The following is a 55965-nucleotide window of genomic DNA, read 5'->3' on the forward strand; positions in this document are numbered from 1 at the left end:
AGTGGCCGCCCTGATCCGCGGCTTCGCTGGCTTCGGTTTCGCTCTCGCGGCAGTGCCGCTACTCGGATTTTTCTTGCCGCCAAGTCATGCAGTACCTCTTGCCGTCGGTCTCCAACTCTGTGGAGGCCTCGCCGATCTGCGATACGCTCACCGCTCCGGCCACTGGCCCTCGTTAAAGTGGCTCATCGCCGGAGCCATGATCGGATCTCCAATCGGTGTGCTCGTACTTGCGATCGCCTCTCCCGCCGCTGCACGCCTCGCAATTGCCCTCGCGTGCATGTTCGGCACGCTTGCCTTGGCTAGGGGCTTTAACTTCCCGAGAGTTCCCAGTGGCCATCATAGTGGGTGGGTTGGGTTTGCAGCCGGTCTGTTCAACGGTCTTGCCGCAATGCCTGGGCCGCCTGTTGTCGCGTACTATCTGGCGATGCCTCTACCAGTCGCACAGATACGAGCCTCGTTGCTGATATTTTTTCTTGCTTGCTCTCTGACGAGCGCCGCAAGTCTTGTTGTTGCCGGAATGATCCACTTCGATATGCTGCCGTCAATTTTGATTGGCCTGCCGTTGATGCTGTTGGGAAGCTGGGCGGGGGAGCAGCTGTTCAAAAGAAGTTCGGCTTCACGCCATCGCGCAAGCTCGCTCTTCTTGCTTGGAACTATAGCGGTGATGAGCGGCCTGCAGGCTCTCAGTGGGTTCGTGGCATTCAGATGAGGCTCGCAGAACGTCTGTTTACCTGCGGCTTGACTCACGAAGCGGACGGGCTCCTTCCGGCCAAACCCGGCCGGCAGCTACGCGCTCATTTCTGCCATCCAGCCGATCCGAACTGCATCTCCAAGGCGGCCATTCGCCGGCTGGGCGTTATGGGAGCTTCCGACCCATTATTGCCGTTTCGAGGCTCCTATCCCTTCTGAAAAGCGGTCATTCGTCTGTAACAGCAGCAAGAAGCGACCGTGGGCCTGAACCTAGGCTATCCACCCGCATGGTTGTTACCGCCGTGCGCGGCGACGAACATCTCAACAGCCGACCGACAATAGGATTGGATTTCGTTGTCGTCCTCTGCTCTCGCCTCATCGAAGCGTGCGATCATCAAGAGATCGGACCCTTTGATAAGCGCGGCAAACAAGCGGGCGGACTGGTGAGGGTCTGGCACATCTAGAAGTGCCTTCGCGTGCATCTGACGCAATAAGGCCTCGATTTGGGCCATGACATGGGCTGGGGCGGCTTCGTAAAAGAGCTTGCTTAGCGACTTTTGGTTTGTCTTGTCGCCCATGATCATGGCTTCGACACTGCGGACTTCCGAGTTCAACAGCGTGCGAAGTAGGGATGATCCCGCCGCCATGAGCTGATCTATGGCCGAACCGTCGGCGCCTTCAGAAAGGGCCAGAGGTGCTAACTGATGGCAACGGGCCGCGATGGCCGCGCTGAATAGCGCCTCCTTGTTCTCGAAGTGACGATAGATACTGAGCTTCGATATCTTCGCGCGCTGGGCGACCTGATCCAAGGTCGTCGCTTGAAAACCCAGTTCCACAAAGAGTTCGCCCGCAGCGTCGATGATCGTTTGGCCAAGCGCCTCGTTGGCGGGCCGGCCGCGCCGGGCCCGGCTGCTTTCGGTCACGACAATTCCAGTCCTTGACGGTATCTTAATTCCTGAATTACGATACCATGTGGTTTCCGAAATGGGTAGGCCATTCCATCCGCAACACGGAGCCCATCACCATGGATGACGTCATCATCATTGGCGGCAGCTTTGCCGGCCTCGCCGCCGCCCTTCAGCTCGGCCGTGCCCGCCGCAAGGCTATCGTTCTCGATACCGGCCTGCCGCGCAATCGGTTCGCCGGCCATTCGCATGGTCTGCTCGGCCACGATCACAAGCCGCCGCTGGAAATCCTGGCCGAGGCGCGCCAGCAGCTCGCGCGCTACCCCACGATCAGGTTGGTCAGCGCGCGGGCCGACAGCGTCTCCGGCACCATCGACGACTTCTCCGTTCTCACTGGCGATGGCGCGAGCCATAGGGCGCGTCGCCTGATCTTGAGCTATGGCATCGTCGACCAGATGCCCGATGTGCCGGGCTTTGCCGAAGGTTGGGGCACGTCCATCGTGCCGTGCCCCTATTGTGATGGCTTCGAAGTCGCCGGCCAGCGTTGGGGCCTCGTCTGGTCCAGCCCACAGTCGCACAATCAGGTCAGGCTGTTCCACGATTGGACCGACAGGTTGACGGTCTTCGCCGATGGTCACGACCTTTCACCCGAAATCCGGGCCGGTCTGGCGCGTCGCAACATACCTGTCGTCGATGGCCGGATCACCGGGATCACCCGTCGCGGGGGGCATAGCGCCACCGTCAAGCTCGATACCGTCCCTGATGCCGAAGTCGATATCCTGTTCGCGCATCCGCGCAACACGCCGTCGGTAAGCCTGCATGAAACACTCGGTCTGGCCACGGTCGGCACGCCCCTCGGCATCGCACTCAAGGTCGATGAGCGCCGCGAAACCAGCACGCCCGGCATTTACGCCGCCGGCGATCTCGCCAACCCCGGAATGCCCTCGGTCACCACGGCATCATGGCAAGGCGCGATGGCAGGAATCTTCGCGCAGCAGTCGATGCTGGTTTGAGGCCACAGATTGGAGATGAGGATGGCCGTCGAACCCGACAGCGCGGGTGTGCGCTTCCCCCCGCCCTTCGTCTATCTGGGCACCCTGCTGCTGGGGTTGGCAGCGGAGTGGTTTGTCGCTCCGCGCTCATTCGGCATCGACTGGCGGTTGCTGATTGCAACGGGCGCGCTGCTGATTTTCGCCGGCGCGGCGATGATGCTTGCGGCGGCGGGGTTGTTCCGGCGGCTGGGCACCAACGTTCCGCCGTCGCGGCCAACGACCCTCATCGCAACGACTGGTCCTTATCGGTGGACCCGCAATCCCATGTATCTCGGCATGGCGCTTATCTATGCCGGCCTTGCGATTGGTCTCGACGGGCCGATCGCCTTCGCCTTGCTCCCGTTGGCGCTGTTTGTGATCCAGACGCAGGTGATCGCCCGCGAGGAGTGCTATCTCGAAGCGAAGTTCGGCGATGACTACCGCCGCTACAAGGCCGAGGTTCGCCGCTGGCTCTGACAATTCCGCCGCTGCCGCCTGCGTGGCCGCGAAACCAACGTGCCCGGCATGGCTGCGGTGCAAAATCAGAAGTCTCGCGCCATGCGACCGGCAGCTATCGACCTTCGAAGCTGCGAAGCGGACTGTCGCCCTTCCACCCTGAGCGGACATCAGCATCGTCGTTGTTCCAATAGGGCTCGCCCTTACCGAACGTTCCATGGGCCGATGTGCCTCGTTCCGCACACGTCACTGGGCATTCTGGAACCGCGGACGTGCTGACATTTCGGGTCCTATTGGAAAACCACTCCGACGGCCTGCTCAAGGAACGGCCCAGGCCGATGGGCACCGTCTGCTTAGCGCAGTGGTTTGCCCAGAAGCCGCCATTCTGCCTTCGGCCACCATCGGCCGTTTGAGGGCATTGAACTCAAACCGCCGGAGAGCAGACGCTTCAAGGGCCTGGACGGAATCGCGAGTTGCCGCCTTCGGTTCTGCGGCCGCATCTGCGTTGCTCAGGCTTGGCAGCATACGGCGGGGCAAACAGGGTGCTCCGGAGATCAGCAGGCTTTGTGCAGAAGGGACCTTCATGTCCCCTCCCCCGTTATCCGGCCATGACCGATCCTTTTGACCTTGCAAGGTTCGTGGACGCTCAGAGCGGTGTCTATGAGCAGGCGCTGCGGGAGCTGATGGCGGGGCATAAGCGTAGCCATTGGATGTGGTTCATCTTTCCTCAGATCGCCGGTCTCGGGTTCAGCGCCATGGCCCAGCGTTACGCTGTCGGTTCGCTCGACGAGGCTCGCGCCTACCTGCAGCACCCTCTGCTCGGACCTCGCCTGGGGCGTTGCACAGAGGCTGTGAACCGGGTGTTAGGGCGCTCGGCGCATGCCATCTTCGGCTCTCCCGACGACATGAAGTTCCGCTCGAGCCTGACTTTGTTCGGGCGCGCTGCGCCAGACGCATTACCCTTTCGGACGGCCCTCGATCGGTACTTCGGCGGGCAAGAGGATACGCGTACCCTGGAGAAGCTGCAGGCGTCCTGCCGGTGAGGTCCGTTGCGCCAGCGGCTTCATCAAATCAGGCCTCGCCGGGAGAGTTCATTCTTGAGGTAGGCGTAGAAGATCGGTGCAGCGATGAGGCCCGGAACGCCGAAAATTGCCTCCATGTACAGCATGGTCACCAGCAACTCCCAAGCGCGGCCAGGTGAGTGCTCTCACAAGGGGCCGCTGACTTGGCAACGGCCGGAGGCATTGGACGTCGGTCATGGATCGCGTTCCGGGCTGATTGCCGGGTCGCCCACCAGCCGGATTGAAGCTGCGACTGGGTGATCTGGGGCGGCGAAGTCTTCCAGCAGCCGTCCGCTCGACCACAGCTCAGCTCTCAGCCCCTGAGTCAGTTCGCCAGCCAGACGCTTCGCCTCGGTCTCGTTACAGGCTGGGACGAGCACCGTGGCTTGCAGATTGCCGTCAGGGGCGAATCGATGAAGCTTGTAGACGGACGCAGTTCTGTGAGGTCTGCCAGGGAATTTGATAAGGTTAGCCATTGCCCACCCGTTGGGTCACAGGCGGGGGCGTAGAGCCCTCAGTCGCCGGAGCCCGGGTTAGCTCATCCGGCGATGCGGGCACTCTGCGCCGACGGGTGTGGGAAAGATAGGCCCGAGCCGGTACGGCCCAGCAGTGGGTGGTCCGCTCCGCATTGCGCTTGGCCATAGCCGAGCCTTGACGCACCCGCCGGTCACAAGCTCGAAGACCGGCACGTGACGAGCGGCCCAGATGCGGGCCGCTCGCTTGCAAGTGTCAGACTGCCTTCAGGTTGGCAGCACTTTCCTTGCCGCTGCGTCGGTCAGCCTCGACCTCGTAGGAGATTTTCTGCCCCTCGTTGAGGCTGCGCATCCCGGCGCGCTCGACAGCGGAGATGTGCACGAACACGTCCTTGCCGCCGTCATCGGGTTGGATGAAGCCGTAGCCCTTGGTCTCGTTGAACCACTTCACGGTACCGGTGCTCATGACATCCTCGGTCCCTCGCAGGCGGTCATCGGGTTGGAGCCGCGGCCGGTTGCCTGCCGGGCGGCGTGATCGACGGGGAGCGAAGGGAGACAAGGACCGGCCTGCGAGGGCGTGACGGTCCAAGTGATCCGGTCACGTGCCGATGCTCACGTCCTACGTTGCGAAGGTGCACCTCGCAAGGCAAGCCCGCGGCTTCCGTGATGTGCCATCCATCCGGCTCGGACGGCAGCTGGGAAAAGAACGTTCGCGGACTGGGCATTGCCGAGCGCCCGGTGATATCGCTGCGGCAGCTCGAGGGAATGCAGCGTTGTCCGTCATCCAGCGACACAACACCAAACTGGCGGGGACTGGGCCTACAGCGATGGTCTTCGCTCACGGCTTCGGTTGTGACCAGAACATGTGGCGGTTCGTGGCTCCGGCCTTCGAGGACGGGTTCCGCACGATCCTGTTCGACTACGTCGGGGCTGGTGGCTCAGATGTCTCAGCCTACGATCCGGAGAAGTACGCCTCGCTGAATGGCTACGCCGACGACGTGGTCGACCTCTGCCGCTCATTGGACGTGCGGAGTGGCATCTTCGTCGGCCATTCGGTCAGCGCCATGGTTGGGGTCCTGGCCTCGAAGAAGGCTCCCGAACTCTTCGACAGCCTCGTCATGGTGTGCCCATCCCCCCGGTACATCAACGACGCCGATTACGAGGGCGGCTTCAGTGAGGCTCAGATCCAGGAGCTGCTGGATTTCCTCGACAGCAACCACATGGGCTGGTCACAAGCGATGGCGCCGGTGATCATGGGCAATCCCGGCCGCCCCGAGTTGGGCGAGGAACTCACAAACAGCTTCTGTCGCACGGATCCCGACATCGCCAAGCGCTTCGCCCGGACAACCTTCTTGTCGGACAATCGCGCCGACCTTGCGGATGTGAAGGTTCGGTGTCTCGTGATCCAGTGCTCAGAAGACGTGATCGCGCCGCAGTCCGTGGGCGAGTACGTCCACCGCAACCTTCCAGAGAGCGAGATGGCTCTCATTGACGCCACAGGACATTGCCCGAACCTGAGCGCGCCCGAGCAGACGATCGCGGCGATCAAGACTTTCCTTCGAGGGCAATAAGTTGAACGAGGTGGGTCCCGCTGCCCAGGCTCCCGACTGTGATGACCTGGAGGATCTCTTCGAGAATGCGCCCTGCGGGTACATCTCCGCGCTGGCCAATGGGCGCATCGCGAAGGTCAATCGAACCTTCGCAGTCTGGACCGGTTACGAAGCCGAGCATCTGGTCGGGCGCCGCTTCCTCGATTTCCTGACCATAGCCGGCAAGATCTATTACGAGACCCACTTCGCGCCGCTGCTGCGGATGCAGGGTTTCTTCAACGAGGTCGCGCTCGACCTTGTCTGTGCGGACGGCACGACATTGCCTGTCCTCGTCAACGCCGTGGTGCGGCGGGATGGGGCGGGAGGCATCCGGTTCATTCGCGTGACGGTGTTCAACGCCTCGGATCGCCGGCGGTACGAACGAGAGCTCCTCGAGGCGCGCCGAACCGCCGAACAGGCCAGCCTTGCCCTGCAGGACTTCAACGCGATGTTGGAAGCCCGCGTAGCGGAGCGCTCCCGCGCACTGGATCGTGCTTGGCGCCTCTCGCCAGACCTCCTCATGATAGCTGGAGCGGACGGTGTTCTGAGCGCGGTGAATGGCGCCTGGGCGGACCTGCTGGGGTGGGAGGCATCCGAGCTTGTTGGACAACGCTTCGAGGTGTTTACCCATCCTGAGGATCTGGCAGCCACACAGGCTGTGTTCGCGGGCATCGTCGAGGCTCCCATCACCAGACCGTACGAGGGACGCTTGCGCCATTCGGACGGTTCCTACCGCTGGTTCGCCTGGACGGGTGCATTCGAGGACGGTCAAGTCTACGCAACCGGGCGTCACACGACAGCCGAGCACGAACAAGCCGCCGTGCTGGCTCAGGCGGAGGATGCACTGCGGCAAGCGCAGAAGATGGAGGCGGTCGGTCAGCTCACGGGCGGGTTGGCGCACGACTTCAACAACCTGCTGGCAGGCATCTCCGGGAGCCTGGAACTCATGCAAACGCGCATGAGCCAGGGACGCCTGTCGGACCTCGATCGTTACATGAACGCTGCCCAGGGAGCCGCGAAGCGCGCCGCGGCCCTGACGCACCGGCTACTCGCCTTCTCACGACGGCAGACGCTCGATCCGAAGCCCACCGACGTGAATCGGCTCGTGGCGGGCATGGAGGAGATGATCCGGCGCACTGTAGGTCCAAGCATACACATCGAGGTGGTCGGAGCCTCCGGGCTGTGGCCAGCCTTCATCGATCCGCCGCAGCTTGAAAACGCGTTACTCAACCTTTGCATCAACGCCCGCGACGCGATGCCAGAGGGTGGGCGCATCACCATCGAGACCGCCAACAAGTGGCTCGACGACCGTGCTGCGCACGAGCACGACCTGCCCCCAGGCCAGTTCCTCTCGCTTTGCGTGACCGACACGGGCACCGGCATGACGCCGGACGTGATCGCGTGCGCCTTCGACCCATTCTTCACCACCAAGCCAACGGGCCAGGGCACAGGCCTGGGGCTCAGCATGATCTACGGCTTCGCTCGACAATCGGGCGGGCAGGTGCGGATCTACTCGGAGGTGGGTCAGGGCACGACGATGTGCCTCTATCTGCCCCGCCACTATGGTTCGGTGGATGCAGAGGGTGCGCTGCTAGCCCACTCCGCCGTGCTTCGCGCGGAGCAGGATGCGACGGTGCTCGTCGTCGACGATGAGCCGACGGTGCGGATGTTGGTGACGGACGTCCTCGAAGAGCTGGGCTACACGGCCATTGAGGCAGCTGACAGCGGCGCGGGCCTGAGGGTGCTGCAATCGAACGTGCGCATCGACCTGCTGGTGACGGATGTGGGTTTGCCAGGCGGCATGAACGGGCGGCAGATGGCGGATGCGGGGCGTCTGGCGCGGCCGGGCCTGAAGGTCCTGTTCATCACGGGCTATGCCGAGAACGCGGCAGTCGGCAACGGCCTGCTGGAACCGGGTATGCAGGTCCTGACGAAGCCGTTTGCGATCGACGCGCTTGCCTCCCGCATCAGAAATCTCATTCCTGGCTGACTCCGTAGGACCCCACGACGAGAGGCCGCTTTGCGCCCATGGCCGCCATCTACCAGCCTCCGGCGGCAGCTCCGAAGCGGTCATTCACCGACTGGGCATTACGAAGCCCTGGGATGCCCGCCCTTCTCCGAATTCAAGCATGATGAGGAACGTGTCGAGCCTCAGCGTGCTTTGCGGTGTCCGCTGCTCGTCTGCGCGGCTCCTGCCATCGCGCCCGGGCGTCCGAGGCCGATGGACTTGGCGAGCTCGGAGCGCTGGGCGGCGTAAGCGGCGGCCACCATCGGGTAGTCGTTGGGCAGGCCGTAGCGCTGGCGGTAGCTGTAGGGGTCGAGCCCGTGCGTCGAGAGGTGGCGCTTGAGCGTCTTGTAGGGCTTGCCGTCGATGAACGAGATCAGCGCGTCCGGCGTGATCGACTTGCGGATCTGTGATGGCGTCGGCTTCGGAACCTCTTCCACGGCGCTAGCCTGAGGTGTGCCACTCGCAAGACCATGCAGCGCCGCATGCACGCTGGTGATCAGGGCCGGCAGCTCAGCAGCCCGCAGCGAGTTGTTGGATACGTATGCCGAAACGATGCCACCTGCGAGCTCAAGGAAGGCTGCAGCTTGCTCCTGATCGTTGCCTGTCAATTTAGGTCCCCAAATGTTTCTCGTTAGGTGCATACTGCTGTAGCGGGACGGCATGGTGCGAAAGGTAGATCTGGCCATGGAGGGCGCCCATGTTCATTCTGGCTTGCGACGGGATGCTGCGTTCGGACGTCTCAGAATTGCGCGCTCGATCGCCCACACCAGCATGTCAGCCCAATGCCGCAGCGCAGCGCTACCGTCTGCGTCGATGGCCCTCTGCGCCGCCATCGCGTGCTGAGCAGCGCGATCCAGCGGGCTCAACGTGCCGCTCTCTGCATTCTCAACGCGCGTGCACGCGACACCTTCTGGTGCCTCGTCGATCAGAACCTCGCCACGACCCCTGGCTGTCAGAACGTGCGCTCCGGCTTCATTCCGCACGTGAACGCGGATCGAGGGAGTGTTCCCCTGGCGCAGCTCGTACGCGAGCATCTCACTGAGCGCGTGCCGGGCGTGGGCGCGCGCAGCGTCCAGGTTAGCGATGTTGTGGCCCTCTTCGTCGTGGATCGTCTCACCATCGTGGATATCAAAGAAAAACCGTGGCACTCGTGTCTTCGCCGTCAGAACGGCGCCTGTGGCCCATTGCCGAAGCATCATCCTAGCCGATGTGCGACGTGCAGGATCGGCTAGGCGGGAACAAATCGTCGGCTGCGTGAGCTGAAAGTGTCATGCGAAAGATTTTTTCGACAAACGATGTTCATTCGCGCGATCGATTTGACTACTGGATGAATATCATCCGCAGGAACATCATCAGCAATGATGCGGCACCGGCCTGCCGGAGGACCTTCAGAGCCGAGCTGCGGGCTGGATCGATTGGATCGGTCAATCTGACGCTCGCACAAAGTTCGGCGGTCAACATCTCGCATACGAAGCGCCACAGCGGGCAGCCGAGCGATGATCAGCTCTTCGTCTTTATGCCCCTGACCGGAACAAAAATCCTTCAGCAGAGCGGCCGCCGTGCGAAGTTGATGCCGGGGGAGTTTGCGCTGATCGATCCGCGCCTGCCCCACGAAGGGAGCTTTTCCGATGCCTCGGAGGTCCTCACGCTGATCTTAGACCGCCATCTGCTCGAAAGCCGCCTTGGTGCCGTCCAGGATCTGACAGCACATCCGGTTACCCCCGTCACGGCGGAAGGTCAGCTGGCATCGGGTTACCTGACGATGCTGCCCTCTCAGGCAGGCCGCTTGAGTTCAGCAGCCGAGGACCTAGTCGAGGTGCACCTACTCGATCTTGTCGCGGTAGCCCTCGGCAAGGCGACGAAGCGACAGGTGTCACGTGGCTCATCGGCCCGTTCCCTCATCCGCATGAAGCTGCATGCTGCGATCGAGGCACGGCTCTCCGACCCGAGGCTTGATGCAAGCGTCATTGCGAGGGCGGCCGGGGTGAGCACCCGCTACGCCAATGCCGTGTTGGCTGATGATGACACGTCACTGGGACGGCTCATTCAGGCCAAGCGTCTGGAGCGTTGTCGACAGGCGCTTGCAGATCCGGCGCAGCAGCACCGGTCTGTGAGTGAGATCGCCTACGGCTGGGGGTTCTCGGACATGACCCACTTCGGCCGCCGGTTTAAGGCCATGTACGGACTGCTGCCTAGTGAGTTTCGTCGCGACTTATAGGCGGTGTCACGTCAGAGCCATCACTTGCGAAGTTCGGCTTAGGGGCGGCACTGGCTCAAGCGGTTCGTCGGCTTAGCCTACTGGCTTACCCGGAAACCGCCATTCCGTTCTCGGCCAGCATCGGTAGCTGGAGCCGGTAAGCGCGCTCGCCTCGCCCATGACGACGCCCGGAGGGTTGCGGGTTGGCCGACGAAGTCGCGTCCAACTGCCCAAGGATCGTGCCCGGCTTGAATGGATGCCAACTAATCGATAGTTTGCTATTCATTGTGCGGGTCCCAGGGATGTGCCCCATCTCTGTCCATAGGGAAGAGGTCGGATGGCAGCGAAGGGCCTGAGCCAGCTTTGGATGACCTATACCCACTCGCTTCTGCTCTCCGGCCGCCAGTGGAGGCGGCTCGCCAACTCCACCACCGAGGCGCACGGTGTCTCCGAGGCGAAGGCGTTGCCGCTGGTGCTGATCGGACGCCTTGGCGGTGAACCGCGCCAGAACACCCTCGCCGAGGCCGTCGGCATCGAGGGGCCGTCGCTCGTGCGCCTCTTGGACCAACTCGAAGCGGCCTGCCTCGTCATGCGCAAGGAGGACCCGACCGACCGTCGCGCCAAGGTCCTGAGCCTCACCGACACCGGCCGCTCGGTGGTCGCGCGGATCGAGGCAGACCTCGACCAATTGCGGAAGGCGGTGTTCTCGACGGTGAGCGCAGCCGACCTGGAGGCGAGCCTGCGGGTATTCCAGGCCGTCCAGGACCATTTAGGTGGCCCGTCCGAGCCCGATGTGTCCCGGGACAGGGTTGTAGAGGGCGAGGCCGCGGAATGACTCTGCCGGGCTGGCGCGACTGGGCCTTCTCGCTCAAGACCTTCGCGGCGGCGATGCTGGCCCTGTTCCTAGCGTTCTGGATCGACCTGCCGAACCCCTATTGGGCGCTCGGCACCGTCTACATCACCAGCCAGGTGCTCGCCGGCGCCACGCGCTCGAAGGCGCTGTACCGGGTGCTCGGAACCCTGCTTGGGGCCGTGGTCACGGTGACCCTCGTGCCGAACCTCGTGAACGCCCCGGAGCTCCTCACCCTGGCCATCGCGCTCTGGGTGGCGACGTGCCTGTACTTCTCCCTTCTCGACCGCACCCCGCGCAGCTACCTGATGATGCTCGGCGGCTACACGGCGGCGCTGATCGGCTTCCCCTCCGTCGGCGATCCCGGAACGATGTTCGACACCGCCATGGCTCGGGCCGAGGAGATCACCCTCGGCATCCTCTGCGCCAGCCTCGTGAACACGGTCGTGCTGCCGCAGTCGGTCGCGCCCGTGATCACCGCACGGCTCGACCTCTGGCTGCGCGACGCCCGGGGTTGGGTCATCGACGTCCTCGGCCGCGCCCGCACGGCGAGGGACACGCAGGCGACGCGGCTGAAGCTGGCCTCCGACGCCGTCGCCTTCGAGGCGCTGGCGACGCCGCTGCGCTACGACATGACCGGTGCGGAACGCTCGGCCGAGGCGATGGCGACGCTGCGCCAGCACATGCTGATGTTCCTGCCCATCGCCTCCGCGGTCTCGGACCGCATCGAGACGTTGGAGCGGGCGCGCGCCCTGCCGCAGCGCCTGCGCACCCTCCTCGACGACATGGCCGTATGGCTCGCCTCCGGGACCACCGAGCAGGCTGAGGCGGACCGGCTGAAGTCCGCCGCGGACGCTCTCGAACCCGCGCTCGGCGAGCGGCCGCCTTGGGATGCCCTTGTCCTCGCGAGCCTGCTGGCGCGCTTGCGCGACTTCATCGACCTGCGCCAGGACACCCGTATCCTGCAACGGCACATCGCCGACGGGACGCCGGTCACCGAGAACCTCGCCTTCCGCTACACCGCCGCGGCGCGCGCGATCCGCCACCGTGATCACGGCATGGCGCTGCTGTCGGCCGTGGGCGTGTTCCTGACCATCCTGGTCACCTGCGCGATCTGGATCGCGACCGGATGGCCGCACGGCTCGGCCGCCCCGATGATGGCGGCGGTCGGCTGCAGCTTCTTCGCCGCACAGGACGACCCGGCGCCGTTCATCGTCAGCTTCGCCAACTCGGCCATCCTCGGCGCCCTCGGGGCGGGAGCCTACCTGTTCGCGGTCCTGCCGCTGGCCACCACCTTCGAGATGCTGGTCCTGGCGTTGGCTCCGGCCCTCCTGACCTGCGGAGTCTTCATGGCGCAGCCGAAGACGGCACCGCTGGCGATGGGCGCTGCGGTCAACGGCTCGGCCATGATCGCCCTTCAGGGCAGCTACACGGGCGACTTCGCGGCCTTCGCCAACGCCTCCGTCGCGGTCATCGTCGGGATGTGGGTGGCCGCCATCGTCACGCGCCTCGTCCGCTCGGTCGGTGCCGGCTGGTCGGCACGGCGCCTGCGGGCGATCAACCGCCGCAGCCTCGCCCGGGCGGCCGAGCGCCACGGCGCGCAGAACGGCCTCGAACTCGCGGCCCTGATGCTCGACCGGGTCGGCCTCATCGCGCCGCGGCTGGCCGCCCTGCCGTCCGAGGACGCGGAGTGGACCGCCGACCTCCTGGCCGAGGTCCGCGTCGGCATCAACGTCGTGGAGTTGCGACGCGACCGCCGGCAGCTCTCAAAGCCGGCCCGGAAGGCCGTCGAGACGCTTCTCGCGGCACTGTCGCGGCACTTCGGGGCCAAGCCGGATGCGCCCAGTCCCGGCCTGCTCGACACCATCGATGGAGCGCTCGATGCCGTCACCGCCGATGCGCGGCAGGCACCCGGCCGGGCCGCGCTGATGGGTCTCGTCGGCATCCGGCGCGGCCTATTCCCGGACGCGCCGCCCTTCCGTCCGACCCTCCCTTCGACCACGCATCCGGAACTCGCGGCATGACGGGTGAACTCGACCTCTACGGCGTCTTCGTGCCGAGTCTGGCGGCCTGGATGCTGCTCGCCATCGCCATCAGCCTGCCCCTGCGGCGCGCTCTGGCCTGGGCCGGGTTCTACCGCCTGGTCTGGCACCGGCCCCTGTTCGATCTCGCCCTCTACGTCGTGCTGCTCGGCGCCGTCGTCTCGGTCGCAGTGCCGCTCACCTCCTGATCGGCGGGCGCGTCCGGCCGCCCGGCCCAAGCCCTAGACCTTCCGGATAAACTCATGCCTCGGTTGCTCGCCCTCTCGTTTCGCCTCCTCGTCACCCTCGGGATGGTCGCCGCCGCCATCGTCGTCGGGCTGGCCCTGTGGGACTACTATATGGAGGCTCCCTGGACTCGGGATGGGCGGGTGCGGGCCGACGTGGTGCAGGTGGCTCCCGACGTCTCCGGCCTCGTCACCGAGGTGCTGATCGCGGACAACCAAGTGGTGAAGCGGGGCGACGTCCTCTTCCGCATCGACCCCGACCGCTTCGCCCTGGCCTTGCGGCAGGCCGAGGCGGTGGTCGAGGGGAAGAAGGCGACCGCGGTGCAGGCGGCCGCCGACTACGCCCGTTACCAGAAGCTGAGCGACGCGGCGGCCTCCCAGCAGCGGGTGGAGGCCGCGCAGGCGGCGGACCTTGAGGCCAAGGCCGCCTACGGTCAGGCGATGGCCGACCGCGACCTCGCCAAGCTCAACCTCGACCGCTCCGCCGTGAAGGCCTCGGTCAACGGTCGCATCACCAACATGGGCCTGCGGCCCGGCACCTACGTCTCGGCCGGCCACGGCGTGATGGCCCTCATCGACAGCGACACCCTGCGGGTGGAGGGCTATTTCGAGGAGACCAAGCTGCCGCGCATCCATGTGGGCGGCAGGGCCAGCATCCGCCTGATGGGCGAGAAAGGGACGCTGACCGGCCTCGTGGAGAGTTACGCGGGTGGCATCGAGGACCGCGAGCGGACAGCGGGCTCGAACCTTCTCGCCAGCGTCAACCCGACCTTCGCCTGGGTGCGCCTCGCCCAGCGCATCCCGGTGCGGATCAAGCTGGACGGCGTTCCGGACGAGACGCGGCTGGTCGTGGGCCGCACCGCCACGGTCGCGATCGACCCGGAGGGCGAGACCCCGCACTTCAGCCTGTTCGGTGCTTGGCGCGGAGCCCCGGACCCCGCGGCCCAGGACGCGATCACCCGTTAGGGACCGGCCGGCGATCCCGGCTTTCGAGGGCGGGGCAAGACAACAAGAAGGACAGCGAGACAGATCATGACGACAGCGGCATCAGGCAAGCCTCATGACGGGCTGTATCGCGTCCTCGGCGAGGCGCCGTATCGGGTCGAAGCCGTGACCCTCGTGGTGCGCGACCTCGATGCCCTCACACGCTTCTACCGGGACGCCATCGGGCTCAGCGTCGTCTCGGCGGCCGGCGGCGCCGTGCGGCTCGGAGCAGGCGACACCACGTTTCTCGTCCTTCGGCATGCCCCAAACGCGCGGCCGCGGGAGCCGCGAGAGGCAGGCCTATTCCACACTGCCTTCCTGCTGCCGGGCCGCGGCGACCTTGGCGCCTGGCTCCTGCACACGGAGAAGCACGGCATCGCGCTCACGGGCGCCGCCGACCATCTCGTCAGCGAGGCGGTCTACCTCGACGATCCAGAGGGCAACGGCATCGAGATCTACGTCGACCGCCCGGCCTCCGCTTGGCAGCGGGACGCGGACGGCTCGGTCGTGATGCGCAACGAACGGCTCGACCATGCGGGGCTCGTCCGTGCCGCCGAGCGGCCTTGGTCGGGGATGCCGCCCGGCTCCTGCGTCGGCCACGTCCATCTCCAGGTCGGCGACCTCGACGCGACGGAGCGCTTCTACGCGGGCCTGCTCGGGTTCGATGTCATGTGCCGCTATCCCGGCGCCCTGTTCCTGGGAGCGGGCGGCTACCACCACCAGCTCGCCGGCAACGTCTGGAACAGCCGTGGCGCCGCGGTTCGCACGGAGGGGGCGACGGGCCTCGCGGAGGTCGGGCTGCTCGCCGACGGTGGGACGCTCGCTGCGGCGCGGGTCCGATGCCGGGATGCGGGCGTGTCCCTCGTCGAGGATGGGGACACGCTGGTCGTGCGCGATCCGTGGGGAACGCAGCTGCGTCTGAGGCCCGAGCCCGCGCGTTGAAGGTCCGGGAAAGCGCCGGGGCAGGCGCCCCGGCTCCGGCCTCGTCAGCGTGCCTTCGCATCCGAAGCCTGGGGCGCCAGCCAATGACCGGCGGCCGCAAGCATCGTCTCCACGCCAATCCGAAGGGTCGGTGTCAGGACCGGGGCGAACTCCGGCGAGTGGTTCGCGGGAAGTGCGTCCAGGGTCCCGGCCTTCTCAGCCTCCGCGTAGCGCTTCGGATCGGTCCCGCCGACGAACCAGAACACCGAGGGCACGTCCCAGGCGCGGGCGAAGACGGTGAAGTCCTCGCTGGCGGCCGCGTTGCCGGCGGGCTGCACCCGGTCCGCACCCAGGCGCTGCTTCAGCGCCTCGGTCACCTTGGCCGTCGCGTCCGCGTCGTTCACGGTCAGCGGGAAACGCCCGAGCATCGTGAAGAGAGGCGGCTTCGGGGCGCCCGAGATGGAGGCCTCCCCCTCGACCACCCGCTTGATCGACGAGAGCACCTTGTCCCGCACCCCTCCATCGTAGGTCCGGACGTTGAGCTGAAGCTCGGCTTGGTCCGGAATGATGTTGGCGCTGGAACCGGCCTGCATCGATCCGACCGTGACCACAGCGCTGTCGGTCATGGAGACTTCGCGCGAGACGATGGTCTGGAGCCGCATCACCGTCGCGGCGGCCATCACCACAGGATCGATGGTCGATTCCGGGCCGGAGCCATGCCCGCCGCGGCCATACAACGTCACCTTGAGGCTGTCGCTCTGGGACAGCACCGGGCCGCTGGCGAGGCGCACCTGCCCGGCCGGGAACGGCAGCACGTGCTGGCCCAGCGTGACGGCCGGCTTCGGGAAGCGCTTGACCATGCCGTCGTCGACCATGGCCTTGGCACCCTCGCCGATCTCCTCGCCCGGCTGGAACACGGCCATCACGGTCCCGTGCCACTTGTCCTTGTTCGCGGCCAGGATCTGGGTCGCGCCCATCAGCCAGGTCACGTGCAGGTCGTGTCCGCAGGAATGCGCGATGGCCGTCTCACGACCTGATGCGGGATCGGTCCCCTTCTTCGTGCTGGCATAGGGGAGGCCGGTGTTCTCCTTCATTGGGAGGGCGTCCATGTCGGCGCGCAGGAGCACGGTCGGGGCGTCGCCGTTGCGCAGGACGCCGACCACGCCGGTGCCGCCCACGCCCTCCGTGACCTCGAAGCCCTGCTCCTTGAGCCATTTCGCGGCGATGCCGGCCGTGCGCTTCTCCTGCATCGAGAGTTCGGGGTTTGCGTGGATGTCCTCGTAGATGGCCTGCAGCTTCGCAAGTTGCTCCTCGGTCGGGCCGGGCAACCCCTTGGCGTCGGCTTGGGCGAATGCGGGACCTGACAGGGCCGAAAGAGACACGAAGGCGGCCAGCGCGAGCCCGCAACGATGTTTGCCGATGGCCATCGTGGCTTTCCCTTGTGATTGGACCGCGCGAGCGGTCGTTCGGTGAAGTCTGTCGTTTCGGGGCGCCTCGAAGTCGGCGCGCCGCGACGGATCGGCCGACGTCAATGATAGGGGATGCCGGCGCGGGGGCGATATCGCGGAAGCGTCAAGCCGAAGCGGAGCGATGCGGCCCGCACGAGGAGGGCGACGGCGAAGCCGATGCCCAACGCGAACTCGCGCGGGCTATCGAGGGCGGTCAGGATCGCGAAGACCGCTGCGCCGGCCCCCGCGGCCGAGGCATAGATCTCGCGACTGAGGATGACCGGGCTCTCGCCTCCGAGCAGATCGCGGATCACGCCCCCGAAGGTGGCCGTGACCACCCCCATGACGATGGCAACGAGGGGGCTCGCCCCGGCCTGCAAGGCCTTCTCCGCCCCGGCCACGGCGAACAGGGCCAGACCCAGGGCGTCGAGCCACAGCAGGTACCGGTAGCGGGACTGCGGGATGTGGGCGGTGAAGAACACCAACCCCGCGGCCAGCAGGCAGGTCAGCATGTAGGCCGGCTGGACCGTCCAGAACACCGGCAGCCCGAGCAACAGGTCCCGCAGCGTGCCGCCGCCGATGCCGGTCGCCGTGCCGAGGACCGCGAAGCCGACGAAGTCCATCTCTTTGCGGGAGGCCGCAAGCGCGCCCGTGACCGTGAAGACGATCACGCCGATCCAGTCCAGGGTTGTGGTCGCAGTCTCAAACATCGTATCTCGTCTCGGGTCTCGGCTGCGCTCGACGTCGCGGGAACGGCGGTGTTGCGGCTCGTCTCGACTGTCACTTGAAGAGCAGGACTTGGTTGTCCGAGCGGGGGCGCTCGTCCCATTCGCGCTGCACCATGACCTCGGGCTGCGAGGTCTTCACGACGACGGTCGTCCCGAGGGGGACGCGGCCGTAGAGGTCGAGGATGTCCTCGTTCAGGAGCCGGATGCAGCCCGATGAGTCGGTGCCGCCAACGGTCCAGGGCTCGTTGGTGCCGTGGATGCGGTAGAGCGTGTCCCGCTCCCCCTGGTAGAGGTAGAGGGCGCGGCACCCGAGGGGATTGTTGACCCCGGGCTCGACGTAGCGCGGGATGTCGGGCCGGCGCTTCAGCATGGCCGCGGTCGGCCGCCAGCCCGGCCACTTCGTCTTGCGCTTGATCACCGCGATGCCCGACCACGTGAAGCCAGCCCGCCCTACGCCGATGCCGTATCGGACCGCGGTCCGGTCCTCGCGCACCAGGAAGAGGAAGCGCTGGTGGGTGTCGATGACGACCGTGCCCCCACGTTCCGGCCCGTCGTAGTCCACGAGCTGTCGGCGGAACTCCGGCGGGACGAGGGCCAGGTCGACCTTCGGGATCTTGAAGGGCTCGTCCGGGATCTCGCCGACGTACCAGGCATCGCGGGTCGGTGGTGCTTCGACGGGCTGTGGCACCTCCGACGGTTCTGGCTTGCTGTCCCAGAAGAAGCCCTGAGCCCGTGCTGGGGCGAGCACGGCGGCAGCGAGCAGGACGGCGCGGCGGGTGGCCAACATCGGATGACATCCAGGGTGGGGGCGAAGGTGTCGGCCCGCGCAGGAGCGGACGCGCCGCATGGTCGATGCCGTGCGTGCGTCGAAGCCGCGGCTCACGAGGTGAGCCGGCCGGTGCGAATGGGGAGGGTGTATCGAGCCCTAGGGCGCGGGGTGTTGGGCTATGGGGACGTCATCACACAGGCCTCCAAGGTTGCTCCGCACGCGTCATGCGTGCGAGCCCCCTCTGTCATCGGCCTGAGAGCTTCGACGCAGCCTCGGGAGAGGTCGCGCCTTACACCATCGGCGGGAGCTGGCGCTCCGCTTTCCAGAGTGTTGAACGACGAGCGGTCCGGGTGCCTGAGAGTTTCCGGGGCGGTTGCTCCTTCGGCGGCCGGTCCAAGCCGGCTCTCTCCCGCTCGTCGATGTCTCGTCCCTTCTAGCCCCGAACGGTGAGGCAAGCCAGACAATTCGTTAGCTTGCGATCTAAAATGTGCGCTGGGGCACGTCATTGGTCCTGGACGGGGACAGGGAACAGTCTGGCTGGCACGTCGCACGACATCATCGGTGCGGGTAGGCTTCGGCCTGGAGGCCGCCGCGAAGGCCCGCGAGGCGCTGACGCCCGCCGCCCGCGCAGAGGGACTGGACCCTCAGGCGGTCCGTGGGGGGATGCGGTGGCTGTTGCTCCTGGGCAAGGCGTTCGCGGCGGAGGGGTGGACGCCTCCCACCTAGGGGAGGGTGCGAGCCCAGCTCCTATCGGGAACCCAGGGTGAAGCTATCTGTGTGAACAGGCTTCGCTCTGCCCGTTGCTGGCAACGTCATGCTGGTAAGCTTGAGGGGCCGCTCAGGGTCACAGTGAGACCTTCGACGAAGCCGGGTCGAACGTCCGCTTGCCCGCCAATCGAGCCTCGAAGCGGCCATTCTACTTTCGGCCATCATCGGTCGCTAAGCCCACTCGATCGGACTGCCCGTAAGCAGATCTTTTCACAGCCCGCTTCGGGTCAGCTCGGGCCTTCAGAACGGCCGAGTAAGAGCCGTGCTGGCAGGGAAGGGCCGCGGTTGCTGCTGGGGTTACACTTCCGTGGCGCTACGCCATTCGACAAATTCGAACGAGTGTAAGTGCGATTGCACGGAGGGCAGGGACAAGCCGGCCGACGTGCGGCCGTATGATTTTGTGAAATTTCGTGTGCCCTTGTGCAGTCCCGCAGAACCGAGCTACGACGCGATTCTGTTACTTCTAAGCGGCAGGTCGTAGGTTCGAGCCCTACCGGGGTCGCCAGACCACCGTCGGCCGGGTCGCCGCGCGGCGCCTCACGCCCGCGGCACATGCGGTCGGGAGCGGGGCTGGGATGATCGAGAGGGACATCTGGATCTCAGTCGATGGACGCGTGCCGCCCGCCTTGCTGACGCGGCAGGGCGCTGCGCTCGGCCTGCGCGGCTTCGTCCATCACCCGAGCACCCGGATCGCCGCCCTGCAGCTTCGCCTGATCCAGGGCGGACACAGCGTCGAAGCGCGGCAGGTCATTCTTGAGGACGGCCTGCTGGGCCCGACCGAGGCCGGGATCGACGACGCGTTCGACGGCGGCTTCTACGTCTCTGCAGTCTTCCCGCCATGCGAGGCTCTGCGAGACGGGCAGGCCTGGATCGACGCGACCGTGACCTGGGACCGGGGCACCGCGAGTTGCCTCAGGCTCGCGTCGGTCGATCTCATTCGCGTCGACCCGATCACCGAATCGGACAGCGCCGCGGCAGCCGGCCCGGCACGGATCGGCATCGCGATGGCGACCTTCAATCCCGATCTAGCCCTCTTCGCGCGCCAGATCGGCTCGATCCGCGCCCAGACCCATCCAGACTGGATCTGCGTGATCTCGGACGACGGTTCGCAGCCGGAGATCCTGCGCGCCATCGCCGCATCGATCGAGGACGAGCCCCGGTTTCGCCTCCTCCCGTCCGGCCGCAACTTGGGCTTCTACCGGAACTTCGAGCGCGCCTGCGCGGCGCTGCCGCCGAGCTGCGCCTTCGTCGCCCTCAGCGATCAGGACGACGTCTGGCTGCCCGAGCGCCTCGCCCGGCAGATCGCGACGGCAGAGGCCGTGCCATATTGCTGCTGCTACTCCGACATGGCCATCGTCCAGCCGCAGGGCGCCGTGGTGTCGCCGACCTACTGGGTGCACCGGGAAGCGCGTTGGGGCAGCCTCGGCGGCCTGCTCCTCGCCAACGTCGTGACCGGCATGACGGTCCTCGCACGCCGCGAGCTGATCGACGAGGCGCTGCCCTTTCCGGCGACTCCGGGCCTGACCTACCACGATCACTGGATCGCCCTCGTGGCCGGCAGGCGCGGGAGCCTTCGCTACGTCGCGGAACCGCTGGTGCGCTACGTTCAGCATGGGGGCAACCACACCGGGGCGCTGGTGCGATGGCCTGACTCCCAGGACGTGCTGCGCCAGACGCTGCGGCGGATCGGTCACTTCGCCAAAATAGGCGTGATCGGCGGCCGACTTCGACGCGCCGCCGCGGAGCCCAGCACGCTCGACTGGCTCGATATCGAGCCGGCCCGCCTCCGCATCCTCGTCGAACGCCTGACCATCCTCCCGGGAGGAAAGCCCGCCCGTGACCGCGCGCTCCGGCGGCTCAGCCGACGTTTCGGCCCCGTTCGCCTCCTGACCTGCGGCGCGAACTGGCGGGATCGCTACCGCCGCGGCGTCGCGATCGAGCTCGGCCTCGGGGGCCTCCTGAAGCGCGCGCTCGTCCGGCTCCTCAACATGGGGCACGTGAGGGCAGAGGCGCCGGCCGTCGAACGGCGCCCGGCCTGACGGCGAGCGCCGTCGGTATGATCGCGGTCCGGATCAGGAGCCGAACCCGGCGCGCCACGTTTCGCCGGATCCGAAAAACGGCTAAGCCCCGCCCGCGCCCGACACCTCACGGTTGAGAATAGGCATTGCGTCTCGTCAAGCATCTGAGGGGTCTCGCCGCGGGCGGTCGCCGCTGGCTCACGTCGCGGGCCGCCGCGCGCCCCTGGTTCACGATCTACGCGAGCGGCATCGTCGTCGTGGTGCCGGCCCGCAGGAAAGCAGCCGACATACAGGTCTCGGTTCGGACGCCCGGGGGGCCATTTCAAGGCCTTCCGATCGCGCGCGCGTTCACTCTCGGCTCCAGCCGCTACGCTCTCGCACAGCTACCCCATGACTGCCTCGCTCGCCCGGGCACCCTGTCGGTGGCTGTCCGGATCGGTGCGAGTGTCTGGCGGAAACGCTTCGAGGTCGGCCCGGGACGCTTCTCGGGACGCATCGACGGCGTGCGCGGGTACGCGCTCGAAGGCTGGGTGTCGCCGCTGTTCCCGGAGGCGGAGAACGCGCCGGCGCTCACGGTCTCCCTGCTGGTGGACGGCGTCGCGGCGACGACGTCGCCAGCAGAACAGTTCCGGCGCGAGCTGATGTTCGCGAGTGCGCGGGGAGGCTGGAACGGCTTTCGGCTGCCGCTGCCTTCGGCCGCCCTCGACGGCAACCCGCACCGCCTCGCGGTGCGGGTCGGCGACACCGCGATCGAGCACGGCTCCTGGGCGGCCAAGCCCAAATTCCACATCGACGCGCTGAGCCCGAACCGCATCGCGGGCTGGTTCTTCGACGCCGCAGCCGAGGATGCTCCCACTCCGCTCCGACTGGTCGCGGGAGGCAAGACTCTGGCGGAGGTCCGGACACATCACCGGCCCGACCTGAAGGCCGCCTTCGGACGGGACGCCACGGGCTTCGCCTTTCTCGATATCGACGTCGGAGGAGAGGTCGATCTCGTCGCCGGGCCGCCGGACGGAGGGATCCGCCTCGGCCGGTACGAGGCGACGACGCTCGCCGTGCGCATCGCCGCGCGGCGCGCCGAAGCGCGGGCGAAGCTGCTCGCACACGTTGAGCCCGATCGCACGCTCGGCGAGCGGCGCGCGATCCGGGGCCGCATCGTCGAGGTCGAGCGGTCCAACCGGGCGGCAGGCCTGTCGGAGCGGCGCGCTTCACCCGTCCTCGCCGAGCCGACGAACGTCACCCGGATCCCGCCGGTCTGCGCGATCGTACCGGCCTATAACGGGCTGAGCGATCTCAAGCTCTGCCTCGCCTCGCTGATTCCACAGCTCCAGCCCGGCCGGATCCGCGCGATCGTGATCAACGACGGCTCGCCCGACGCGACCGTCGGCGCGTACCTGACGGAGCTTGCCGCCGCGTGCCATCCGGGCCTGACGATCCTCGACAATCCGCGCAACCTCGGCTTCATCGCGACCGTCAACCGCGGCTTCTCGCTGCTGGAGCAGGGCGAGGATGCTCTGCTCGTCAACGCAGACACCATCCTTCCGCCCCGGCTCGTGGAACGGCTCGCTCGCCACTGCCACGCCCGGCCCGGCATCGCCAGCGTCACGCCGATGTCGAACAACGCCACCATCCTCAGCTTCCCGAGCGTGGTCGGCGTGAATCGTCCGGCCTTCGGGCTCGGGGTCACCGAGATCGACCATGCCTTCGCCGAGGCGGGCGGCGCGCCGGTGGAACTGCCGACGGCGGTAGGGTTCTGCATGCACCTCAATCGTGTTGCCCTCGACGAGGTCGGCACGTTCTCGACGGAGTGGGGGCGCGGATACTGCGAGGAGGTCGACTGGTGCCTTACCGCTCGCGATCTCGGCTGGATCCACGTCGTGGCGACCGACGCATTCGTGGTGCACGAGGGCTCGGTGTCCTTCGGTTCGGCAGAGCGCCTCGAGATCCTGGCCACGAACCACGCGCGCCTCGAAGCCCTCTACCCGGAATACGTGCCGGAGGTGGAAGCCTTCATGGAGGCGGATCCCGTCGAGCCTGTCCGGATCGCCGTCGCGCAGAAGCTGCTCGCGGGTCGGTTCGGCCGCCTGACCCTGCAGATCAGCCACGGACGCGGCGGCGGCACCGATCGCTACGTGCGCGACATGCGCGATCTGAGTCGAGAACCGGGTCACGCTTTCGCGGTTCTCACGCCGGTGAACGATGAGGGCGAGGATCCCCGCCTTGAGATCCGCTTCGATGACGATTTCGCCCTGACCCTCGGCGCGGGGCGCGTCGACGGCTTCCTGAAAAGCCTCGAAGCGGACGGCGTCGCCATCGAGCTGCACGTCAACTCACGTCTCAAATTCGATGCCGGCTTCCTGCGCAGCCTCCTGCAGGACCGGCCCTACGACGTCATGTTTCACGATTTCCAGTGGTTCTGTCCCCGCGTCCACCTGATCGACGGGCGACACTTCTACTGCGACGAGCCGCCTCCGCAGATCTGCCAGATCTGCGTCACCGGTGGCGTGCCCTACGGCTTCGGTGATCAGTCCGCCCTGATCGAGGCCGATCTTCCGGCCTGGCTCGCCTTCAACGCGGAGATCCTGGGCGGCGCCCGGCGCCTGACGGCGCCCTCGCGCGACACCGCCGCCCGCTACGTCCGCCGCTTCGGCCTGGAAGCGGTGGTGGCCTTGCCGCATCCCGAGCCGGAGCCCACCGGCACCGTGCGGATCGTGGGCCGGCGCGCGGAGGGGGCGCGCGCGCTGACCGTCGCGGTGGTCGGCGCCATCGGCTGGCACAAGGGCTACAACCTTCTCCTGAGGACGGTGGAGCAGGCAGCCCGCGAACGGGCACCGATCCACTTCTCCGTTGTCGGCATCACAGCCGACGATGCGCGTTTCGTCCGGCTGGGCAACGCTTCCGTCTCAGGCCGCTACCATCCGTCCGAGTTGAAGGCGCGGCTCGCGGCCGTCGGTCCGGATGCCGTGCTGCTACCGAGCGTCTGGCCGGAGACCTACTCCTACGTCCTCTCCGAGGTCTGGGCGGCAGGCTATCCGGTCGTCACCTTCGATTTCGGCGCACCGGCCGAGCGAATCCGCGCGCAGGGCGGCGGCATTCTGATCCCGCCGACGAGCGACCCGCACGAACTTCTCGGCCACCTGCTCACCCTCCGCGATCGGCTGGCATCGATGCCGCCGCACGTGGCGCCGGGGCCTGCACCTGCGACGCTCGATGAGTACAATCGCGCCGGCGAGCCCGTGACTGCGGACGACGTGCCGGCGACACTCGGGACAGATGCCGTGCGAGCGTCCGATCGACCAAGGTCGCATTGACGGATCCGCGCCGACGCTCTCCTGTTCCTGTCACCGCGACGACCCGGGGAGGGACACCGGCATGAGCGACCTCAAGACACTGCGCGACCTCTCGGGCTTGAGCCCGCGCCCGGCCTCGCTGGCGGGCTCGGCCCTCGTGATGATCGATCTGCAGAACACCTATCGCGAGGGCGTGATGCGCCTCGATGGCGTCGAGGCGGCAATCCAGGAGGCGAGCGATCTCCTCGGCAGGGCGCGCGCGGCAGGCATTCCGATCTTCCACGTCCGTCACGACGCGGGTCCGGGCTCGCCCTACGACGTGACGGCCCCGATCGGCCAGATCAGCGACGAGGTCGCGCCGAGAGGCGACGAGCCTGTGATCACCAAGGCGTACCCGAGCTCGTTCGTCGGCACGGACCTTCAGGCCCGGCTCGAGGCGGCGGGCGTCGAGGACGTGATATTGGCGGGCTTCATGACGCACATGTGCGTCAACTCCACCGCCCGCAGTGCCTTCAACCTCGGGTTCCGCCCGACCGTCGTGGCGTCCGCCACCGCCACGCGCGACCTGCGCGCGCCGGATGGCAGCGTGGTCCCGGCCGCGCAGATGCAGGCAGCGAGCCTCGCCGCGCTGGCCGACCTCTTCGCGGTGGTCGCGCCCCGCTCCGCGGACCTGGGCGGCTGAGCGGCACGCCGCGTCTCGCAGCGGGGCGGAACGCGGCTTCGGCTCGGCAGTTCGCTCACAAGCGCGTGCCGAGCCGGGAGCCGGGCCATGACCATCCGCAACGTCGCCGATCTCGTCGTCGAGACCCTCCAGGAGGTCGGCGTCGCCCGCATCTACGGGGTCGTCGGCGACAGCCTCAACGCGATCACGGAGGCGATCCGCTCACGCGGCAAGATCGAGTGGGTCCATGTCCGCCACGAGGAGGCGGGCGCCTTCGCGGCGGGTGCCGAGAGCCAGGTCACCGGCCGGCTCGCGGTCTGCGCGGGCTCCTGCGGGCCGGGCCACGTCCACCTGATCAACGGCCTCTACGATTGCCACCGCACCCGCACGCCGGTCCTGGCCATCGCCGCGCACATCCCCTCGCCGGAGATCGGCTCCGGCTACTTCCAGGAGACGGACCCGAAGCACCTCTTCCGCGAGTGCTCGCACTATTGCGAAACGGTCTCGGACCCGGCGCAGCTGCCCTACGTGCTGGAGAACGCGCTCCGGGCCGCCATCGGGCAGCAGGGCGTCGCGGTCGTCATCATCCCAGGCGACGTGGCGGTGAAGGACGCGCCGATCCGCTCCGTCGGGCCCGTCCGCGGTCTCGTCCCGCCGAAGCCGGTGGTACGGCCGGCGGAGGCGGAGCTCGACGCGCTCGCCGATCTGCTCAACGGCTCGAAGCGGATCACGCTCCTGTGCGGGCGAGGCTGTGCGGGAGCCCATCCGCAACTCCTGCAGCTCGCCGAGACCCTGAAGAGCCCGATCGTGCACGCGCTCGGCGGCAAGGAATACGTCGAGTACGACAACCCCTACGACGTGGGCATGACGGGCCTGATCGGCTTCTCGTCGGGCTACGCGGCGATGCACGCCTGCGAGACCCTGCTGATGCTCGGCACCGATTTCCCCTACAAGCAGTTCTACCCGGCCGACGCGCGGGTCGCCCAGGTCGATCTGCGGCCGCAGCAGCTCGGCCGCCGCTGCAAGCTCGATCTCGGCATCGTCGGCGACGTGGCCACGACCATCGAGGCGCTCCTGCCGAAGCTTCAGGTCAAGGCGGACCGGAGCTACCTCGACTCGAGCCTCAAGCACTACGCCAAGGCGCGCGAGGATCTCGACGAGCTCGCCACCGGTAAGCCGGGCCGGAAGCCGATCCACCCGCAATTCCTCGCCAAGGTGGTGAGCGAGGCGGCAGCCGAGGACGCGATCTTCACGGCCGACGTCGGCACCCCGACGATCTGGGCGGCGCGCTACCTCCGGATGAACGGGCGGCGGCGCCTTCTGGGCTCTTGGGTGCACGGCTCTATGGCCAATGCGATGGCGCAGGGGCTCGGCGCGCAGGCCGCGGACCGGCGGCGCCAGGTCGTCTCGCTGTCCGGCGACGGCGGTTTCGCCATGCTGATGGGCGACCTCCTCACGCTGCGCCAGCAGAACCTGCCCGTGAAGATCGTCGTCTTCAACAACGGCACGCTCGGCTTCGTCGAGATGGAGATGAAGGCGGCGGGGTACCTGGAGACCGGCGTCGCACTGGAGAATCCGGATTTCGCCGCCCTGGCCCGCGCCGTCGGCATCCACGGCCTGCGGGTCGAGGATCCGGGCGACCTCGAGGGCGCCGCCCGCGAGGTCTTCGGTCACGCGGGTCCGGCTCTCCTCGACGTGGTGGTCAACCGCCAGGAACTCTCGATCCCGCCGAAGATCGACGGCCAGCAGGTCAAGGGCTTCAGCCTCTACGTGCTTCGGGCGGTGATGAGCGGACGCGGTGACGCGGTTCTCGACCTCGCCAAGACGAACCTCATCCGTTAGACCGGGCGTCTGACCTTTTAAGCATTCCAGTCTGGCGCGGCCCGAAGCGCCGGACAGCGGTGAGCCGTTTCCCATGCGCGTCGGACTGTTCGTGCCGTGCTACGTCGATGCCTTCGAGCCGGAGGTGGGCATCGCGACGCTCGAACTCTTGGAACGCCTCGGCCTCGACGTCACGTATCCCTACGACCAGACGTGCTGCGGCCAACCGATGACCAACACCGGCTGCCACGCGGAAGCCGCCGCGACCGAAGCCCTGTTCGTGAAGAACTTCTCCGGCTTCGATCACATCGTCGTGCCCTCCGGCAGCTGCGCGCATCAGGTGCGCGCCCACCTCACCGCCATACCCCAGACCGAAGAGGTCCGGCATGTCCGGGCGCAGACCTACGAGCTCGTCGAGTTCCTGCACGACGTGCTCAAGGTCGAGGCGTTTCCCTGGGCCGAGTTCCCGCACAGGGTGAGCTACCACTCGAACTGCAACGCGCTGCGCGGCATCGGCCACGCCCGGCCGAGCGAGATCAACGCGCCGTTCTTCTCGAAGCCCCTCGACCTCCTCTCCAAGGTTAAGGGGCTGGAGGTCGTCGAGATCGCGCGGCCCGACGAGTGCTGCGGCTTCGGCGGCACCTTCTCGGTGTTCGAGCCGGCCGTGTCGGCCAAGATGGGCTACGACAAGGTGACGGACCATGCCCGGGCCGGAGCGCATTACGTGGTCTCGGCCGATTCCTCCTGCATGATGCACCAGAAGGGCTGCGCCGAGCGCCTCGGCGTCCCTCTCAAGTTCATCCACATCGCCCAGGTTCTCAACGGAGCCGCCGCATGAGCGCGCCAGACGATCTCCGCGTCCACGACGGCGCCGCCCGGCGCGACGGCCTGATCCATCCGGACATGCGCCAGCCCTCCGACGAGGGCGAGCGAGGCCAGGACGGCGGGCGCCTCCAGCACGCCGAGGCGACCTCCCAGCCGATCAGCGCCGCCCCGAAGGCGGCCCGCACCCGCGAGCCGCAGCCCCGGGGTGCCAAGGTCAAGGGCAACCGGCCGATCGATCAGGCCGAGGCCGCCGAGCGCTTCATCGCGGCCCCGCTCCACCTGAAGGCTCACGACGAGCGCCTGTGGGACCTGCGCAGGAAGCGGGACACGGTCGCCCACGCGATTCCCGAATGGGAGGAGCTGCGCGAGCTCGCCTCGCAGATCAAGGCGCACACCCTGTCGAACCTCGACCGCTACCTGGAGGAGTTCGAGGCGAACGCGCGGGCGAACGGCGTCCACGTCCACTGGGCGGCGGACGGGGCGGAGCACAACCGCATCGTCCACGGCATCCTGAAGGATCACGGCGCGAAGACCCTGATCAAGTCGAAGTCGATGCTCACCGAGGAGTGCGGCTTCCGGCACTACATGGCCGCGCAGGGCATCGAGATCGTCGAGACCGACCTCGGCGAGCGCATTCAGCAGCTCGACAACGAGGATCCGAGCCACGTCGTCTGCCCGGCCGTGCACAAGACCCGGCTCGACGTGGCCGAGGTCTTCGCCCGCACCCTCGGGACCGACCCAGACAACGACGACATCCACTACCTGGCCGAGAGCCAGCGCGAGACGACCCGCCCCCACATCCTCACGGCCGATGCGGGCATGACGGGCTGCAACTTCGCCATCGCCGAGACCGGCACGGTGGTGACCTGCACCAACGAAGGCAACGCAGACCTCTCGGGCAACGTGCCGAAGCTGCAGATCCACTCGATCGGCATCGAGAAGCTGATCCCTCGCACCGAGCATCTCGGCGTGTTCATCCGCCTGCTGTCGCGCTCGGCCCTCGGCTCGCCGATCACCCAGTACACGTCGCATTTCCGCGGCCCGCGTAAGGGCACCGAGATGCACATGGTGCTGGTCGACAACGGCCGCTCGGCGCGCCTCGGCATGGAGGAGTTCTGGACCTCGCTGAAGTGCATCCGCTGCGGGGCCTGCATGAACACCTGCCCGGTCTACCGCCGCTCCGGTGGCCTCTCGTACGGGGCGACCTACTCGGGACCGATCGGGCTCATCATCGACCCGACCTTCAACAAGCGGAAATACTCGACGCTGCCCTTCTCCTCGACGATGAACGGCTCCTGCACCAACGTCTGCCCGGTCAAGATCAACATCCACGAGCAGATCTTCGCCTGGCGCAAGGTGCTCGCAGAGGAGCACGAGATTCCGCTGGTCAAGAAGGGCATGATGAAGGCGGCCGGCCAGGTTCTGAGCCGGCCTGCCGCCTACCGGGCCGCGATCGGCGCGGCGGATTCCGCGCTCCGCGTGCTGCCGCGGTTTGCCGTCTACAACCCGGTCAACACCTGGGGGAAGGGCCGCGAGATGCCCCACACCCCGCGCCAGAGCTTCCACGCCTGGTACCGGCAGAACCGCATGAAGACGGACAAGTCCGGAGGCGAGGCGTGAGTTCGCGCGAGGCGATCCTCTCGGCGATCCGGCAGAACCGGCCCGCCGGCCGCTACGAGCTGCCGCCGCTACCCGACTTCGCGCCGCTCGTCGGGCCCGATCTCGTCGCCGAGTTCGCGGACCGCCTGAAGCGGATGGGCGGGCGCGTGGCCGAGAGCGAGGCCGGCGGCGATCCGCTGGCGGCCGTGCGCGAGCGGATCGCCGCGGCGAAGGTCGTCGCCTCGGCCGTTCCCGAGGTGGCGGGGAACCGCGATCTCGCGCAGGTGGCGAACCCGGGCGACCTCGCGGACGTCGACGTGGCGGTGGTGCGCGCGGTGTTCGGCGTCGCCGAGACGGGCTCGGTGCTGTTCACGCAGGACGAGTTGCGGGTGAACGCGGTGGCCTATCTGGCCCAGCACCTGATCGTCCTCCTCGACCCCGCCGACATCCTCGTCAACATCCAGGCCGCCTACCGCCGGCCGGACTTCGCGCGCGCCGCGTACGCGGTGCTTCACACGGGCCCCTCCGCCACCGCCGACATCGAGGGCGTGCTGATTCACGGGGCGCAGGGCGTGCGCTCGCTCACCGTCGTGCTGATGCCGCGGAGCTGATCGCCGCGAAGCGTGCGGGCGCGGCATGCAGATCCGCGTCGGCCGGACGGACAGGACGGGACCGGCCAGCGCGCGGTCGCCGCGATCTCATTCAGGGAAACCTGACCGCAGGCCGGCGCCCCCTCGCGGCATCCGGCGATCACAGGATGCTTTGACAAAGGCGCTCCGGGACGCATCCTCAAGGCAGGGCGCTCGACCTGAGGAGAACACGCGGACATGGGCTATCGGCATGTCGTCGGCCAGCGCACCCACGCCTTCGCCGATCTCGCCACCCTGATGGCGAAGGCGACGCCCGTCCGCTCCGGTGACCGGCTCGCCGGCATCGCGGCGGAATCGGCCGAGGAGAACATGGCCGCGCGCTGGTGCCTCGCCGAGGTGCCGCTCGCGGAGATCCTGGCCCGCCCCCTGATCCCCTACGAGGCGGACGACGTGACCCGCCTCATCCTCGACGGCCACGATGCGGGCGCCTTCGCCGAGATCGCTCATCTGACGGTCGGCGATTTCCGCGATTTCCTGCTCGCGGCCTCCTCCGAGACGCTCGCCCGCATCGCGCCGGGCGTGACGCCCGAGATCGCGGCCGCGGTCTCCAAGATCATGCGCAACCAGGACCTGATCCTGGTCGCCCGCAAGGCCCGCGTGGTGACCCGCTTCCGCAACACGATCGGGCTGCCCGGCACGCTCGCCGCCCGCTTGCAGCCCAACCACCCGACCGACGACCCGGCGGGCATCACCGCCTCGATCCTCGACGGCCTCTCCTACGGCTGCGGGGACGCCGTCATCGGGATCAACCCGGCCTCGGATTCCCTTCAGGCGCTCGGCAAGCTCCTGCACCTCCTCGACGACGTGATCCGGCGCCTCGACATCCCGACGCAAGGGTGCGTGCTGACCCACATCACGACGACCATCGAGGCGATGAACCGGGGCTGGCCCGTCGATCTGCCGTTCCAGTCGATCGCGGGCACACAGGCCGCCAACGCGAGCTTCGGCGTCACCCTGCCCATGCTCAAGGAGGCGCGGGAGGCGGCCCTCGCCCTGAAGCGGGGCAGCCTCGGCGACAACGTGATGTACTTCGAGACGGGGCAGGGTTCTGCCCTCTCGGCCGACGCCCATCACGGCATCGACCAGCAGACGCTGGAGGCCCGCGCCTACGCGGTGGCGCGCGCCTACGAGCCCCTCCTCGTCAACACGGTCGTGGGCTTCATCGGGCCGGAATACCTCTACGATGGCAAGGAGATCATCCGGGCCGGGCTGGAGGACCACTTCTGCGGCAAGTTGATGGGCGTGCCGCTCGGCTGCGACGTCTGCTACACGAATCACGCCGAGGCTGACCAGGACGACATGGACACGCTCCTGACGCTGCTCGGCGCGGCGGGCTGCACCTACATCATGGGCGTGCCTGGGGCCGACGACATCATGCTGAACTACCAGTCGACCTCCTTCCACGACGCCCTGTACGTGCGAGAGGTGCTGGGACTGCGCCGCGCACCCGAGTTCGAGGCGTGGCTCGCCCGGATCGGTCTCGCCGACGAGACCGGATCGCTCCTGCCGGGCGACGGTGGCCTGCGCCTCTTGGAGGCCGCTCCAGGGCTCGCCGCATGAGCCGCTCGGACGACCTCTGGGGCCGCCTCGCGGCGCTCACGCCCGCCCGGATCGGTCTCGGCCGGGCAGGGAACGGCCTTCCGACGCGGGAGGTGCTGCACTTCGGCCTCGCGCATGCCGAGGCGCGCGACGCGGTTCACGCGCCGATGGATGCCGCCGCGGTCGCGGGTGCGGTCGAGGCGCTCGGGCTCCGGTCGGTGGCGGTGGCCTCGCGGGCACCCGACCGCGCCACCTACCTGCGCCGGCCCGATCACGGACGGCGCCTGTCGGAGAAGGGCGCCGCGGCGCTCGCCGCCGCGGCGGGCGCGCCGGTTGACCTCGCCCTCGTGGTGGCGGACGGACTCTCGGCCCGCGCCGTGCATGAGAACGCCGCCGGGCTCGTCGCGGCGTTCCTCCCGTACGCCGAGAAGGCCGGCTGGAGCCTCGCGCCCGTCGTCGTCGCCGAGCAGGCACGGGTCGCCCTCGGCGACGCCATCGGCGCAGCGCTGAGGGCGCGGGCGGTCGCCGTGCTGATCGGCGAGCGGCCCGGTCTCTCCTCGCCGGACAGCCTCGGCATCTACCTGACCTTCGACCCGAAGCCGGGCCGCTCGGATGCGGAGCGCAACTGCATCTCGAACGTGCGCGCCGCCGGGCTGCCGCAGACGGAGGCGGCCTTCCGGCTGAGCTGGCTCCTCGGACAGGCTCTCGCCCGCGGCCTGACGGGCGTCAACCTGAAGGACGAGAGCGACCGGGCGCTGGAGCAGGCCGAGGCGCAGGTCCAGCTGCCGGCGGATCGAAACGGCTGAGCTCGTTCGGAACAGCCCGGCACGCTCGATCGGTCGCTTCCGGACCCCTGGCGAGCAGATCTACCGCACTGGTCGGCCAAGCGTGGCTGTGGCGGGGTCGCAACACCGTAAAACCATCCCGAGTTTGCCCCGAGACCCGCCCTCATCCGCCGCGATCCCGCCATAAACCGGGACCACCTCAGGATCGGCGGTAAAGGGCAGTTCCCACAACGATTTACCGTCTCGTTCCGAGTTTCTTCCGTGAGCGCAGACAGCCCCTCGTCGCGCCTTCCCAGAGGCGGTGCGTGAGGTCGTGTCGAGCGTTGACCGGAAGAGGGTGCGGGATCGGGATCCAGTGTCGCGGGATACGGGTATGGACGCGCGTTTGAACGACAAGTCGAAGCTGCCGAGCCGCCACGTCACGGAGGGGCCCGAGCGGGCGCCGCACCGCTCCTACCTCTACGCGATGGGCCTGACCCGCGAGCAGATCCACCAGCCGCTCGTCGGCGTCGCCTCCTGCTGGAACGAGGCAGCACCCTGCAACATCTCGCTGATGCGCCAGGCCCAGGCCGTGAAGAAGGGCGTGGCGGCCGCAAACGGCACGCCGCGCGAGTTCTGCACCATCACGGTCACCGACGGCATCGCCATGGGGCACGGCGGCATGAAGGCGTCGCTGCCCTCCCGGGAGGTCATCGCCGACTCGGTCGAGCTGACCATCCGCGGCCACTCCTACGACGCGCTCGTGGGTCTCGCCGGATGCGACAAGTCGCTGCCCGGGATGATGATGGCCATGGTGCGTCTCAACGTGCCCTCGATCTTCATCTACGGCGGCTCGATCCTGCCCGGCACCTTCCGGGGCAAGCCCGTCACCGTGCAGGACCTGTTCGAGGCGGTCGGCAAGCACGCCGTCGGCGACATGAGCCTCGAGGATCTCGACGAGCTCGAGCAGGTCGCCTGCCCGTCGGCCGGCGCCTGCGGCGCTCAGTTCACCGCCAACACGATGGCGACCGTCTCCGAGGCGATCGGCCTGGCGCTGCCTTACTCGGCCGGTGCCCCCGCGCCCTACGAGATCCGCGACCGGTTCTGCGCCGCGGCGGGCGAGAAGGTGATGGAGCTGATCGCCAAGGGCATCCGCCCGCGCGACATCGTCACCCGCAAGGCGCTCGAGAACGCCGCGACCGTGGTCGCCGCCTCGGGCGGCTCGACGAACGCCGCGCTGCACCTGCCCGCCATCGCGCACGAGTGCGGAATCCCGTTCTCGCTGTTCGACGTGGCCGAGATCTTCCGGCGCACCCCCTACATCGCCGACCTCAAGCCGGGCGGGCGCTACGTCGCCAAGGACCTGTTCGAGGTGGGCGGAATCCCCCTCCTGATGAAGACGCTCATCGATCACGGCTTCATGCACGGCGATTGCATGACGGTCACCGGTCGCACCATGGCCGAGAACCTGGAGAAGGTGGGCTGGAACGCGGACCAGGACGTGGTGCGCCCGGCCAACGCCCCGATCACCGCGACCGGCGGCGTCGTCGGCCTCAAGGGCAACCTCGCTCCCGAGGGGGCGATCGTGAAGGTCGCGGGCATGCCGCCCGAGAAGCAGGTCTTCACCGGCCCGGCCCGCGTCTTCGACAACGAGGAGGCCTGCTTCGAGGCCGTGCAGAAGCGGACCTACCAGCCCGGCGACGTGCTGGTGATCCGCTACGAGGGCCCGAAGGGCGGCCCCGGCATGCGCGAGATGCTCTCGACCACGGCCGCCCTCTACGGCCAGGGCATGGGCGACAAGGTCGCCCTCATCACGGACGGGCGCTTCTCGGGCGCCACCCGCGGCTTCTGCGTCGGCCATGTCGGACCCGAGGCGGCGGTCGGCGGACCGATCGGCCTCCTGAAGGACGGCGACGTGATCACGCTCGACGCCATCAAGGGCACCCTCGACGTGGCGCTCTCGGACGAGGAGCTCGCCGAGCGCCGCAAGGCGTGGACGCCGCGCGGCAACACCGCGACCTCGGGCTACCTCTGGAAATACGCGCAGACCGTCGGACCGGCGGTCGACGGTGCCGTGACCCATCCGGGCGGCGCCAAGGAGACGCAGACCTATGCGGACATCTAGGACTGACCTTTGCCGGCCGCGCACGCGGCCGGCCGGGGCCGATCCGGATCGGCCGGCCGCCGCGCGCGCCCGCGCGCGCGCGCGCGAAGCGGGTGTCCGCCGCGTCTCGTTCGGGCTGCGCACCGCGCTTCTCGCGGGCCTGCTCCTCGTCGCGGCCTTTCCCGTGACGGCGCCCGTCGAGGCCCTCGACGCGGCCGCCCGCACCCCTGTTTCGGAGAAAAGCTACCGCTCGGCCAAGGACGCGCTGCGCACCGGCATGCGGGAGTACAACGCGGGCGACAAGGAGGGCGCCGCCCGCGCCCTCGAATACGCCGCCGATCAGGGCCACGCGCTGGCCCTGTGGAAGCTCGGCCGCATGTACGCGGACGGGGACGGCGTGCCGCACGACGACCTCAGGGCCTTCGAGTACTTCTCGCGCATCGCCGACGACAGCAGCGACGACGGGCCGGACGCGCCGAACTCGGGCGTGGTCGCCAGCGCCTTCACGGCGCTCGGCACCTACTTCCTCGACGGGATCAAGGGCACCTACGTGCGCGCGAACCCGGAGCGGGCCTACGACATGTTCAACTACGCGGCCTCCTATTTCGGGGACCCGAACGCGCAGTACAATCTCGCCCGGCTCTACCTCGACGGGACCGGCGTCGAGGCCGACGCGCGGCAGGCCGCCCGCTGGTTCAATCTCGCGGCCGAGAAGGGCCACCGCCCGGCGCAGGCGCTGCTCGGCGACCTCCTCGTCAACGGGCTCGGCGGCGTGCCCGTGCAGCGGGCCCGCGGCCTGATGTGGCTCTCCCTCGCCCGCCAGGGCGCGGAGGGGCGCAAGGAAGACTGGATCGTCGCGCTCTACGAGAAGAACTGGGCGGCGGCCAACGAGAGCGACCGGGCGCTGGCGCAGAGCGAGGTGCAGACCTCGGGCATCGGCCGGCGCCGCCGCTGAGCCGCGCCGGCTCGGGCTCAGCCGTCCGACAGCTCCACCGTCACCGGCACATGGTCGGACGGCTTGTCGAGGCCGCGCAGGTGCTTCTGCACCGAGGCCGAGACCAGCCGGTCCGCCGCCTGCGGCGAGAGCAGCAGGTGGTCGATGCGGATGCCGAGATTCCTCGGCCAGCACCCCGCCTGGTAGTCCCAGAAGGTGTAGAGGCCGGGCCGCGGGTCGCAGGCCCGCAGCCCGTCCGTCAGGCCCTCGGCGAGGAGCGTCCGGAAGGCCGCGCGGGACTGGGGCAGGAACAGGGCGTCGCTCGTCCAGGCGGCCGGGTCGGCGGCGTCCTCCGGCTCGGGGATGACGTTGTAGTCGCCGGCGAGCACGAGGGCGGTCTCCGCCTCCATCAGCCTCCGGGCGTGGCGGCGCAGGCGCTCCAGGAAGGCGAGCTTGTAGGGGTATTTCGCGCTCGCGACCGGGTTGCCGTTCGGCAGGTAGATCGAGGCCACTCGCACCGGCGCCACGCCCTCGCCTGCCACCAGCCCCTCGATGTAGCGGGCCTGCTCGTCCTCGGGGTCGCCCGGCAGGCCGCGGCGCACCTCGCTGACGGCGAGCGGCGCCCGCACCAGGAGCGCGACCCCGTTATAGGCCTTCTGGCCGAGCGTCTCGACGGCGTAGCCCGCGCCCTCGACCTCGGCGCGGGGGAAGGCGTCGTCCTGGCACTTCAGCTCCTGCAGGCAGACCACGTCGGGCTTCGCTTCGTCGAGGAAGGCGAGCAGGTGACCGACCCGCTGCTTGATCGAATTGACGTTCCAGGTGGTGATCCGCATGGAGTTCGTTCCCGAGGAGGCGCAGTGTCATCGGGCCTTCGCGCGGGCCTGACAAGGCGGGCTGCCGAAATCGGGACGGGACGGAGGTCGGATGGCCGGGGCGTGGTTCGAGCCGATCCGGGCCTATTGCGAGCGCACGGATCCGGGCCTGTGGGCGGAGCCCCTCAACGCCGTGACGAACGCCGCCTTCCTGGTCGCGGCGGCGCTGGCGGGCTGGCGGGCGGTGCGCGGGTTCGGCGCTGAGGCCGCCGCGATGCCTCCGGCGCCATCCCCGCCCGTGCGCCCTCAACGCTCCGGTGAGGGGAGGCGGGCGGGCGCTGCGGCGATCTTCGACCCGGCGGCGCTCGCCCTCGCCGTCCTGGCGGCGGTCGTCGGGGTCGGCTCGTTCCTGTTCCACACGCTCGCGGTCCGCTGGTCCATGCTGGCCGACGTGATCCCGATCGCGCTGTTCATCTACGCCTACTTCCTCCTCGCCATGCGGCGCTTCCTCGGCCTCGGGATCGGCGGGGCGACCAACGCGACGCTCGCCTTCGCGGGCGCCGGCTTCGCCCTGGAGCCGGGCTTGAGCCTCGCGTCCGGCCGCGCCCTCGGGCCGGCGACGAACGGCTCGATCGACTATCTCCCGGCGCTCCTCGCGCTCCTCGGTGTCGGGGGCGCCCTGCTCGCCTCCTCGGCCGGTCCCGAGCGGCGCGGGGCGGGATGGCGGATGCTCGCCATCGCGGCGCTCTTCCTCCTCTCGCTCATCGTCCGCACCCTCGACCAGGCCCTGTGCCCGAGCCTGCCGCACGGCACGCACTTCCTCTGGCACCTCCTCAACGCGGGCGTGCTCTACGGGCTGATCCTGACGGCGCTGCGCGTGCGCGCGGCGGGCGCGCCGGCGGCATGACGGGACGGCGCGGCCCGTTCCTTGCGCCCCTCCGGAAATCGTTGCAGAAGGGCGCGCCGCGCCTCGGAGCCGCGCGCCTTCGAGCTGCGCGCCTCGGGGCCGGCTCGGGATGGGACAGGCCGGGGAACAGGTCATGACACAGAGCTTCCGCCTCGGCGTCGCCGGTCTCGGCACCGTCGGCGCCGCCGTCGTCCGCATGGTCTCCCGCCGGGCGGAGGCGCTCGCCGCCGCCACAGGCCGCGAGATCCGCGTCACCGCGGTCTCGTCCCGCGACCGGAACCGCGACCGCGGGCTGGACCTCTCCGGCATCCAGTGGTTCGACGATCCGGCGGCGCTCGCGGGCTCGGCTGAGGTCGACTGCGTCGTGGAGCTGATCGGCGGCGCCGAGGGCCCGGCCAAGCCAGTCGTCGAGGCGGCCATCGCCGCCGGCAAGCACGTCGTGACGGCCAACAAGGCGCTCCTCGCCCGCCACGGCGCGGCGCTCGCGAAGGCCGCGGAGGCGCAGGGCGTCGCGCTCGCCTTCGAGGCGTCGGCGGCGGGCGGCATCCCCGTGGTCAAGGCGCTGCGCGAGGGCCTGCCGGGCAACGCGGTCTCCCGCGTCTACGGAATCCTCAACGGCACCTGCAACTACATCCTGACCCGCATGGAGCTCGAAGGGCTGACCTTCGAGGATTGCCTCAAGGACGCGCAGGCGCTCGGCTACGCCGAGGCCGACCCGACCTTCGACGTCGAGGGCTACGACACCGCCCACAAGCTCGCGATCCTGACGAGCCTCGCCTTCGGCACCGAGATCGACGCCGAGGGCGTCTCGGTGGAGGGCATCTCGGGCGTACAGCCCCTCGACCTGACCATGGCGAAGGAGCTCGGCTACCGCATCAAGCTGCTGGGCGTCGCCCAGCTCTCGGAGGGCGGCGTCGAGCAGCGCGTGCACCCGACCATGGTGCCGAAATCCTCCGCCATCGCGCAGGTGATGGGCGTGACGAACGCCGTGACGATCGACGCCGACGCGGTGGGCGAGCTGACCCTGATCGGCCCCGGCGCCGGCGGCGAGGCGACCGCCTCGGCGGTGGTGGCCGACATCGCGGACGTGGCGGCCCGCATCGTGCGCCCGACCTTCGGGCGGCCGACCGCGCGCCTGCGCCCGGCCTCGCGCGTCGAGATGCAGCGGCACGAGGGCGGCTACTACATCCGGCTCACCGTGCACGACCGGCCCGGCGTCGCGGCGGGCGTCGCCACCCGCATGGCCGAGCGCGACATCTCGCTCGAGAGCATCCTGCAGCGCCGTACCGAGAGCGCCGCCTCCCAGGATCCGCGTGGGCGCTCCGGCCGTCCGGTCCCGCTCGTCCTGATCACCTACGCGGCGACCGAGGGCACGATCCGCGCGGCTCTCGAGGCCATCGCGGCGGACGGGCTCCTCGCCGAGGCGCCCCAGCTCATCCGGATCGAGCGGGAGTGAGCCGGACGCACCTGCGGATAGAGGATATTCGAAACGGACCCGACTCCGCGGCCCTGAAACGCGCTACAACAGTCGGATAGGCGCGCCGGGCCGGCTTTCCGGGAAGCGCCAGGCCGCCGCGACGGCCGCGACGTGGGCGAGGAAAGCATGACCCAAGGGATTCCGGAGGTGCCGCAGGGCGGCGTCGGGCGCACGCTCACCCTCGAACTCGCCCGCGTGACCGAGCGGGCGGCCATCGCCGCCGCGCGCCTGCGCGGCCAGGGCAACGAGAAGGAGGCCGACCAGGCCGCCGTCGACGCCATGCGGCGCGAGCTGAACCTTCTGCCGGTCGACGGGACCGTGGTGATCGGCGAGGGCGAGCGCGACGAGGCGCCGATGCTCTACATCGGCGAACGGATCGGAGGCGGCGGCACCGCGGTCGATCTCGCCGTCGACCCGCTGGAGGGAACGACCCTCTGCGCCAAGGACATGCCGGGCGCCATCGCGGTGATGGCCATGGCCGAGCGCGGATCGCTGCTCGCCGCGCCCGACGTCTACATGCAGAAGATCGCGATCGGCCCCGGCTACCCGCCCGGCCTCGTCGACCTCGACGCGAGCCCGGCCGAGAACATCGCGGCGCTCGCGCGGGCCAAGGGGGTGCACCCCTCCCAGATCACCGCGATCATCCTCGACCGGCCGCGCCACATCAACCTCGTCAGCGCCGTGCGGGCGACGGGGGCTGGCATCCGCCTGATCTCGGACGGGGACATCGCCGGCATCATCTTCACCACGAGCCCGGAGGAGACGGGCGTCGACATCTATCTCGGCACCGGCGCGGCGCCGGAAGGCGTGATCGCGGCCGGGGCCCTGCGCTGCATCGGCGGCCAGATGCAGGGACGCCTCATCCTCGACAGCGCCGACAAGCGGGCGCGGGCCGAACGCATGGGCATCTCGGAGCCGAACCGGAAGTACGAGCTGACCGACCTCGCGCGGGGCGACGTGATCGTGGCGGCCACCGGCGTCACCGACGGCGCGCTCCTCAAGGGCGTGCGCTTCAAGCCGGGCGTGATCGGGACCGAGACGGTCGTCTACCGCTCCTCGACCGGCACCGTCCGCCGCATCCTGGGCGAGCACCGGGCCGAGCGCTTCGCGGGCTGAGGCCGGCGCGCCGCGCCCGGAGCCCGCAACGAGGAGGGGCGGGCGCCTCGCGGCACCCGCCCCTCAAGATCCGTCCCGGGCCTGCCCGTCAGTTGAAGAGCGAGCCGACGCCGCCCTGCACCCGGCCGAGACCCTGCTTGGCGATGGGGTTGCCGGGCTCGATCTGCGCGGCGCGCTGGTAGCTCTCCGCCGCCTCCTTCTTGCGGTTCGACTTCTCGTAGGCGAGGCCGCGATAGGCCCAGGAGGTGGCGTCCTTGTTGTTCACGTTGAGCGCCGCGTTGTAGTCCTCGATCGCCTTGTCGAACTGGTTCGTGGCGATCAGGCTCTGGCCGCGGGCGGCGTAGGGGGCGCTGACGAAGGGATTCCGGTCGATCGCCGCGTCGAAATCGGCGATGGCCTGCTGGTTCTGGCCCTGCTTCTGCCGGACGAGGCCGCGCGCGTGGTAGGCCTCGGCCGATTCCGGCATCATCCGGATCGCCATGTTGAGGTCGTTGAGCGCCCCGTCGAGGTCGCCCCGGGCGCGCAGCACGTTGGCGCGGCCGATATAGGCGGGGCCGTAATTCGGGTCGGCGCTGACCGCCTTCGAGAAGTCCTGGAGGGCGGCGTCGTCGCGGCCCGTCTGGCGGTAGGCGAGCGCCCGATTGTTGTAGGCCGAGGCCGAGTTCGGATCGATCTGCACCGCCTTCGTGAAATCGGTGATGGCGTCGCCGAACTGGCCCGCGCGGGCGTAGGCCGCGCCGCGGGTGACGTAGGCCGACGCGTCGTTCGGGTTGCGCTGGATGACGTCCGAGAGGGAGGCGATGTTGACGGTCGTCGCGCCCGTCGTGTCCGTCTCCAGCACCGCGTACTGCTTCGGACCCGCGGCGCTGCCGACCGTCTCGCATCCGGCCAACACCGCGGCGGTCAGCGCCACGGCCGCGACCAGCCCGGCCTTCCGTCCCGCCAAGCTCAGTGACATCATCGCCCCGCTCTCCCTGAGCCCCGCGCCATCGCGCGCCCGAGGGCTCTCGTCCATGCGCCCGTGCCGGCGCGCCTGATCCGGCGCGTCAGCTCGCCCCGGTCCCGTCCTGCAAGCGATGAGCCGGTGCACTCTCCCCGATCGCGGTGAACGCCCGCTTAAAACCGGTGAGCTTTTCCGCTTCAGCGAGCGGATGTGGCGAAGGTATGGCCCCTGCCGCCAAGGCTGGGCAATCGGGTTCCGGGAGGCCCATACGGGCCGGCGGTGTGGCCGGCAGGACTCAGTCCGGGCCGACCTCAGACCCGGGGCAGGAGCCGCGTGACGTGGCCCATCTTGCGGCCGGGGCGGGGCTCGCCCTTGCCGTAGAGGTGCAGGCTCGCGCCGCCCTCCGCGAGGATCGCGGCCCAGCCCTCGGCCTCGGCGCCGATCAGGTTGCGCATCTCGACGGCCATCCCGCCGGTGCGTGAGGGGTCGCCGAGCGGCCAGCTGCAGACCGCGCGGACATGCTGGGCAAACTGCGAGGTCAGCGCGCCCTCGATGGTCCAGTGCCCGGAATTGTGGACTCGCGGCGCGATCTCGTTGACGACCACCCGCTCGGAGCCGTTCTCGCGCACCAGGAACATCTCGACGGCGAGGACGCCGACGTAGTCGAGCGCCTCGGCGATCCGCCGCGCGATCTCGACGGCGCTCGCCGCGGTCTCGGGCGAGACGCCGCCCGCGGGCACGCGGGTGACGGCCAGGATGTGGTCGCGGTGCTCGTTCTCGCACAGGTCGAAGGCCGCGAACGAGCCGTCGCCCGAGCGCGCCGCCACCACCGAGACCTCCCGTTCGAAGGGCACGTAGCCCTCCAGGATCAGCGGCGCGCCGCCGAACTCCGCCATGATCGCCGAGCGGTCGACGGACCCCTCCGGGCCGATCATGCGCTGGCCCTTGCCGTCGTAGCCGAAGCGGCGGGTCTTGAGCACGGCGGGCCGGCCGATCGCCGCGATGGCGCGGTCGAGGTCGTCGCCGCTGTCGACCGCCCGGAACGGGGCCGTCGGGATGCCGAGCTCGTTGATGAAGGTCTTCTCGGCGAGCCGGTCCTGGGTCGTCGCCAGCGCCTCGGCGCTCGGGTGGAGCGGCGCGCCGGCGGCCAGGATCTCGGCGGTCTCGCGCGGGATGTTCTCGAACTCGTAGGTGACGGCGTCGACGCTCTCGGCGAAGCGCCTGAGCGCCGCCGCGTCGTCGTAGGCCGCCACCGTCGCCGCCGCGGCGACGTCGAAGGCCGGGCTGTCCGCGTCGGGGGCGAAGACGTGCACCTTGAGGCCGTAATCGGCCGCCGCCAGGGCGATCATGCGGCCGAGCTGGCCGCCCCCGACGATGCCGAGGGTCGAACCGGGTGTCAGGATGCGCGAGGTCACGGGTTGGTCTCTGTCTCCGGCCGCTCGGCCACGGACTCCGTCTGGGCCTGCCGCCACGCCTCCAGGCGCGCGGCGAGCCCGTCGTCTGTGAGCGCCAGCACGGCGGCGGCGAGCAGCGCCGCGTTGACCGCCCCGGCCCGCCCGATCGCCAGGGTGCCGACCGGGATCCCGGCCGGCATCTGAACGATCGACAGCAGGCTGTCCTGGCCCGAGAGCGCCTTCGACTCCACGGGCACGCCGAACACCGGCAGGCTCGTCAGCGCCGCCGCCATTCCGGGCAGGTGGGCGGCCCCGCCCGCCCCCGCCACGATCACCCGGTGGCCGGCGGCCTTCGCGCCCTTGGCGAAGGCGTAGAGCCGGTCCGGCGTGCGGTGGGCCGAGACGATGCGCGCGTCGTAGGCGACGCCGAGGGCGTCGAGGGTCTCGGCGGCGTGCCGCATGGTCGCCCAGTCGGACTGGCTTCCCATGATGATCGCGACCGGGGGCGCTGCCGCCATCGTCGTCCCATCCGTGCTGCGTGAGGGCGCCGCGGCCCCGCGAGCGGGAGCTTATGGCGCGATCCCGCCGAATACAGGCGCGCCGGCGGCCCGGCAAGCGCACCGGGCCGATCGGGACGGGACAGCCCTCAGGCGATGATGTCGGGGGTGATCTGGTCTTCGAGATAGGAGATGCGGTCGCGCAGCGTCAGCTTGCGCTTCTTCAGCCGCTGGATCTGGAGTTGGTCGCCGGCGACGCTCCGCTCCAGCGCGTCGATCGCGCTGTCGAGGTCGCGGTGCTCCTCCTTGAGCCGCGCCAGCTCGCCGACGAGATCGACCTGCCCATCCTCGACCAACTCAACCGCCATCGTCGCTTGCTATTCCCGGGATGCGCTCGCCGCGAGACCATGCGTCACGGCCGCGCTTGCGGCAAGGGGCGCCGCGGCGCCTCTCCTCAGGGACCTCCGGCAGCCTCTCAAGTCCGGTGCGCCGGCGCAAGGTTTCGTGAGGCACTTCGGCCCGAATCGTTTCGACAGCCGGCTCATCCTGTGTCAGTCTGCCCGAGTCGGAACGATGACAGGAGATACGACTCATGTCGCTGCAGACGCATCTGAGCCAGCTCACCCGTAAGCACGAAGCCCTCGAGCGTGAGCTTCAGGAAGCGATGCTTCGTCCCTCCGAGGACGATCTGCACATAGCCGAACTCAAGCGACGCAAGCTCCACCTCAAGGACGAGATCAGCCGCCTCCAGGCCTCCTCGGACGACACGGTGCACTGACCGTCCCCCCAGAAAATTCATCCCGTTTCCGAGTTCGTAGCCGCCGCGCTGGGCCGACAGCGCGGCGGTTTTGTTTTGCGCGCCTCGTGCCGGAACCCGGGCCGGCTCTGCTACACTCCCCGGACAGGGCATTCCCGGGCAAACCGGCCCGGTCGCGGTGCGCCCGCCGGAGAGGGGACACCTGAGGAAGCCGCATGACAGACCGAGCCGCCACGCCCCTGCCCGGACGCTACCGGGACGTCCACGCCGCCTCGCTCGCCGACCCGGAGGGCTTCTGGCTCGGAGCCGCACGGGCGATCGACTGGGAGCGCGCGCCGGCCCGCGCCTTCGACCCGGATTCGGGCGTCTACGGGCGCTGGTTCCCGGACGCGCGCCTCAACGCCTGCCACAACGCGGTCGACCGGCACGTGGCGGCGGGCCGCGGCGGGCAGGCCGCCATCATCCACGACTCGCCCGTCACCGGCACGAAGCGAGCCATCACCTACGCCGAGCTTCAGGACGAGGTCGCGACGCTGGCCGGCGTGCTCGCCAACCTCGGGGTGGGGAAGGGGGACCGCGTCGTCCTCTACATGCCGATGGTGCCCGAGGCGCTCGTGGGCATGTTCGCCTGCGCGCGGCTCGGCGCCGTGCACTCGGTGGTGTTCGGCGGCTTCGCGGCCAACGAGCTCGCCGTGCGCATCGAGGATGCGGGCCCGAAGGTGGTGCTCGCCGCTTCCTGCGGCATCGAGCCGAACCGGGTCGTCGCCTACAAGCCGCTCCTCGACGCGGCGATCGAGGCCTCGCGCCACAAGCCGGACGCCTGCCTGATCCTGCAGCGGCCGCAATGCGAGGCGCGCCTCGTCGAGGGACGGGACCGCGACTGGGCGGAGACGGTGCGGGCGGCGCGGGCCGCGGAGCGCCGGGCGGACTGCGTCGCGGTGGCGGCGACCGACCCGCTCTACATCCTCTACACCTCGGGCACGACGGGCAAGCCGAAGGGGGTGGTGCGCGACACCGGCGGCTACCTCGTGGCCCTCGCGTGGTCGATGGCGAACCTCTACGACGTGGCCCCCGGCGAGGTCTATTTCTGCGCCTCCGACATCGGCTGGGTGGTGGGCCACTCCTACATCGTCTACGCGCCCCTCGTGCACGGCTGCACCACGGTGCTCTACGAGGGCAAGCCCGTGGGCACGCCCGATGCCGGCGCGCTCTGGCGCGTGGTCTCCGAGCACGGCGCCGTCTGCCTCTTCACCGCGCCGACGGCGCTGCGCGCCATCAAGAAGGAGGATCCGCGCGGCGAGCGCGTCGCGGGCTACGACCTCTCCGGCTTCCGCTCCCTGTTCCTCGCGGGCGAGCGGGCGGACCCGGATTCGGTGGCCTGGGCCGAGCGGACGCTGGAGCGGCCCGTCATCGACCACTGGTGGCAGACGGAGACGGGCTGGGCCATCGCCGGCAACCCGGTCGGCCTCGGGCAGCTGCCCGTCAAGCACGGCAGCGCCTGCGTGCCGATGCCGGGCTACGACGTGCGGGTGCTCGACGAGGGCGGCAAGCCGCTGGGCCCGGACGCGATGGGCACGATCGCGATCCGCCTGCCACTGCCGCCCGGCTGCCTGCCGACGCTCTGGGGCTCCGAGGAGCGCATGCGGGCGAGCTACCTCACCACGTTCCCCGGCTACTACGACACCTCCGACGCCGGCATCCTCGATGCGGACGGCTACGTCACGGTGCTCGGGCGCACGGACGACATCATCAACGTGGCCGGCCACCGCCTCTCCACGGGCGGGATGGAGGCGGTGCTCGCCTCCCACCCGGACGTCGCCGAGTGCGCCGTCATCGGCATCCGCGACGACCTCAAGGGCGAGGCGCCCTGCGGCTTCGTGGTGCTGAAGGCGCAGGTGGAGCGCGACCCCGCCGAGATCGAGCGCGAGCTCGTGGCGCTGGTGCGCGAGCGCATCGGCCCGGTGGCGGCCTTCAAGCTGGCGCTCACCGTCCCGCGCCTGCCGAAGACGCGCTCGGGCAAGATCCTGCGCGGCACCATGAAGCGCATCGCCGACCACGAGCCCTGGACCATGCCGCCCACGATCGACGACGCGGGCGCCCTCGACGAGATCGGCGAGAGCCTGCGGGCCCGCGGCATCGGCGGCTAGGTTCGGTCGCGGGCGCTGGCAAACCGGGGCGGGTGCGCCACTTGGGCAGCACCCTGCTCCGGAGATCCGCATGACCGCGCGCCTGTTCGAACCGCTCCAGCTCGGCGAGCTCACGCTCGAGAACCGCATCCTGATCGCACCGATGTGCCAGTACTCGGCCCGGGCCGGCGAGGCGTCGGACTGGCACATGATGCATCTCGGCCAGCTCGCCATGTCGGGGGCCGGGCTGCTGACGCTGGAGGCCACCGCGGTCTCGCCCGAGGCGCGCATCACCGCCTGGGACCTCGGCCTCTACGACGACGCCACGGAGCGCGCGCTCGCCCGGGTGCTCGGCGCCGTGCGCGAGTACGCGCCGCTCCCCGTCTGCATCCAGATCGCGCATGCGGGCCGCAAGGCGTCGAGCGAAGCGCCCTGGGCCGGGGGCGCGCAGATCCCGCCCGACTCGCCCCACGGCTGGCGCACGGAGGCGCCTTCGCCGATCCCGCACGGGGAGGGGGAGATGGCGCCGCACGCGCTCGACGCGACGGACCTGCGCCGCATCCTCCGGGACTTCGTCGCGACGGCGCGCCGGGCGGTCCGCCTCGGCATCGACGCCGTGGAGCTGCACGGGGCGCACGGCTACCTGCTGCATCAATTCCTGTCGCCGCTCTCGAACGAGCGCACGGACCAGTACGGGGGCAGCCTCGCCAACCGGATGCGCTTCCCCCTGGAGGTGTTCGACGCGGTGCGCGACGTGGTGCCCTCGGGCCGGCCCGTCTGGATGCGCGTCTCGGCCACCGACTGGGTGGAGGAGGGCTGGGACCTCGACGAGACGGTGGCGCTCGCCGAGGCCCTGAAGGACCGGGGCGCGGCGGCGATCCACGTCTCGACGGGCGGCCTCTCGACCCGGCAGGCGATCCGCCTCGGGCCCGGCTACCAGGTTCCCCACGCCGAGCGCATCAAGGCGGCGACCGGCCTCACCACGATCGCGGTGGGGCTCATCACCACGCCGGCCCAGGCGGAGGCCATCCTGCGGGAGGGGCGGGCGGATGCGATCTCGCTCGCCCGCGCCATGCTCTACGACCCGCGCTGGCCCTGGCATGCGGCGGCCGAGCTCGGCGCACAGGTGCGGGCCCCGAAGCAGTACTGGCGCTCGCAGCCGCGGGAGTTCAAGGACCTGTTCAAGGACACGAAGTTCGGCCAGCGCTAGCCGCCCGCGCGGCGCGCTCCGCTTTCGCGGAGAGGCGCCGGTCCGCTCACACCGCCCGCAGCGGCTTCTCCAGGACGGAGAGGACGCGCGCGAGGTCCGGCCCGCGCTTCATCACGTGGCCGCTCGCCGCCACGACCGCGTAGGCGCCCTGGCGGCGGGCGAGCTTCGGGTCCTTCTCGACCCGGTAGAGCGGCATCTCGGAGGCGCGGCGGTAGATCGAGAACACCGCCTTGTCCCGGCGGAAATCGAGGGCGTAATCGCGCCACTCGCCCTCGGCGACCATGCGGCCGTAGAGATTGAACAGGATGCGCAGCTCCTCGCGGTTGAACGCGATCTGCGGGGCGGCTGACGGGGCGGGGAAGGGGACCACGTGGGCGGTGGTGGCGGCTGCGGTGTCGTTCGATCGTGGCTCGGCGCTCGTCCGCTCGCTCATCGTCGCTCCGTTCTCGGACCGGTTCGGTTAGCCGGATGATGGGCCGCCCCGCTGCGCCCCGCAAGGGCGGCCGGCGTTGCCGAGACGCCACGCCACAGAAACAAAGCACCACGTTTTCGCCGCCTTCGCGCCTTTCGCGAGCCTTGTTGCGGCGGCACAACGCTTCCCGAACCTCGCTGGATCGTGCCCGGCGCGGCGCCCGAAACCCGAGCTCCCCAGCCCTCGGTCGCCGCCGTCGGACCACACGCCCGGCACTCCAGAGGTTTCGAGACCCAAGGACTTCAGGCCGCCCCCTGGCGGCCTTTTTTCTGCGCGCCGTTCCGGATCCGGGCTATGAGGGCCTGCCGCGGGAGACAGCGGCGCGACCCTGGGGCCCCGGAGAGCCGTGCCCGCCTTCGACGACAGCTTCCGCAGCGCACTCGCCGACCTGTTCGCGTGGCGGCGCGACGTGCGGCGCTTCCGGGACGATCCCGTGCCGGAGGCGGATCTGCGGGCCTGCCTCGACCTCGCGCATCTCAGCCCCTCCGTCGGCAACAGCCAGCCCTGGCGCTTCGTGCGCGTCGCGGATCCAGACCGCCGCGCCGCGGTCGTGGCGAGCTTCGAGCGCTGCAACGCCGCCGCGGCGGAGACCTACGCGGACGAGCGGGCCGCGCTCTACCGGCAGTTGAAGCTCGCGGGCCTGCGTGAGGCGCCGGTGCACCTCGCCGTGTTCTGCGACGACGCCACCGGGACGGGACACGGCCTCGGGCGCGCCACCATGCCCGAGATGCTGCGCTACTCGGTCGTCGGCGCCGTCCAGACCTTCTGGCTCGCGGCCCGCGCCTATGGGCTCGGGGTCGGCTGGGTCTCGATCCTCGACCCCGACGAGGTCGGCCGCGGCCTCGACGTGCCGGCGACCTGGCACCTCGTCGCCTATCTCTGCGTGGGCCGCCCCGTCGAGGAGCACCGCGATCCCGAACTCGCCCGTCACGGCTGGCAGGGCCGGGACCTCGACGCCTGCTGCCTGTTCGAGCGCTGAGGCCGCCCCCTTAAGGGATCGTTGCCCCGATCGATCGCCTTTCGCGCATCCCGATCGCCGCCCCTTCACCACCCGAATCGTTTCGGGTGCACAAGCGTGGCAAGAACGCAAGCGTCACACGGAACGGAGAGGGCAGGCACGGGATTATGGTCCTGCGTATGGTCACGCTTACGAGGACGCAAGGCGATGTTCGGGAAGTCGGTATGGCGCGCGGCCGCGCTCGGCGCGCTGGCGGCGGCGTTGGCGGGGACGGCGGAGGCCCGCGAGGTCGTGCCTTACGGAGACGGGATGGTGGCGCCCGGCACCGTGGTGATCAGCATCTCGCAGCGGCGGCTGTATCTCGTGAACGGGGACGGCACCGCGATCCGCTACCCAGTGGCGGTGGGCAGGCCGGGCAAGCAGTGGCTCGGCGCCACGCAGATCGACGGCAAGTACGTGGCGCCCGCGTGGTCGCCCCCGGCCGAGGTGAAGCGCGACAACCCGCGCCTGCCCGACCTGATCGCCGGCGGCTCGCCGCGCAATCCGATGGGCGCTGCCGCGATGACCCTGGCCGGCGGCCAGTACGCCATCCACGGCACCAACCGCCCGAGTTCGGTCGGCACCTTCGCCTCCTACGGCTGCGTGCGGATGTACAACCAGGACGTCGTCGACCTCTACGGCCGCGTGACTGTCGGCACGCAGGTCTACATGACCCGCTGAGACCGGGCGCGGCGGCTCAGCCCGCGGGCGGGGCCGTCGCCTCCACGGCGGTGAAGGGTTCGAGGATTCGGTAGGTGTGCTCGGTCCCGGCCGGCACGACCCAGGAATCGCCGGGCTCCAGGCTGACCGTCTCGCCCTTCAGGACGAGCTCGGCCCGGCCCGAGATCACGAAACCGACCGTCTCGTAGGGGCGGCTCGCCGCAGGCTTGTCGTCGGTCGGCGGCTCGTCCCGCCACATCCGCATGGACAGGCGCTCGCCCCGGGCGAGGCCCACCTCGCCGTGCTCGCCCTCCGGCGCGTTCCGGCTCGAAACCTTGGTCGCCATCGCGTCCCTCCCGTCCTCAGGTCCGTCCGCGAGGGCGCGCACCGGTGCGCCGCCGCGCGACTTCCGAGTGAACGGCCACGGCGCGGTGGCGTTCCGGCGCGGCCGGGCGCTCAGAAGTCGACGGCCAGCCCCTTCACCTCCCAGTCCGCGTAGCGCACGGGCTCCAGGCCGCCGCGCCCCTGCGTCTCGCGCCGGGCGGCGATCTCGGCGGCGCGCGCGTCGATGGCGGCGCGGCGCTCGGCCGCCTCGGCGAGCGCCCGCTCGGCCGCGGGCGTCAGCGGCCGCCGCGGCGCCGCGGCGGGGACGGCCGCCGGGCTCGCTGACGGATCCTGTCCGGCGGGACCTTGCCCGATGGGGTCTTGCCCGCTGGGGTCTTGCATCGCGTTCACTCTGGTGGAAGGGCGTGGCGGCCGGCCCGGGATCCGATCGCGGATCCGCGGCCCGGCGAGCGATGACGGGAAGTTAGGTTTCATGGCGACACGCCGCAATGCGCGCGGTCCGGCGCGCGGGCCGGACGGCCCCGAGACTCCGGACGCGGCGGGGCTCGCGGCCCGGCGCGTGGCGCAGGCCGCGGTGGCCGAGCTCCTCGGCAAGGGCCGGGCGCTCGCCCTGGAGGACGCGCTGGCGCAGGGCGCGCGGGCGGCGGGCCTCGACGCGGCCGATGCGGGCCTCGCCCGCGCCATTGCCACGGCGACGTTCCGCCGGCTCGGCTTCCTGGAGCGGGCGCTCGGTGCCCGGATGGCGCAGGGGCTGCCCCGCGACGAGCCTCGGCTGCTGGCGCTCCTCGCCACCGGCGCGGCGCAGATCCTCGACCTCAACGTGCCGGACCACGCGGCTGTCGACCTCTCGGTCCGACTGGCCAAGGGCGACCGCTCCCTGCAGCACCTCGCCGGACTCGTGAACGCGGTGCTGCGCCGGGTCGTGCGCGAGCGCGGGGCGATCCTCGCCGAGGCGGGCCCGCCCCTCGACCACAACACGCCCGCCTGGCTCGCCGCCCGCTGGCGCGAGGCCTACGGGGACGCGGCCGGCGCGATCGCGGCCGCGCATCTGCGCGGCGCCGCCGTCGACCTGACGGTGAGGGCCGAGCCCGAGACCTGGGCCGAGCGGCTCGGGGCCACCCTCCTGCCGACCGGCTCGCTCCGCCTCACCGACGTGCGCGCCCCGGTCGCGGAGCTCTCCGGCTACGGGGAGGGCGCATGGTGGGTGCAGGACGCGGCCGCGGCTTTGCCCGCGCGCCTGCTCGAACCGCGACCCGGCGAGGCGGTGGCGGATCTCTGCGCGGCGCCGGGCGGCAAGACCGCCCAGCTCGCCGCTGCGGGAGCCCAGGTGATGGCCGTCGACCGCTCGGCGGCCCGCCTGGAGCGCCTGCGCCAGAACCTCGCCCGCCTCGGCCTGGAGGCGGAGGTGCGCGTGGGCGACGCCCTCGACCTGACGGAGGAGGCGGCCTTCGACGCCGTGCTCCTCGACGCGCCGTGCTCCGCCACCGGCACCATCCGCCGGCACCCCGACGTGGCCTGGACCAAGACCGAGGCCGACCTCGCCCGGCTGACCGCACTGCAGGCGCGCCTCCTCCACAAGGCGGCTTCCCTCGTGAGGCCCGGCGGCCGGCTCGTCTACTGCACCTGCTCGCTGGAGCCGGAGGAGGGGGAGGCGCAGATCGCGGCCTTCCTCGCCCGCCACGCGGGCTACGAGCGCGTGCCCGTCCGGCCCGAGGAAATCGGCGGCCTTGCAGAGCTGATCGGCGCGCAGGGCGACCTGCGTACGCTGCCGTCGCATCTCGGCGGCGCGCCAGGTCCGGACCTCGGCGGCCTCGACGGGTTCTTCGCGAGCCGCCTGTGCCGGCGAGCGTGAGACCGGCTCTCAGCCGGGCTTGCGCGCCTCGAGCCAGACATGCTTGCGCAGGGTCGGCGGCAGCAGCCGGTCGCCGAGGCCGTGGCGCTCCTCAAGGTCGATCAGGAAGCGCTGCGCCGCGCTCTTGCGCTTGCGGCTCTCGTAGGCGGCGTTGACCGCGAAGACCTCCACGGGGGCGAGGCCGAGCAGGCCCGGCAGCGCGCGGAACTCGCTCAGCGTGTACTCCCGGTGATGGCCGAGGAAGGGGCCGGCGGTCTCGAAGAACGGGACGAAGCGCTCGTGCGGGGTGCGGCCGGCGAGCAGGCGCATCCGCATCTCGAACCGCGCGATGTTGGGCGTCGACAGGCAGAGGCGGCCCTGCGGCTTCAGGCTCGCCGCCATCGCGGTGAGCACCGGCTTCGGCGAGTGGGCGAAATGCTCGATCGTCTCGAAGGCGACGGCCACGTCGTACTGCGCGGCCGGCAGCGGCGTCTCGAAGACGTCGGTCCGCTCCACCGCGATGCCGAGGCGGTCGAACAGCCGGAGGCGGGCGCGCACCTCCTCGGTGAAGCCGGGCGCGGAGCCGGCCGGGTCGTCGGCGTAGGGCAGGGTGTCGACCACCGTGACGCGGGTGCCGAGCAGGTGGGCGACGACCAGATAGGCCGAGACGCTGCCGCCGACGTCGCACAGGGTGCCGCCCGGGGCCGCGGCCAGCGCCGCCGCGATCTGCATCCGCGCGCTGATCGGTCCCTGGTCCCCGAGCAGCCGCACGGCCTCGTCGCAGGCCGCGGAGAACGCCTTCGGTGAGATCCCGCGGCGGCGCATGACGCGAGCTAGTGTCGGGTGCATCCTTGCTCCACGCGGACCGATCGTCGTCGGATTGAGTCTTCGTCGAGGCCCGATCTCGGACGCGGGAACCGCCCGAAGACGAGGTCCGTCGGCCTGCCGGATCTTCAAGACAGCTCGACGGGGCCGAGCCGGAACGTCGAGATCGGGGCCGGAAAGGTGCCGCCACATAAGGGCGGCGATTCTGCAACGTCAAGGTGCACGAGCGGGGCCAAGCGAGACGGGCGCGGCAGCCGAGGCGGATCGGGCGAACGGAGCGGGTCCCGGGGTCGGGCGCGCCTCAGAGGAGGCCGAGCTGCCCGCTCGGGCCGCTCGCGCCGCGCTGCGGCGCCGCGCCGACGAGGACGCCCGCGCCGGAGACCGAAGCCTTGAAGGCCGCGATGTCGGCGTAGGCCTGCACCTGCGTCCTGAAGCGCACGGGCGAGCAGAGGACGGCGCCGGACCGATCGTCGATCAGGGTCCAGAACCAGAAGCCGCTCGAATCCTCGGAGATGTCGAAACGCATCGCACAAGTCCACGTCGGGGACGCGATCAGGGATAGCTCAGAAAAAGTCTCGACGGGTAAATATCTTAGTCCGATCAAGACTTAGCCGGCGATGCGGCGGTGTTTTCGGATCGTTGTCCCCGCAATCACCGCTCTCCACATCCCGCGGCGCAGCGAAAACAGGTCGAGCCGCGGCGAATCGGCAGGGAACGCCCTGTGGCTGCAACCATATCGGCGGCCGGATGTTGGAAGCCCTCATGCCGAGGGGCTCGGTTCGACGGGCCCGGCAAGGAGACTTCATGAACAGACTGATCGTCATCAGCGCCCTCGCGCTCACCGCGTCCACCGCCGCCTTCGCCCAGGAGCGGGCGGTTCCGCCCCCGCCCGGCGCGTCCGGGACGGTCGTGACGGGCCAGCCCAACACCACCGGCAACAGCCGCGACGTGATCATCGCGCCGGGAGCGACCGGCGCCGAGACCGCCACCACCAACTCCGCCGCGGGCGGCAATGCGGGCCAGCCGTCCCGCGCGGTTCCGCAGGGCAGCGCCGGCAGCAGCGGCGGCACGAGCGGGGGCCAGTAGCCGCCGACATCGAGGACCGCGGCGGCGCGCGATACCAGCCGCGCCGGAGATCTCAGAGTGCCGCCGCGGGCCTCCTCACCGATGTCGTGGAGCCCCGGACCCGTAGCCGTGACGGGCGCAGAGCCATCTCTAAAGCCGCTCTCGCCAACGGCCGGACCGGCGGCTCGTCCATATGATGGTCACGTCCGCCCGAGTTCGCGATGAAGCGCGGCGCGACCGTTCCCTCCGCGGAGAGGAAGGCGTCGAACACCTCGACGTAGCGCAGACCACGCTCCCGGCATCGGCGCGCGAGTCCCGCGTTGAAGGCTCGATGGAGTTCCGTTCGCTCACGCAGAGTGGGAATTTCGAGCTCGCGCACGCGCCGGGTCATCTCCTCCTCAGCTTCGGCGCTCTCGAGTTGCACGACGTGCGCGTTGACATAGCCCTGCGCCCAAGTCCCGTCCGACAGGCTCGGCGGGAAGATCGGCAGGACGTAGCGATGCTCGAACTTCGCAAACGTCTCTGCCAGAAATGTCGTGTAGCGCGTCGCGACTTCGTCGGCGAAGGCCGCGAAGGCCGCTCGATCGAAGACCCTCTCTGCCCGAGCGATCCGGCGGAAGGTCGCCACGAACTCGACATCGACCTGCCCGAACTGGAAGAAGACAGGCAGCGCCGGCCCAGGCTGCGCTTCGGCCAAGGCTGCGGCGATGCGGCCGAGATGGGCACCGTAACCGGAGCGCGATTGCGGATTGTCGAGGCCGACGGCGGACCCGGCTGTGCAGAGCGCGTGGATCGGCAGGATCGACCGCAGGCGCCCCGTTCCCACCGCGCGGTAGAGCCGGGAATGGCTGTCGCCAACCAGCAGATAGGGTTCGCCGATGCGCCTGAGTGCGGGTAATACGCCGCTCCAGAACGCGGGATCGTGAAGGCTACCCGGCGCCCCGGCGATATGTGCATTGACGAGGCTTGAGCCGAGATGTGCGAGGTATCGCCGGTTCGCGACGGGTGCTCCCGCCAGCGCCGCGAAGCCTGCGAGATCGAGGCGGAGCGGGTATTCGTGCAGCTCCTCGATGCAGGCGCGCAAGAGATGGTGCACCGCGGACCGGTCGTTCGGCAGTGCAGCCTCGAAGGCCGGCGCCTGTCCTCGATAAGCCGTTCCCGAGAATCCGGCCTCCTCCACGAGCGAGGCGACGCGGTGGATGCTCAAGGGGAAGCTGCGGGCGTCGAAGCGGTCGCGCGCCGCCGTCGGCAGGCGAAACCGGAGCGCGCGCTGGACCATGCCTCCTTCTCTCGTCGGACCCGTTCGACGTCGCGTAGACGGTGTCAGCGAGCCGAGGCCCGCGCGCGGCCGATCCGCCTCAGCGGCGCCGTGATGCGCCAGGACAGCGACGATTTCAGGCGCGCGTTGCGCTCGATCTGCTGCTGAAGCTCGGCTTCGAGGGCCGCGATCCGCTCATCGTACGCGATCGTCTGACTGTGACGGAGATGGCGCGCCCGCGCGTTCGCTTCGGCGATATAACGAGGGTCGACCGGTAGACCGCCGACCACGTTCCGCATCGGCTCGCCGGTGCTGATATCGGTCGGCTCACGGTACAGGATGCTGCCGTGGAAGGGGTCGGAGAAGAAGGGCGTGTAATAGGCGCAATCGTCGAAGAAATAGTGCGTGACCTGCGACCAGCGCGTCTTGTCCTTGTTCAGCTGCCGGTCGCCGCCGTGCAGGATGGTCGAGACCCAGATCAGGGCCTGCCCCTTGCGGGCGAGGAAGCGCTCGGGCTTGAGCCCTTTGGCGTCGAGGAGCGTCTCCCAGATGGGCCCGTAGGCGTGTGCGCTCGCTCCGCCGTGAGACGTGATCCCGAGATGCTCGTTGTTGAGGATCGGCCATTTCTGCGTGCCCGGATAGTAGAAGAGCGGGCCGGCGTCGATCTCGATGTCCTCCAGCGCCACCCAGACGCCGCACATGAACTTCTCGGGGACCGAGGCGAAGTGGCTCGCGTCCGAGTGGACGCTCTGCTGCGTGCCGACCGGGAAGTTGAGGGTCTGGAACGGCCGCGCCCGGCGCCCGTACAGGTCCGACAGGAGATCGAGCACGGCGGGATTGGCGGCGACGGCGCGGACGTCCGCGTTCGTCTTCCACGCGTCCTGGACGCGCAGACCCTCGTTGCGCTCGAAGCCGCCCTTGCGCCAGCCCGCCCAGTCGAACGTGCCGTCGAGCGCGGCGCGGATCGAGGCGGCGCGCGCGTCGAAGTCCGCGTCGGGGAAATCGATCACCGCGTAGCCCTTCTCGCGAAGCGCCTCGGCGATCGGAAGGTTCTCGGGCTTGATCTGGTGGCCGAGGCCGGGATGCCCGAGGAGGGGAGACTCGAAGGCGGGGATGCCGGGGAGAAGTTTCGCGGTCGCCGGCATCTGAATCCCCCTCCCAGCGCGCGATTATTGTGCCGTCGCGCCGCCGAAGGGACGTTTGACCACAGCCTCAGGTGTCAATCAAGGTCGTTTACAACCTCAGGAAACCGACGCCGATCCCCGCGCCCAGTGTCGAGAACGCGCTCGACGGCGTGACCTTTCGAAGCCCCATCGAGGACTCATCCCTCGATGGCGTCGATGTCGCGAAGACCCGCCCAGACCTTCCACTGTTCCCAGGCGTCAGACAGGCAGGCGGCGGCGTCCGCGCGCGACGCGGCGACGCCGCCGCGCCGGAAGGGCTGGGCGCCGATGTCGAGGCTCATTCCCCAGCCCCACTGCTCGGACGCCGCCTCGGCGCTGATGCAGTCGATCCGCCCGACGATCAGCGCCCCGCTCGTCGCGAAGTAGGTCTCGCGGGGATGATCCTGCAGCCGCGTGTAGACGAGCGCCGCCATTCCTCTCCTGCCTGTCGTGCCTCTTGCCTGTCGTACCTCTTGCCTGTCGTGCCTCTTGCCCGACGTGCCTCTTGCCTGTCGTGCCTCTTGCCCGACGTGCCCGCCGCGCTCCCAGCGCCCGCCGGTGCGGAGCCGCCCCGGCGCGAGGCGAGGTACGGATCAAACGCCGCGCCGTTCCCGCATGACACAGCGTAAACGGATGGTTAAGAGGCCCGCTCTAGCTTCATTCGCCAGTGAGACCCGGCCGGGCGCAGGTGCGCTTCGCCGCCCGGTGAGGAGAACGCGTGCTCGGGGGGCCTGATCGCTGGCGCTTCTATCGGCTTGTCG

General features: G+C 69.5%; 54 protein-coding genes and 1 riboswitch (1 of these 55 only partly in view). Of the genes, 34 read left to right on the forward strand and 20 right to left on the reverse strand.

Features of this window, described 5'->3' with window-relative positions; all coding sequences use genetic code 11:
- Positions 1-709: sulfite exporter TauE/SafE family protein (locus tag MOX02_RS11895; protein ID WP_170267834.1), on the forward strand; the 709-nt coding region annotated here is incomplete at its 5' end.
- A 256-nt stretch (positions 710-965) separates the two neighbouring features.
- On the opposite strand, the gene MOX02_RS11900 is transcribed toward MOX02_RS11895, so the two are convergent.
- The gene (locus MOX02_RS11900) at positions 966-1613 is read right to left on the reverse strand and encodes a TetR/AcrR family transcriptional regulator (protein ID WP_147026008.1); all 648 of its coding nucleotides are present in this window, start codon (positions 1611-1613) and stop codon (positions 966-968) included.
- A gap of 101 nt (positions 1614-1714) precedes the next feature.
- Between MOX02_RS11900 and MOX02_RS11905 the strand changes: the two genes are divergently transcribed.
- The 3 genes from MOX02_RS11905 to MOX02_RS11915 all read left to right on the forward strand — a co-directional run bounded on the left by MOX02_RS11905 (position 1715) and on the right by MOX02_RS11915 (position 4125).
- Positions 1715-2608: an NAD(P)/FAD-dependent oxidoreductase gene (locus tag MOX02_RS11905; protein ID WP_147026009.1), complete on the forward strand. Its 894-nt coding sequence runs from the start codon at positions 1715-1717 to the stop codon at positions 2606-2608.
- Between the two features lie 21 nt (positions 2609-2629).
- Positions 2630-3103, forward strand: a complete 474-nt coding sequence (locus MOX02_RS11910; protein ID WP_147026010.1) for a methyltransferase family protein — start codon at positions 2630-2632, stop codon at positions 3101-3103.
- 587 nt (positions 3104-3690) lie between these two features.
- Positions 3691-4125, forward strand: a complete 435-nt coding sequence (locus MOX02_RS11915; RefSeq protein ID WP_147026011.1) for a DUF1810 domain-containing protein — start codon at positions 3691-3693, stop codon at positions 4123-4125.
- Positions 4126-4872: 747 nt separating this feature from the next.
- On the opposite strand, the gene MOX02_RS11920 is transcribed toward MOX02_RS11915, so the two are convergent.
- Entirely contained in the window at positions 4873-5082 is a 210-nt protein-coding gene (locus tag MOX02_RS11920; protein WP_109890725.1) for a cold-shock protein, read from the reverse strand.
- A 307-nt stretch (positions 5083-5389) separates the two neighbouring features.
- On the opposite strand from MOX02_RS11920, the gene MOX02_RS11925 reads away from it, so the two are divergent.
- Both MOX02_RS11925 and MOX02_RS11930 read left to right on the forward strand, forming a co-directional pair.
- Positions 5390-6187, forward strand: a complete 798-nt coding sequence (locus MOX02_RS11925; RefSeq protein ID WP_210250380.1) for an alpha/beta fold hydrolase — start codon at positions 5390-5392, stop codon at positions 6185-6187.
- Between the two features lies 1 nt (position 6188).
- Positions 6189-8195: a PAS domain S-box protein gene (locus tag MOX02_RS11930; RefSeq protein WP_147026013.1), complete on the forward strand. Its 2007-nt coding sequence runs from the start codon at positions 6189-6191 to the stop codon at positions 8193-8195.
- A gap of 161 nt (positions 8196-8356) precedes the next feature.
- Here the strand turns inward: MOX02_RS11930 and MOX02_RS11935 are convergent, their stop codons facing one another.
- Both MOX02_RS11935 and MOX02_RS11940 read right to left on the reverse strand, forming a co-directional pair.
- Positions 8357-8821, reverse strand: a complete 465-nt coding sequence (locus MOX02_RS11935; RefSeq protein ID WP_238179662.1) for a Ros/MucR family transcriptional regulator — start codon at positions 8819-8821, stop codon at positions 8357-8359.
- Between the two features lie 93 nt (positions 8822-8914).
- Positions 8915-9361 carry a DUF6894 family protein gene (locus MOX02_RS11940; RefSeq protein ID WP_147026014.1) on the reverse strand — a complete coding sequence of 149 codons (447 nt, stop codon included), beginning with the start codon at positions 9359-9361 and terminating at the stop codon, positions 8915-8917.
- Between the two features lie 122 nt (positions 9362-9483).
- On the opposite strand from MOX02_RS11940, the gene MOX02_RS11945 reads away from it, so the two are divergent.
- The 6 genes from MOX02_RS11945 (at position 9484) to MOX02_RS11970 (ending at position 15452) form a co-directional block, all read left to right on the forward strand.
- A complete protein-coding gene (locus tag MOX02_RS11945) occupies positions 9484-10431 on the forward strand; it encodes an AraC-like ligand-binding domain-containing protein (RefSeq protein WP_147026015.1) in 948 nt (315 codons plus the stop codon).
- Between the two features lie 316 nt (positions 10432-10747).
- Positions 10748-11245 (forward strand): MarR family winged helix-turn-helix transcriptional regulator, encoded by a 498-nt coding sequence (locus MOX02_RS11950; RefSeq protein WP_147026016.1) that lies wholly within the window; start codon positions 10748-10750, stop codon positions 11243-11245.
- Complete coding sequence (locus MOX02_RS11955; RefSeq protein WP_147026017.1) at positions 11242-13284, forward strand: FUSC family protein; 2043 nt, start codon at positions 11242-11244, stop codon at positions 13282-13284. Before MOX02_RS11950 ends, MOX02_RS11955 begins: the two co-directional genes overlap by 4 nt.
- The gene (locus MOX02_RS11960) at positions 13281-13490 is read left to right on the forward strand and encodes a DUF1656 domain-containing protein (RefSeq protein WP_147026018.1); all 210 of its coding nucleotides are present in this window, start codon (positions 13281-13283) and stop codon (positions 13488-13490) included. The genes MOX02_RS11955 and MOX02_RS11960 overlap by 4 nt, the downstream gene beginning before the upstream one ends.
- A 54-nt stretch (positions 13491-13544) precedes the next feature.
- On the forward strand, positions 13545-14492 hold the full coding sequence (locus MOX02_RS11965; protein ID WP_147026019.1) for an efflux RND transporter periplasmic adaptor subunit: 948 nt from the start codon (positions 13545-13547) through the stop codon (positions 14490-14492).
- A gap of 66 nt (positions 14493-14558) precedes the next feature.
- Entirely contained in the window at positions 14559-15452 is an 894-nt protein-coding gene (locus MOX02_RS11970) for a VOC family protein (RefSeq protein WP_147026020.1), read from the forward strand.
- Positions 15453-15496: 44 nt separating this feature from the next.
- On the opposite strand, the gene MOX02_RS11975 is transcribed toward MOX02_RS11970, so the two are convergent.
- The 3 genes from MOX02_RS11975 to MOX02_RS11985 form a co-directional block, all read right to left on the reverse strand.
- A complete protein-coding gene (locus MOX02_RS11975; protein WP_147026021.1) occupies positions 15497-16858 on the reverse strand; it encodes an amidohydrolase in 1362 nt (453 codons plus the stop codon).
- Between the two features lie 101 nt (positions 16859-16959).
- Positions 16960-17589 carry a trimeric intracellular cation channel family protein gene (locus MOX02_RS11980; RefSeq protein WP_147026022.1) on the reverse strand — a complete coding sequence of 210 codons (630 nt, stop codon included), beginning with the start codon at positions 17587-17589 and terminating at the stop codon, positions 16960-16962.
- 70 nt (positions 17590-17659) lie between these two features.
- The gene (locus MOX02_RS11985) at positions 17660-18394 is read right to left on the reverse strand and encodes a L,D-transpeptidase (RefSeq protein WP_174804916.1); all 735 of its coding nucleotides are present in this window, start codon (positions 18392-18394) and stop codon (positions 17660-17662) included.
- A 314-nt stretch (positions 18395-18708) separates the two neighbouring features.
- A riboswitch (glycine riboswitch) is annotated at positions 18709-18798 on the reverse strand.
- A 921-nt stretch (positions 18799-19719) separates the two neighbouring features.
- On the opposite strand from MOX02_RS11985, the gene MOX02_RS11990 reads away from it, so the two are divergent.
- The 11 genes from MOX02_RS11990 to MOX02_RS12040 all read left to right on the forward strand — a co-directional run bounded on the left by MOX02_RS11990 (position 19720) and on the right by MOX02_RS12040 (position 35370).
- The gene (locus MOX02_RS11990; protein WP_147026023.1) at positions 19720-21183 is read left to right on the forward strand and encodes a glycosyltransferase; all 1464 of its coding nucleotides are present in this window, start codon (positions 19720-19722) and stop codon (positions 21181-21183) included.
- A gap of 125 nt (positions 21184-21308) precedes the next feature.
- Positions 21309-24473 (forward strand): glycosyltransferase, encoded by a 3165-nt coding sequence (locus MOX02_RS11995; protein ID WP_147026024.1) that lies wholly within the window; start codon positions 21309-21311, stop codon positions 24471-24473.
- A 61-nt stretch (positions 24474-24534) separates the two neighbouring features.
- Positions 24535-25134 carry a cysteine hydrolase family protein gene (locus MOX02_RS12000; protein WP_147026025.1) on the forward strand — a complete coding sequence of 200 codons (600 nt, stop codon included), beginning with the start codon at positions 24535-24537 and terminating at the stop codon, positions 25132-25134.
- Positions 25135-25221: 87 nt separating this feature from the next.
- Entirely contained in the window at positions 25222-26955 is a 1734-nt protein-coding gene (gene poxB / locus MOX02_RS12005; protein ID WP_147026026.1) for a ubiquinone-dependent pyruvate dehydrogenase, read from the forward strand.
- Between the two features lie 73 nt (positions 26956-27028).
- Positions 27029-27772 (forward strand): (Fe-S)-binding protein, encoded by a 744-nt coding sequence (locus tag MOX02_RS12010; RefSeq protein ID WP_147026027.1) that lies wholly within the window; start codon positions 27029-27031, stop codon positions 27770-27772.
- Positions 27769-29379, forward strand: coding sequence for a lactate utilization protein B (locus MOX02_RS12015; protein ID WP_147026028.1), 1611 nt, complete (start codon positions 27769-27771; stop codon positions 29377-29379). Before MOX02_RS12010 ends, MOX02_RS12015 begins: the two co-directional genes overlap by 4 nt.
- Positions 29376-29969, forward strand: a complete 594-nt coding sequence (locus tag MOX02_RS12020; RefSeq protein WP_147026029.1) for a LutC/YkgG family protein — start codon at positions 29376-29378, stop codon at positions 29967-29969. Before MOX02_RS12015 ends, MOX02_RS12020 begins: the two co-directional genes overlap by 4 nt.
- Positions 29970-30185: 216 nt before the next feature.
- Positions 30186-31568, forward strand: a complete 1383-nt coding sequence (locus tag MOX02_RS12025) for an ethanolamine ammonia-lyase subunit EutB (RefSeq protein WP_147026030.1) — start codon at positions 30186-30188, stop codon at positions 31566-31568.
- Entirely contained in the window at positions 31565-32353 is a 789-nt protein-coding gene (gene eutC, locus MOX02_RS12030; RefSeq protein WP_147026031.1) for an ethanolamine ammonia-lyase subunit EutC, read from the forward strand. Before MOX02_RS12025 ends, eutC begins: the two co-directional genes overlap by 4 nt.
- Positions 32354-32705: 352 nt before the next feature.
- Positions 32706-34436 (forward strand): dihydroxy-acid dehydratase, encoded by a 1731-nt coding sequence (gene ilvD / locus MOX02_RS12035; RefSeq protein ID WP_147026032.1) that lies wholly within the window; start codon positions 32706-32708, stop codon positions 34434-34436.
- The gene (locus MOX02_RS12040; protein ID WP_147026033.1) at positions 34423-35370 is read left to right on the forward strand and encodes a tetratricopeptide repeat protein; all 948 of its coding nucleotides are present in this window, start codon (positions 34423-34425) and stop codon (positions 35368-35370) included. The genes ilvD and MOX02_RS12040 overlap by 14 nt, the downstream gene beginning before the upstream one ends.
- A 17-nt stretch (positions 35371-35387) precedes the next feature.
- On the opposite strand, the gene xth is transcribed toward MOX02_RS12040, so the two are convergent.
- A complete protein-coding gene (gene xth / locus MOX02_RS12045; protein ID WP_147026034.1) occupies positions 35388-36182 on the reverse strand; it encodes an exodeoxyribonuclease III in 795 nt (264 codons plus the stop codon).
- Between the two features lie 91 nt (positions 36183-36273).
- On the opposite strand from xth, the gene MOX02_RS12050 reads away from it, so the two are divergent.
- The 3 genes from MOX02_RS12050 (at position 36274) to glpX (ending at position 39661) form a co-directional block, all read left to right on the forward strand.
- On the forward strand, positions 36274-37068 hold the full coding sequence (locus MOX02_RS12050) for a hypothetical protein (protein ID WP_147026035.1): 795 nt from the start codon (positions 36274-36276) through the stop codon (positions 37066-37068).
- Between the two features lie 133 nt (positions 37069-37201).
- Complete coding sequence (locus tag MOX02_RS12055; protein WP_147026036.1) at positions 37202-38524, forward strand: homoserine dehydrogenase; 1323 nt, start codon at positions 37202-37204, stop codon at positions 38522-38524.
- Positions 38525-38671: 147 nt separating this feature from the next.
- Entirely contained in the window at positions 38672-39661 is a 990-nt protein-coding gene (glpX, locus tag MOX02_RS12060; RefSeq protein WP_147026037.1) for a class II fructose-bisphosphatase, read from the forward strand.
- Positions 39662-39749: 88 nt separating this feature from the next.
- Here glpX and MOX02_RS12065 read toward each other — a convergent pair whose 3' ends face one another.
- The 4 genes from MOX02_RS12065 to MOX02_RS12080 all read right to left on the reverse strand — a co-directional run bounded on the left by MOX02_RS12065 (position 39750) and on the right by MOX02_RS12080 (position 42863).
- Positions 39750-40622 (reverse strand): tetratricopeptide repeat protein, encoded by an 873-nt coding sequence (locus tag MOX02_RS12065; RefSeq protein ID WP_147026038.1) that lies wholly within the window; start codon positions 40620-40622, stop codon positions 39750-39752.
- A gap of 293 nt (positions 40623-40915) precedes the next feature.
- Complete coding sequence (locus MOX02_RS12070; RefSeq protein ID WP_147026039.1) at positions 40916-42019, reverse strand: 5-(carboxyamino)imidazole ribonucleotide synthase; 1104 nt, start codon at positions 42017-42019, stop codon at positions 40916-40918.
- Complete coding sequence (purE, locus tag MOX02_RS12075) at positions 42016-42516, reverse strand: 5-(carboxyamino)imidazole ribonucleotide mutase (RefSeq protein WP_147026040.1); 501 nt, start codon at positions 42514-42516, stop codon at positions 42016-42018. Before purE ends, MOX02_RS12070 begins: the two co-directional genes overlap by 4 nt.
- 128 nt (positions 42517-42644) lie before the next feature.
- Positions 42645-42863, reverse strand: coding sequence for a YdcH family protein (locus MOX02_RS12080; protein WP_147026041.1), 219 nt, complete (start codon positions 42861-42863; stop codon positions 42645-42647).
- Positions 42864-43087: 224 nt separating this feature from the next.
- Here MOX02_RS12080 and MOX02_RS12085 point away from each other — a divergent pair, with 224 nt between their 5' ends.
- The 3 genes from MOX02_RS12085 (at position 43088) to MOX02_RS12095 (ending at position 46588) form a co-directional block, all read left to right on the forward strand.
- The gene (locus MOX02_RS12085; protein ID WP_147026042.1) at positions 43088-43273 is read left to right on the forward strand and encodes a YdcH family protein; all 186 of its coding nucleotides are present in this window, start codon (positions 43088-43090) and stop codon (positions 43271-43273) included.
- Positions 43274-43467: 194 nt separating this feature from the next.
- The gene (locus tag MOX02_RS12090; RefSeq protein WP_147026043.1) at positions 43468-45399 is read left to right on the forward strand and encodes a propionyl-CoA synthetase; all 1932 of its coding nucleotides are present in this window, start codon (positions 43468-43470) and stop codon (positions 45397-45399) included.
- A 70-nt stretch (positions 45400-45469) separates the two neighbouring features.
- On the forward strand, positions 45470-46588 hold the full coding sequence (locus tag MOX02_RS12095) for an NADH:flavin oxidoreductase/NADH oxidase (protein WP_147026044.1): 1119 nt from the start codon (positions 45470-45472) through the stop codon (positions 46586-46588).
- A 46-nt stretch (positions 46589-46634) separates the two neighbouring features.
- Here the strand turns inward: MOX02_RS12095 and MOX02_RS12100 are convergent, their stop codons facing one another.
- Positions 46635-47021: a DUF2794 domain-containing protein gene (locus tag MOX02_RS12100; RefSeq protein ID WP_147026045.1), complete on the reverse strand. Its 387-nt coding sequence runs from the start codon at positions 47019-47021 to the stop codon at positions 46635-46637.
- Positions 47022-47406: 385 nt separating this feature from the next.
- Here MOX02_RS12100 and bluB point away from each other — a divergent pair, with 385 nt between their 5' ends.
- Positions 47407-48039: a 5,6-dimethylbenzimidazole synthase gene (gene bluB / locus MOX02_RS12105; protein WP_238179909.1), complete on the forward strand. Its 633-nt coding sequence runs from the start codon at positions 47407-47409 to the stop codon at positions 48037-48039.
- A gap of 186 nt (positions 48040-48225) precedes the next feature.
- A complete protein-coding gene (locus MOX02_RS12110; protein WP_147026047.1) occupies positions 48226-48738 on the forward strand; it encodes a L,D-transpeptidase in 513 nt (170 codons plus the stop codon).
- Between the two features lie 16 nt (positions 48739-48754).
- Here MOX02_RS12110 and MOX02_RS12115 read toward each other — a convergent pair whose 3' ends face one another.
- Positions 48755-49063, reverse strand: coding sequence for a cupin domain-containing protein (locus MOX02_RS12115; protein ID WP_147026048.1), 309 nt, complete (start codon positions 49061-49063; stop codon positions 48755-48757).
- A 110-nt stretch (positions 49064-49173) separates the two neighbouring features.
- Positions 49174-49443 carry a DUF1674 domain-containing protein gene (locus MOX02_RS12120; protein ID WP_147026049.1) on the reverse strand — a complete coding sequence of 90 codons (270 nt, stop codon included), beginning with the start codon at positions 49441-49443 and terminating at the stop codon, positions 49174-49176.
- Between the two features lie 91 nt (positions 49444-49534).
- Here MOX02_RS12120 and MOX02_RS12125 point away from each other — a divergent pair, with 91 nt between their 5' ends.
- A complete protein-coding gene (locus MOX02_RS12125) occupies positions 49535-50914 on the forward strand; it encodes an RsmB/NOP family class I SAM-dependent RNA methyltransferase (protein ID WP_147026050.1) in 1380 nt (459 codons plus the stop codon).
- 9 nt (positions 50915-50923) lie between these two features.
- On the opposite strand, the gene MOX02_RS12130 is transcribed toward MOX02_RS12125, so the two are convergent.
- Both MOX02_RS12130 and MOX02_RS12135 read right to left on the reverse strand, forming a co-directional pair.
- The gene (locus tag MOX02_RS12130; RefSeq protein WP_170267836.1) at positions 50924-51742 is read right to left on the reverse strand and encodes a class I SAM-dependent methyltransferase; all 819 of its coding nucleotides are present in this window, start codon (positions 51740-51742) and stop codon (positions 50924-50926) included.
- A 277-nt stretch (positions 51743-52019) separates the two neighbouring features.
- The gene (locus MOX02_RS12135; RefSeq protein ID WP_147026052.1) at positions 52020-52244 is read right to left on the reverse strand and encodes a hypothetical protein; all 225 of its coding nucleotides are present in this window, start codon (positions 52242-52244) and stop codon (positions 52020-52022) included.
- Between the two features lie 278 nt (positions 52245-52522).
- On the opposite strand from MOX02_RS12135, the gene MOX02_RS12140 reads away from it, so the two are divergent.
- Positions 52523-52804 (forward strand): hypothetical protein, encoded by a 282-nt coding sequence (locus MOX02_RS12140; RefSeq protein WP_147026053.1) that lies wholly within the window; start codon positions 52523-52525, stop codon positions 52802-52804.
- Between the two features lie 52 nt (positions 52805-52856).
- On the opposite strand, the gene MOX02_RS12145 is transcribed toward MOX02_RS12140, so the two are convergent.
- The 3 genes from MOX02_RS12145 to MOX02_RS12155 form a co-directional block, all read right to left on the reverse strand.
- Positions 52857-54062, reverse strand: coding sequence for a hypothetical protein (locus MOX02_RS12145; RefSeq protein WP_147026054.1), 1206 nt, complete (start codon positions 54060-54062; stop codon positions 52857-52859).
- Between the two features lie 44 nt (positions 54063-54106).
- Positions 54107-55186 (reverse strand): phytanoyl-CoA dioxygenase family protein, encoded by a 1080-nt coding sequence (locus tag MOX02_RS12150; protein ID WP_147026055.1) that lies wholly within the window; start codon positions 55184-55186, stop codon positions 54107-54109.
- A gap of 176 nt (positions 55187-55362) precedes the next feature.
- Positions 55363-55638 carry a hypothetical protein gene (locus MOX02_RS12155; protein WP_147026056.1) on the reverse strand — a complete coding sequence of 92 codons (276 nt, stop codon included), beginning with the start codon at positions 55636-55638 and terminating at the stop codon, positions 55363-55365.
- Between the two features lie 284 nt (positions 55639-55922).
- Here MOX02_RS12155 and MOX02_RS12160 point away from each other — a divergent pair, with 284 nt between their 5' ends.
- Positions 55923-55965 carry the 5' end (the start) of a heparinase II/III family protein gene (locus MOX02_RS12160; protein ID WP_147026057.1) on the forward strand. Its footprint extends 1703 nt past the window's final position, so only the first 43 of its 1746 coding nucleotides appear in the window; the start codon lies at positions 55923-55925; the stop codon falls past the right edge of the window.

Source organism: Methylobacterium oxalidis, assembly GCF_007992195.1.
Classification (GTDB): Bacteria; Pseudomonadota; Alphaproteobacteria; order Rhizobiales; family Beijerinckiaceae; genus Methylobacterium; species Methylobacterium oxalidis.

Coding starts and splice junctions, on each gene's coding strand:
- MOX02_RS11965 (WP_147026019.1), top strand. CDS start 13,545: ATGCCTCGGTTGCTCGCCCTCTCGTTTCGCCTCCTCGTCACCCTCGGG.
- glpX (WP_147026037.1), top strand. CDS start 38,672: ATGACCCAAGGGATTCCGGAGGTGCCGCAGGGCGGCGTCGGGCGCACG.
- MOX02_RS12145 (WP_147026054.1), bottom strand. CDS start 54,062: ATGGTCCAGCGCGCGCTCCGGTTTCGCCTGCCGACGGCGGCGCGCGAC.
- MOX02_RS12125 (WP_147026050.1), top strand. CDS start 49,535: ATGGCGACACGCCGCAATGCGCGCGGTCCGGCGCGCGGGCCGGACGGC.
- MOX02_RS11980 (WP_147026022.1), bottom strand. CDS start 17,589: ATGTTTGAGACTGCGACCACAACCCTGGACTGGATCGGCGTGATCGTC.
- MOX02_RS12110 (WP_147026047.1), top strand. CDS start 48,226: ATGTTCGGGAAGTCGGTATGGCGCGCGGCCGCGCTCGGCGCGCTGGCG.
- MOX02_RS11975 (WP_147026021.1), bottom strand. CDS start 16,858: ATGGCCATCGGCAAACATCGTTGCGGGCTCGCGCTGGCCGCCTTCGTG.
- xth (WP_147026034.1), bottom strand. CDS start 36,182: ATGCGGATCACCACCTGGAACGTCAATTCGATCAAGCAGCGGGTCGGT.
- MOX02_RS12140 (WP_147026053.1), top strand. CDS start 52,523: ATGAACAGACTGATCGTCATCAGCGCCCTCGCGCTCACCGCGTCCACC.
- MOX02_RS11915 (WP_147026011.1), top strand. CDS start 3,691: ATGACCGATCCTTTTGACCTTGCAAGGTTCGTGGACGCTCAGAGCGGT.
- poxB (WP_147026026.1), top strand. CDS start 25,222: ATGACCATCCGCAACGTCGCCGATCTCGTCGTCGAGACCCTCCAGGAG.
- MOX02_RS12115 (WP_147026048.1), bottom strand. CDS start 49,063: ATGGCGACCAAGGTTTCGAGCCGGAACGCGCCGGAGGGCGAGCACGGC.
- MOX02_RS11945 (WP_147026015.1), top strand. CDS start 9,484: ATGCGAAAGATTTTTTCGACAAACGATGTTCATTCGCGCGATCGATTT.
- MOX02_RS12100 (WP_147026045.1), bottom strand. CDS start 47,021: ATGAGCGAGCGGACGAGCGCCGAGCCACGATCGAACGACACCGCAGCC.
- MOX02_RS12085 (WP_147026042.1), top strand. CDS start 43,088: ATGTCGCTGCAGACGCATCTGAGCCAGCTCACCCGTAAGCACGAAGCC.
- MOX02_RS12025 (WP_147026030.1), top strand. CDS start 30,186: ATGGGCTATCGGCATGTCGTCGGCCAGCGCACCCACGCCTTCGCCGAT.
- MOX02_RS11990 (WP_147026023.1), top strand. CDS start 19,720: ATGATCGAGAGGGACATCTGGATCTCAGTCGATGGACGCGTGCCGCCC.
- MOX02_RS12135 (WP_147026052.1), bottom strand. CDS start 52,244: ATGCGTTTCGACATCTCCGAGGATTCGAGCGGCTTCTGGTTCTGGACC.
- eutC (WP_147026031.1), top strand. CDS start 31,565: ATGAGCCGCTCGGACGACCTCTGGGGCCGCCTCGCGGCGCTCACGCCC.
- MOX02_RS12000 (WP_147026025.1), top strand. CDS start 24,535: ATGAGCGACCTCAAGACACTGCGCGACCTCTCGGGCTTGAGCCCGCGC.
- ilvD (WP_147026032.1), top strand. CDS start 32,706: ATGGACGCGCGTTTGAACGACAAGTCGAAGCTGCCGAGCCGCCACGTC.
- MOX02_RS12065 (WP_147026038.1), bottom strand. CDS start 40,622: ATGATGTCACTGAGCTTGGCGGGACGGAAGGCCGGGCTGGTCGCGGCC.
- purE (WP_147026040.1), bottom strand. CDS start 42,516: ATGGCGGCAGCGCCCCCGGTCGCGATCATCATGGGAAGCCAGTCCGAC.
- MOX02_RS12080 (WP_147026041.1), bottom strand. CDS start 42,863: ATGGCGGTTGAGTTGGTCGAGGATGGGCAGGTCGATCTCGTCGGCGAG.
- MOX02_RS12015 (WP_147026028.1), top strand. CDS start 27,769: ATGAGCGCGCCAGACGATCTCCGCGTCCACGACGGCGCCGCCCGGCGC.
- MOX02_RS12095 (WP_147026044.1), top strand. CDS start 45,470: ATGACCGCGCGCCTGTTCGAACCGCTCCAGCTCGGCGAGCTCACGCTC.
- MOX02_RS12040 (WP_147026033.1), top strand. CDS start 34,423: ATGCGGACATCTAGGACTGACCTTTGCCGGCCGCGCACGCGGCCGGCC.
- MOX02_RS11985 (WP_174804916.1), bottom strand. CDS start 18,394: ATGTTGGCCACCCGCCGCGCCGTCCTGCTCGCTGCCGCCGTGCTCGCC.
- MOX02_RS12150 (WP_147026055.1), bottom strand. CDS start 55,186: ATGCCGGCGACCGCGAAACTTCTCCCCGGCATCCCCGCCTTCGAGTCT.
- MOX02_RS11905 (WP_147026009.1), top strand. CDS start 1,715: ATGGATGACGTCATCATCATTGGCGGCAGCTTTGCCGGCCTCGCCGCC.
- MOX02_RS12050 (WP_147026035.1), top strand. CDS start 36,274: ATGGCCGGGGCGTGGTTCGAGCCGATCCGGGCCTATTGCGAGCGCACG.
- MOX02_RS11955 (WP_147026017.1), top strand. CDS start 11,242: ATGACTCTGCCGGGCTGGCGCGACTGGGCCTTCTCGCTCAAGACCTTC.
- MOX02_RS11920 (WP_109890725.1), bottom strand. CDS start 5,082: ATGAGCACCGGTACCGTGAAGTGGTTCAACGAGACCAAGGGCTACGGC.
- MOX02_RS11950 (WP_147026016.1), top strand. CDS start 10,748: ATGGCAGCGAAGGGCCTGAGCCAGCTTTGGATGACCTATACCCACTCG.
- MOX02_RS11960 (WP_147026018.1), top strand. CDS start 13,281: ATGACGGGTGAACTCGACCTCTACGGCGTCTTCGTGCCGAGTCTGGCG.
- MOX02_RS12055 (WP_147026036.1), top strand. CDS start 37,202: ATGACACAGAGCTTCCGCCTCGGCGTCGCCGGTCTCGGCACCGTCGGC.
- MOX02_RS12120 (WP_147026049.1), bottom strand. CDS start 49,443: ATGCAAGACCCCAGCGGGCAAGACCCCATCGGGCAAGGTCCCGCCGGA.
- MOX02_RS12130 (WP_170267836.1), bottom strand. CDS start 51,742: ATGCACCCGACACTAGCTCGCGTCATGCGCCGCCGCGGGATCTCACCG.
- MOX02_RS12010 (WP_147026027.1), top strand. CDS start 27,029: ATGCGCGTCGGACTGTTCGTGCCGTGCTACGTCGATGCCTTCGAGCCG.
- MOX02_RS11910 (WP_147026010.1), top strand. CDS start 2,630: ATGGCCGTCGAACCCGACAGCGCGGGTGTGCGCTTCCCCCCGCCCTTC.
- MOX02_RS12155 (WP_147026056.1), bottom strand. CDS start 55,638: ATGGCGGCGCTCGTCTACACGCGGCTGCAGGATCATCCCCGCGAGACC.
- MOX02_RS12090 (WP_147026043.1), top strand. CDS start 43,468: ATGACAGACCGAGCCGCCACGCCCCTGCCCGGACGCTACCGGGACGTC.
- MOX02_RS11970 (WP_147026020.1), top strand. CDS start 14,559: ATGACGACAGCGGCATCAGGCAAGCCTCATGACGGGCTGTATCGCGTC.